Below are 50,004 nucleotides of genomic sequence, written 5' to 3'. Positions count from 1 at the left end.
GGGCATGCCGAGCCTAGGCGAGGCACCGAATGGCGGGGCAAGAGCCCTTGGTTACTTGGGGCTTTTCCAAGTGACTCGCTGTAAAAGCGAAACCGCCAGCAGCCGTGACCGCAGAAACGGATATGCCCCCCCCAACCTTAAGCGAACAGCATCACGCCGCACGTGGTGCTTCGATTAAACCAGATTGATCGTAACGTCGATGTTGCCACGGGTCGCCTTCGAGTACGGGCACCGCTGGTGGGCGCCATCCACCACCGCCCGTGCGACAGCAGGGTCCAGACCCGGAAGGCTGACATTGAGGCGCGCCTGGAGGAAAAAGGCGTCTTCGGTCTTGCCCAGGTCCACTTCGGCATCGACGGCGACGTCGCTCGGCAGGGTCACCTTCAACGCGACAGCCGCCTTGCCCATTGCACCGATGAAACAGGCCGACCAACCTGCCGCCAGCAGCTGTTCGGGATTGGTGCCACTCCCTGACGAACCAGGGGCGGAAAGCTTGACGTCCAAACGTCCATCGTCGCTTCGTGACTCGCCGTTACGGCCTCCGCTCGTGTGGGTCTTGCCGGTGTAAAGCACGGTATCGATTTCATTGATCATGAGGTGGCTCCTGCTGGGGTGTTGGGCTCTTTAGCCTGGGTTCATCGGAGAACGCCAGGTGTTCGACGCCGCCCACTTTTTCACCTTCATGTACTGCGTATGTGTCCTGATTCAGTGGTTGTGTATCGCTGTGTAAGATCGCCAGGGAAAATACAGAGCGTTACAAATCTTCCGACCACCTGTATGTGGTGGCAGGGAAGGGCGGGGCTTTTCCGGCGGAGGAGCTTGGTTATTCGGCGTGAAGCACACGGACTCGGTCTCGCCGACAGCTGTCGGCGGGACCGCTTTAAACCTCACCATCACCCTCGTTTAGGCAGTTTCCAGTTTGGCCGAATGAAATGGCACGTGTAGCCGTTGGGATAGTGTTCGAGGTAGTCCTGATGTTCCGGCTCTGCCTCCCAGAACGGGCCAGCGGGCACGATTTCAGTGACGACCTTGTCGGGCCACAAGCCAGATGCATCAGCGTCGGCCACCGTGTCCTCGGCCACCTGCTTCTGTTCATCGTTGAGATAGAAGAGTGCCGACCGGTAGCTCATACCCACATCGTTGCCCTGACGATTCGTCGTCGTCGGGTCGTGGATCTGAAAGAAAAACTCGAGGATCTGGCGATAGCTGATCTGGTCCGGATCGAACACGATCTCGATCGCTTCCGCATGCGTGCCATGGTTGCGGTAAGTCGCATTGGGTACATCGCCGCCCGAGTATCCCACCCGCGTGGACACTACGCCGGGGTAACGTCTCAGCAAATCCTGCATGCCCCAGAAGCAGCCACCGGCCAGGATCGCAGTTTCAGTTCGCGTCGTCATAGTACGGTCCCTCCCATCAGTGAATTTGGGATCAGGTATCAATGTACCTCATGTGCTTTCACTTTTTGGCCGAAAGCGCTCACTCGGTCCGCGGCCACCGATCCTCGATTGCGTACCACGGCGCTTTCGATGCAACGCACACGTGTTTCTGTTTTTCACTCAGAAACGGTGTATCCAGCGTGCCTATCGCCACTGACACCCAGTCTGAATACTCACCTTTGGAATCAGACCAGAACAGCGAAGAGCCGCAGTCGCCACAGAACTGTCGGGCGACGCCTTCAGACGAGTGAAAGGTTTTGAGCGTCTCGACATCCGCAATGATCGTAATCGCCGACCTGGGCGCACTTGCATACGTTGCGAACGCTGCCCCGTGGCTCTTGCGGCATTGGCTGCAATGGCAATGGGTAACCGCTTTCAGCTCAGCGGCCACTCGATATTTCACTGCGCCGCACAGGCAACTTCCTTGGTGAAGTGCATCCATGTTTATCGTTTCTCAGGTGTCGGTCGCGTCACTGTCGCGGTCTGGTGTGGGGTTTGGCGAATTGGGTGAAACACCCGGCTCGCTGGCCTTTTCTACGAGTGGTCGCAGTTTGAATCGACAGACATTTCCGCCGCGGACCATGCACTCCGTGTGATCGACTTCACCACCGCCTAACGCTCCGATCAAGGCCAGGTCCAATTCGCAGACCACCGGGTGGGCCGCGGCCAGGCGGTGGAAGACGCAGTTGTGCGCGACGATTTCCTTGTCGTCGGACGAGCGAAAAAACACCTCTGCTTCGTATCCCGCCTGGTTCATGTGCTGCACGATCCTGGCTTCGTCAACCACCTGAGGTTCGCGATCCTGGGCCAGTTTGCGGCCCATGCTGCGCATCAGCGAAGCCAGGGCATCGTGGCCGATGATGTCGGCCACTTCCTCGATCAGCACACTGGCCAGCATCTGGTATTGGCGAGGGAACTGCTCCCGCGCATGGTCGGTGAGCCGATACAGCTGCTCCGGACGCCGGCCCGTCGGCCGGGTCTCGCCGCGCAGCACCAAGGCGTCACGCTCCAGCGCCGCCAGATGCTGGCGAACGGCGGTGCGTGTCACCGAAAGATGGTCAGCCAACTCGTCAATGCTCATGCCGCCCGCGTGGTGCAGCAGCGCATTGAGCAGGTCCTGCTGTGTACGGCCCAGTCCTTCCAGCATGGTTTGCCCTCGCGGTATCAGAACTTGTCCGGGAACTGCTTGACCAGTGCGGCCGTCAGCGCGTCAGCCAGCGACACGATGTGGGTGCGCATCATCTGCCAGGTGCGTGCTTCGCCTGCATAGTCGTGCGCGGCGAGTTCATCGACCTGGGCAACGTGGTGGCCGCCGTGAGCTGACAACATGGCAACCAGCGTGTTTTCAGGCAGGTTGGGGTTGGCTTTGGCCAGAAAGGCCGCAATCGCCTTGGCATTGCTGGTCAAATCCGTGACGGCTGCCTGCTTGCCTTTCGTGTCTTTGGCGACCGTGGCGTCGCTGTAGTGTTTCACCGCGCCCCAGTGACCGGCAAGCAGCTTGAGCAGTTGATCGGCAGCGGGCTGGCCGTAGAGCGGAGCGATGCTGTTGGCGATTTTGGTCGCGTTGTCGACGACCTGGTCAGCGGCGACTTTGGCTTGCTGTTTGTCCGCTGCCTGGTTGGCGATCGCGTAATTTCTGATCCAGAAAATATGCTCGACCCACAGGTCGCGCAAGGCCAGGCGCGTGGTCAACGCAGCGCTATCGGCGGAGGCCGGTGCGGCGGGGGGATTTTGACTCCAGGCCGGTTGAGCACAGAACGCCAACAGCATTAAAGCCAGGACTTTGATATTCATGACGGCACCCTCTGGTGATGGGATTGTTCGACAATATCAATTTAAGCATACAAATATGTTTTTATTGGGCCCAAGCCAAACTCGCGGATCAACGGTAGGTAAAAGGGGAGAGTAGGGGACACCGTAGCCTGGCTGACCGGAGTCCCCTTCGTTACGCAAAAATCAGAACTTGAACGCTTGTCGACCTACCAGCAACCATTGGCCTTTCTGTTTTTGCCAAATCTGGAAGTTCTCGATTTCGGTTGGCACCACTTCGGTGCCCTTCAGGGCTTGTGCCGAGAAGTGATGGCGGACCAACGCTACGTCACCCGACACGGTGATGGTCTGGTTCTGCATCTCCAGGGTTTTGAACGCGCTTTTGCCGGTTTCGATATCGTCGATGAATGCTTTCTTGTCCTGGATCTTCCCGCTGGAGTGCCCGTAGGTCAGGTTCTCGGCGGTCAGCGCTTTCAGCTCGGCAATGTTCTTGTGCAACATGGCCTGCGTCAGATGATCGACGGCTTGCGCAACATCCTTGTCCGCGGGAGCAGGGGCGGCGGCTACGTAGCCACTGAAGAGGCACAAGAATCCAATCAGCACTTTCACTTTTTTCATGGGTGTTTCCTTGTTGTTGTGGGTCGTCGGAGCGAGAGTGAAAATATCACTTATCGGTCATCGTACAACCTAGCATGAGACCAAGAAAAAAACGAACGTGCGTTGAGGGTTTGTCTCGAGGTTTAAGGCCGGAACGACGTCCCGAAAAATGAAGGTGAAAACTTTTGGCTGGAAAGCAGGGGTCGTTAACAAAGACTGCAATTGCTGGGTGTAGTCGGCGCGACTCGCCATTACAATGCAAAACGTTGTAACTCATCATTTATAGGGATATTGGCTAGTGGATGACAACAGAAGGCCCATCAAGACGCGCTCTGCGGGCTGGGCAAGACGCATCACCGACATTCTGGTGAAAAGAGACATTTCCCCCAATCAGATATCCGTCGCCAGCATCGCCTTCGCGTTTGCCGGCGTCGTGGCGCTCAATATCGATAGCGGTGTCATTGGGTCGATCTGCTGCGCGATCGGCATTCAGTTGCGCCTGCTGTGCAACCTCTTCGATGGGATGGTGGCGATAGAGGGCGGCAAGAAGTCCGATATCGGCAGTCTCTACAACGAATTCCCGGACCGGATTGCCGACAGCCTGCTGATCGTCGGGCTGGGGTATGCCATTGGGCAATCCGACCTCGGATGGTTCGCTGCCCTGGCCGCTGCACTGACGGCTTATGTGAGGGTGTTCGGCGGCTCGATCGGCCTCAAGCAGACCTTCATGGGCCCTATGGCCAAGCAGCATCGAATGGCCGTGATGACCGCAGGACTGCTGCTGAATGCCGTCGAAGCCACCGTTTACGGCACTCACTACGTCCTGTTGATTTCACTGGTCGTCATCGCCATTGGCTCAGTCGCCACCTGCGTCACACGAACGCTGGCGATCGCCAAGCAGCTGAAAGGGGCCGACCATGTGGATCAGTAATGCGCTGATTTCTGTTCTTCGACTGTTGATTGGCGTCACGGCCAGGTGGGAGAGCCCGCCGGATCTCACGCGTCAGCGAATCTATTTCGCCAATCACACCAGTCACATGGACACCTTGGCCATCATTGCGGCCCTGCCGCCCGAGGCGAGGTTGAATGTTAAGCCGATCGCCGCTGCCGATTACTGGGGAAAGAACCGGTTTCTGTCGTACATCTCCCAGAAAGGCCTGAATGCCGTGCTGATTGACCGTAAACCGGCGCCCGGTAAAAACGCCCTGGAGCCCATTTTCGATGTGGTGCAGGCGGGGCACTCGATCATCTTCTTTCCGGAAGGCACTCGCTCATCCGAGGCACTGCCCGGGGAATTCAAATCAGGTCTTTTCCGGCTGGCCGAGACCTTCCCCGATGTCGACCTGGTGCCGATCTACCTGGAAAACCTTCATCGCTCCATGCCCAAAGGCAAACACGTCCCTCTGCCGATCATCTGCACGATCCGTATCGGCAATCCGATGGAAAGGATTGCTGGCGAGGATAAACAGGTGTTTCTGGAACGCGCGCGTAACGCCATTGTGGGGTTGTCGAAATGAGTCTTGAAGCAAAGTTTTTGTGGTTCTTTTTTGGATTGGCATGCTTGCTGGCGATTGCTTCGCTGGCCGGTCGATTGCTGGCCCGGCGGGCCAAAACGGAAGGCGCTGTCTCGACCATCGAAAACCTCAATCAGCGCGTGAATGCCTGGTGGGGGATGGTCATCATCTTCTTCGTTTCCTACCTGCTGGGTGGTAATGCAACGGTCGTCCTGTTCGGTTTTATCTCACTGTTCGCGCTCAGGGAGTTCATCACCCTGACACCGACCCGACGAGGTGACCATAACGCCCTGTTTTCGGCATTTTTCATCCTGATCCCGCTGCAATACATTCTGATCGGTACGCATTGGTATTCGATGTTCACGCTGCTGATTCCGGTGTACTCATTCCTGCTGTTGCCGGCGATTGCGGTGCTGAGTCAGGACACTGATGGCTTCCTGGAAAGGACAGCAAAAATCCAGTGGGGCGTGATGATCTGCATTTATTGCATCAGCCATGCGCCCGCGCTGTTGCTCCTGGATCTGGAAGGGTTCACCGGTCAAAACGCGCTGCTGCTGTTCTATCTGGTGTTCGTCGTTCAGTTGAGTGACGTGTTGCAGTACGTGTTCGGCAAGCTCTTCGGCAAGCACAAAGTTGCGCCGCTGGTGAGTCCGTCAAAAACCGTCGAAGGACTGGTCGGTGGCGGCCTGTCTGCAACGCTGATTGGCGGCTGCATGTTCTGGATGACCCCCTTCAGCTTCTGGCAGTCACTGATGATGTCGTTCGTCATCGTGGTGATGGGCTTCCTCGGTGGTCTGGTCATGTCGGCGATCAAACGCAGTCTGAGCGCCAAGGACTGGGGAACCATGATCAAAGGTCACGGCGGCATGCTCGACCGGATGGACTCGATTTGCTTCGCAGCGCCGATCTTCTTTCACCTGACGCGCTACTTCTTCTCCGCTGCCTGATTCGGGCGCCCTCAAAACCGAAAAACATACCGCATGTCGTAAAAGACATGCGCGTATGGACATTCGCTTCATTAACCACTCGTGCCAGTCGATAACCTTTTCAGCAAACCAATCCGCAGTTGGCTTTACGCCACTGACAAACGTGCTGAGAGAGGATCCACAGAGTGTCCATAAAATTACGTTTGATTCTGCTGATTGGCACCGGGCTGATGACCGCGTTGATCATGAGCCTGGTCAGCTATCTGGGAAACACCCAGATGGCGGAGGCGGTGAATGACAACGAGGTCAGTATGGCCGTGCTGCGCAATCACCTCGAAGCCGACATGATGCACGACGCGTTACGCGCCGACGTGCTGTCGGCGATGCTGGTCGGGCTGGGTAAAAGTACCAGCAGCAAAGCCGAGGTGCGGACCTCCATCGAGGAACATGCGGCGCATTTTCGCGAAATGCTCGGTGAAAACCTCAAGCTGCCGGTCAACGACACCATCAAGGGGGCCCTGAACAAGATCAAGCCCAGCCTCGATACCTACATCAGCGCAGCCGAACGCATCGTCGGGCTGGCGCTGGAAAATCCGGAGGCCGCGCAACAACAACTGGGCGGTTTCAGTAGCGTATTTAGCCAGCTGGAAGATCAATTGGCCGCACTCAGCGAACTGATCGAAACCAACACCCAACAGACCAGTGTCGGCACTCAGAAAGTCATCAGTAACGCCAACTTCACCCTCGGCGGCGTCCTCATCGCCAGCCTGTTATTGCTGCTGGCCCTGGGGCGCGGAGTGATGCTGAGCATCATGGGGCCGTTGCAAACCGCCAGCCGCATCGCCAACAGCATCGCCCATGGCAACCTGAGCGAACCGATTGTCGAGCCCACTCACAACGACGAAGCGAGCGCCCTGATTCGCAGCCTCGCGACCATGCAGCGCGATCTGCGCGGCATGATCGAAGTCGTGCGCAGCAACGCCCACGGCGTGAGCGGCATGAGTGAGCAATTGAGCAGTGGCTGCCACGAAGTGGCCGGTAGCAGCCAACAGCAAAGCGTAGCGGCCAGCACCATGGCGGCGGCCGCCAGCGAAATGACCGCGAGCATCGAGGAAATTACCCGGCATGCCGAACGGGCGCTGAACATGGCCAATCAGGCCGAGGCACTGGCCAAGGATGGCGGTCGTGTGATCCATCAGGTGGTCAACGACATGGACGGCATTGCGCGTTCGGCGCAGCAATCGGCCCAGGTGATCCGCACGCTGGACAAGGAGTCCGAAGGGATTTTCAGCATCATCCAGGTGATCAAGGGCATCGCCGACCAAACCAACCTGCTGGCGCTCAACGCCGCGATCGAAGCCGCTCGTGCCGGTGAGCAGGGCCGTGGATTTGCCGTGGTGGCCGACGAAGTGCGCAGCCTGGCGGGACGCACCAGCGCCTCCACCCAGGAAATTGCCACGATGGTCTCACGCATCCAGCAAAGCACCCGCGAGGCGGTGACCAGCATGGAGGCGGGCGTGGCTCAGGTCGACAAAGGCATGGCCGTGACCGCCGACGTCGAGCGCGCCATCCGCGAAATCCTCGACGCCACGTTGAACACCACGCAACTGGTCAACGACATCACCCGCACCATCGGTGAGCAGAGCCTGGCCAGCAACGAAATCGCCCATCAGGTCGAAATGATTGCCGGCATGTCCGAAGGCAACAGCAAAATCATCGGCCGGACTGCCTCGACCACCGATGAGCTGTCCACTTTGGCGGGCAAGCTGTCGCAGTCGGTGGATCGGTTTCGCCTTTGAGGTTTGTGTGCCGAGCCGATGATTTTCGGTGGTTGTAAAGGCCTCTTCGCGAGCAAGCCCGCTCCCACACTTGATCTCTGTCGTACACAAATCTGTACTCACTGGAGATCAAATGTGGGAGCGGGCTTGCTCGCGAAGGCGTCAGTCCTAACAAAGTCGATTACAGGTACTTATCCGTCACCGCGCCTTCCGAGGCGCTGGACACGGTCTTCGCGTACTTGGCCAACACCCCGCGTTTGTACTTGGATTCCGGGCGCACCCAACGGGTCTTGCGCTCGGCCAGTTCGGCGTCGGAGACATCGACCGTGATCTGTCGTGTTTCGGCGTCGATGGTGATCTTGTCGCCGTCTTCAATCAGCGCGATCGGCCCGCCATCAAAGGCTTCGGGCGTGATATGGCCCACCACAAACCCGTGTGAACCGCCGGAGAAGCGGCCGTCGGTGATGAGCGCAACGTCCTTGCCCAGCCCCTTGCCCATGACCGCCGACGTGGGCGAGAGCATTTCGCGCATGCCGGGGCCACCCTTGGGGCCTTCGTAGCGGATCACGATCACGTCGCCGGCTTTGACTTCGCCGTTGAGGATACCGGCCAGCGCACCTTCCTCGCCGTGATACACACGCGCCGTGCCTTCAAAGCGCAAGCCTTCTTTACCGGTGATCTTGGCCACGGCGCCGGTGGGCGAGAGGTTGCCGCGCAGCACCACTAAATGGGAGTCCTTTTTGATCGGTTGGTCGAAGGGCAGGATCACGTCTTGACCCTCGGGGTAGTCGGGCACGTTTTCCAGGTTTTCAGCCAGGGTTTTGCCGGTGACCGTCAGCGCATCGCCGTGCAGCATCCCGGCGGCGAGCATGCGCTTCATCAGCGGCTGAATGCCGCCGATGGCCACCAGTTCGCTCATCATGTATTGACCGCTAGGACGCAGGTCGGCCACCACCGGGGACACCTTGCCCAGCTCGACAAAATCATCCAGCGTCAGCTCGACATCCACGGCATGCGCCATGGCCAGAAGATGCAGCACGGCATTGGTCGAGCCGGCGAGGGCGATCACCACCCGAATCGCATTTTCAAAGGCCTTGCGGGTCATGATGTCGCGCGGTTTGATGTCCAGCTTGAGCAACTCCATGACCTGCTGACCGGCGCGGAAACTGTCCGACGCCTTGTCGCTGCCGACGGCCTCCTGAGAGCTGGAACCGGGCAAGCTCATGCCCAGCGCCTCAATCGCGGAAGCCATGGTGTTGGCCGTGTACATGCCGCCGCAGGAGCCGGGGCCTGGAATCGCCACCTCTTCGATTTGCTTGACCTGAATCTCGCTGATGTCACCCCGTGCGTGCTGACCCACGGCCTCGAACACGGAAATGATATCGGTGTGGCCGGCGCCCGGCCGGATGGTGCCGCCATAGACAAAGATGGACGGGCGATTCAGCCGCGCCATGCCGATCAGGCAGCCCGGCATGTTCTTGTCACAACCGCCCACGGTCACCAGACCGTCGAAGCCTTCGCAGCCGGCCACCACTTCAATGGAATCGGCGATCACTTCCCGCGACACCAGCGAATACTTCATGCCTTCGGTGCCGTTGGCGATGCCGTCGGAAATGGTGATCGTGTTGAAAATGACGCCCTTGGCGCCGGCGGCATTCGCGCCTTTCTCGGCTTCAATCGCCAGCTTGTCGATGTGCATGTTGCAGGGCGTGACCATCGCCCACGTGGAGGCGATGCCGATCTGCGGCTTTTTGAAGTCCTCGTCCGTGAAACCCACGGCTCGCAACATGGCGCGGCCGGGCGTGCGTTCCACGCCGTCGACCACTTGGGAGGAATATTTGCGCAGATCAACTTTGTCGCTCATGACATCTCCTCACCGGCTCATCGAGAAAAGCACGATGAGTATAGTGGCCGAGGCGGACTATCAAGTCGGGAACAGACGCGCGGGTTTGCCGTGTCGTGATATTCTTCGCCCTAACTTGCTTTGACCTATTCAGTTTGCGCGTCCTTGAGACGCGCCAACAGAATCACTGTCGCTCAAGTAGCTGAAGCCAATAATGATAAAAAGTCAGTTCAGTAGGGACATATAAACTGAGGTCGATGGAGACACGTCGGCCTTGTGTGCCCACCCTCCAATCCTTATGCGTGCGCAACCCACAGCCTGCTGCCTGCATGCCGTGAACCAGGGGCCTCAAGCGTGGGGATGGAAGGGCGGATGGCGTTTTATCATAGGTGCTACACATGTTTAAAAAAATGAACACGGCCCTGCTGGGGCTGGCTTTGTCGATGGGGATCGCGTCCGCGCAAGCGGAAGAGGCAAAGAAAGTCGATGTGCTGCTGATTGGCGGCGGGATCATGAGCGCGACCCTCGGTGTTTGGCTCAATGAGCTGGAACCGGGTATGTCGATGGAAATGGTCGAGCGCCTCGACGGCGTCGCCCTGGAAAGCTCCAACGGCTGGAACAACGCCGGTACCGGTCACTCCGCCCTGGCCGAGTTGAACTACACCCCGGAAGACGATAAAGGCAACGTTCAGATCACGAAAGCCGTTGAAATCAACGAAGCCTTCCAGATCTCCCGTCAGTTCTGGGCCTGGCAGGTTCAGCAAGGCGTGCTGAAGAACCCGCGTTCGTTCATCAACTCCACGCCACACATGAGCTTTGTGTGGGGCGATGACAACATCAAGTTCCTGAAAAAGCGCTACGAAGCCCTGCAAGCGAGCCCGCTGTTCGCCGGCATGCAGTACTCCGAAGACCCGGCTGTGATCAAGAAGTGGGTTCCGCTGATGATGGAAGGGCGTGACCCGAACCAAAAAGTCGCGGCCACCTGGAGCCCGATCGGTACCGACATGAACTTTGGCGAGATCACCCGCCAGTTCGTTGCGCACCTGCAAACCACGCCAAAGTTCGACTTGAAACTGTCTAGCGAAGTGCAAGACATCACCAAGAACGAAGACGGCAGCTGGCGCGTCAGCTACAAAAACCTGAAAGACGGCACCAAAACCGAAACCGACGCCAAGTTCGTCTTCATCGGCGCGGGCGGCGGTGCACTGCACCTGCTGCAGAAGTCCGGCATTCCTGAAGCCAAGGAATACGCAGGCTTCCCGGTAGGCGGCTCGTTCCTCGTCACCGAAAACCCGACCATCGCCGAACAACACCTGGCCAAGGCCTACGGCAAAGCCTCCGTTGGCGCACCGCCAATGTCGGTTCCGCACCTGGACACCCGTGTCCTGGACGGCAAGCGCGTCATCCTGTTTGGCCCATTCGCGACCTTCAGCACCAAGTTCCTGAAAGAAGGCTCGTACCTGGACCTGCTGACCACCACCACCACGCACAACGTGTGGCCAATGACCAAAGTCGGCATCAAGGAATACCCGCTGGTCGAGTACCTTGCAGGCCAACTGATGCTGTCTGACGAAGACCGCCTCAACGCCCTGAAAGAATACTTCCCGAACGCCAAAGCCGAAGACTGGCGCCTGTGGCAAGCCGGCCAACGCGTGCAAATCATCAAGCGTGATGAAGCCGCTGGTGGCGTGCTGAAGTTGGGTACCGAGATTGTTGCTTCGCAAGACGGCAGCATCGCTGGTCTGCTGGGCGCATCGCCGGGTGCATCGACTGCTGCACCGATCATGCTGACCGTGCTGCAGAAAGTGTTCAAGGACAAGGTTGCTTCGCCAGCCTGGCAGGAGAAGCTGCACCAGATCGTGCCTAGCTACGGCACTCAGTTGAATGGCAGTCCTGAGAAGGTTGCTGAGGAGTGGGCTTACACCGCCAAGGTGTTGCAACTGACTCCGCCGCCGGCGATTGGTCAGATGGTAGCTCCGGCTGCTGCTCCGGCTGCTCCTGCCAAGGCGCCGAAGGCTAATGCTGCGACTGATATGGCTCTGTAACTAGAGGCCAAATCAAAAGCCCACTGAACCGGTGACGGTCAGTGGGCTTTTTTGTGGGCGCAATTCAGTTCTTGCAGGTTACGCAACACTCAGACCGAAGCGGGCTGACCGCTAACTCACTCCTGCGTTGGTTTTTTCTCAACGTCCTTCGAGCCACTAGAGGTGGCCGCATCTTTGTCCATCGCTTCCGAGTCGGCACCGGAGTTTGAACCCGCCGCTTCCTCACCTTTTTTGTCGGCCTTTTCCTCCTTGGATTCAGAGCCCTGAGCCTGGTTGATGCTGGGAAGCGCGGCAGGCGGCACAGCAGATTCTCCAGTCGCCTTTTCGGCAGCCAGTGCGAAAAGCGAGCAGGCGAACAGGCCCGCGATCGTGAGAGCAGCAATTGTCCTGTTCATCATTTAGGCCTGCCATGTGAGGGGTGTATAGCGTTGGAAAAACGGGGAAGGGGAAGGTGCTGAGGAGCTGACAAGCGGTGGTGGCTCCGGCTGAGAAGGCTAGTGTGGCTAATGAAAGTCAATTTATTGTAAGTGCTTAAGTGTAAATAAGTTTAAGGCTGCAATGGCTTCAGTTATTTTTATACACATTACTAGGTATTCTTTGTATGTCATGCTGATGGGGGTGCCATTATTTTGATTAAAGCTAATTTTTGCTTTTTTTGGATTGTATTTCATATGACTATGGAATGAGGCATTTCTTAAGTGGTTGTCATAGCAGGAGGAGATTTTATTTAAGTTGATGTTGTCCTTTACGCAGCGGAGTTTATCTCCATTTCCAATGCTAGTGAACTTTGCTAGTGAGTCTATTTTTTCAAAACTATGCGGATTCCCTCTTTCAATAGAATTGTTTAGCCCAGCAGGAATGTATAGCATCTTGGCTAGTTTTTCATAGGCAGAGCTATAGTATTTTTTTGTTCTATTGAAGTCGGTTGAAGTTGGCTTTATATTGTCTGATATTTCAATTCCTTTATTCAAGTAGGTAAAGATTTGAGAGAATTCACTGAATAATCCTATGAACTCTTCAATGGATTCAAGGTTGTTGATGTTTTGAGTGTTATTAAATTCGATGAGGGCGGTTATATCTCCAGTTTTACTTTTTTCTTCGATGAGCGCATCTAGTAGTTCGAGTCCGTACGAGCCTACTATATGATTTAGTAGCTTTTCTAGGTAATAGGAGTAGTTTTCTCCTTTTTTTTCATCGAAGATTATTTTATTTTTTTCAATGTAACTGTTTGCAAGGTCGTTCTTGTCTTTACTCAGCAATGAGCAGATTTTTAAGTAGAATCGCATCGCTTCGCTATTGTAGTTTTCGTAATTGGTTCTATGCTCAATAATTCCCTCGTTTTGTTCTTTGCTGAGTAGCTCGCTCATTCTCTGCATTTCGAGGCAATTTGATAGGATAGCCGTAAACATATCTCCTGCCTCAACAATTTTGTGGCTGGTGCCGAAGTCTGGATTTAGGTGAACTTGAATAGCCTCGGAATAGTTAAAGTTGTCTTCTCTGCAGTTGCGAATATATCTATATTGGCCGCGGGAGAATAGATTTTCCAATCCGAATTCAATTTCTTCTTCGCACTCAGTGCAAGGAAATATGTGGTTTTGTTTGTCCTCTCTCCCTACGGTTACTTTCAAAAGGTGCTTAGTGTCACAAGTGTTGCAAGCTATTTTTGGTGTGATTACCATGTAATTCATCCGCGATGGAAGGGTAGATTGTTTATAGGGTTTTAAGTGATACGAAAGACAATGAGATTTCTACACTTGTAACTCTCCAGCATGCGGTGAGCGGGGAGGGCGAGGTTTGTGTCGAGCCTTTTGTTAAGTCCTATGAGATGAGAAGCTTTCTGTTGGAGGCGATATCAATGTTTATTGAAGTCTAATATTTAGAGCGTAGGAGTCGAAGTTTAATTTTTATATCTATTTTAGTCGGATTTCTTCTAGGCGCAGTTAAATAAAATAAGCCAGTGTGGTTTTTTTGTGCAATTTTTAGGAGTGTCGAGCCCGCTCGGCGGGCCCGATTTTACTATGTTCTATATTATGTTCTTTGGAATAAACCATTAATGGAGAGAAGTTTTTTCCCCTCGGCTAAAATAGTTGAGGAATTTTCTCTGGTAAAAGCATTATCACCGACAAAGGAAATGGATTTTTGGCGTGGTATACGCACTCTTAATACAGAGAGCCCCTTGTACTCAACAAAGTCTATTTGAGATAGAATTTGGGACTTCAAAGGTTCCGATAATTCAGATTTTCGGATGTAGCCTAAGAATTTTTCTAAGTATTGCTCCGCGCTGTAACTCATTATTTCCATTTCGCGCTCCAAGCCCACGACATAACGAGCACCTACCACTACCGCCTTAACATCGTCGAGTAGGAAAATTTTATCGGAGTCGGCTTTTTTGTCAGCAACACCGATGAAAATATAACCATCTGCATCAGGGCCTACGTTAGCGATACCGCAGATAGTTTCAATTATTTTTGGTGGTAATTTTTCATCAAAATATCTTTTAGGTGAAAGATTTATCAGCCCTTGCTTGCACTCATATCTTGATGTTTCAATTCTAGATCTTCTTAAAGAGTTTTCCATGTCAAGCGCTAGGCCTGCACCATGCCTGAACATCGGTGGGTCTTTTTTTACAAAAAACCGTTGAATAAGTCCGATGGTCTTATCAACATTTGTCACTCGATCCGCAGTGGTAGAGTAATTAGCACTCTGGATCATAGCCCTTTGCAGGCCTCTTAAGGCAAGCATTATTTTTGAGTAGTCATCGGCTGTCATTTCTTTAATTATGACTAGCTGGTGAAAAGCCATAAATATTGAGAAGAAAGAACCTTTGATCGGGTTGCTGGATGACGGATTAACTATCCGATCGCAAAGCGTATTGATTCGTGCTATATCCGTCTATCACCTCAGTAAGGACGGACATTGTTATTTTTACTTCTTCTTTTAGGCGTTCTCCTCCATAGCTATTAAATTCCCTACGAACCTTCGAGTACTCAGACTCTGATTCATCATATATTTTGTCAAATAGTTCTTTGCTTCTTGCGATCGGCTCTCCTCTTATTATAGAAACGCATATATCAGTGATCATCTCTTCGTCTTCGCTATCGCGAAGTTGTTGGGATTTTAGTATCCCTTGTCGGCACCAGAAAATCTCTTCAGCTTTTAAAGCATATCCCATACCTGATCTGTAGGAATCAATGCTGATTTCTGGCATTCCGGAGAGTGGGAGTTTTTCTCTGGATGAATCACCTCTGATTTCAGATGCAAGTTCTCTGACTAAAAGTGAGAACTCATCAACTCGGCCTGCTTGGCGTTTCTCCTGCGCGCTTAATTGGCGTCCGCCAGAGTTTATTCTGCCAAATACATCGGTGATTTGTTCTTCGCTTTCAATTGGGAAGATAGTTACCGCTAGCTGATAGTCTAATATATTTGCGCAAGTGTTGGACGGGAGAAAGTTCGTCCCTTCTCTGGGGGCAGGTATAAATGCGCCAGCGTCTGCAGCTAATTTGGCGCGTGAGAATTCTTTTATGTCAAAAAACTCATCGTTAACAGCGTAGCAATTTTCAATGAATGCGAAGATTGCATTAAGTCGCTGCATTCCGTCCATTATTTCATAAAATATCCCATCGCCGTCGGACGCATCTGCGAGCATGATTAATGGGATTGGATAGTCTGAAATCAGACTATCTATCAATTTTTGTTTTTCCGCCAATGTCCAAACGAGTTTTCGTTGATATTTGCGGTTAACAATCAATCGGTCTTCCCGATAAAGGCGATACGCTTCTTGGACGCTCATGCCCCGTGGAGTAATGCTCATCTATTATCTTCCCTTAAATAATCGTCTGGCCCTGCTTTCTACGATCAAATACCCATGATTGTGGCGCTGGTGACATCCTAAAAGCTGACAAGCTAGTGCCATAATGCCAGCACCGGCTATCGAACGGAAGAAGCCTAATAATCACTCGTTCTCTCTCTTGATCGCATTTGCTATTCCTTTGGCTCCAGCGGCACTGAATGCAGAGCTAGACGGCGTGAATCAGCTGCCCGAAACCGATCCCGCATTCCCATCCCGCAAACCAACCATGGCTAAACGCCGTCCCAATTCCTGTGAAACCTTTGCCTTAGCCAGTGTGATGGCCTCTGAGCTGGCATTCATCCTCGAAGGTCCTAAATGCAATTTTGCATTGGCATTAGAGCAGATGATTTCGTTGTCGGATTTGTCGGTGAATCGGGTGTTGGATCAGGTAGATCCGCAGGAGTAGGTGAGGGAAGCCCCGTTCCATTTAGGTGGGGCGAGGCTTTTGTGTTTTTAAGATCGGAAGATCGTCCGAACGCGGCCTGAGCTTTCGGAGCTCCTACGCGTTCGCGGATCTGATCCGTATTTTCCATCGCTATCTGCATCTGTAATGCACACAGCCTCCGGCTCACAATAACGGCACGCTCCGCAGTCGCGGCAACCGCTGCACCGCAAACTCATAATGTAGGAGGCCCAATGGGCAAGATGGCGATTTTCCTGGGTGGATTTCTGGTGTTGACCATTTTGATTGGGGCCCTCGCCACGATCTCTCCCACTTAGTCCTTCCAGCGATCAAACATCTTCCCGCCAGCGCCGCGCCTGAACGACCAACGCCGGCGCAAAATGCAGAACGACCATTCGCACCAGGTGATGGGTCAGGATGAACACCACGTTCAGCCCGCCACTGAAGGCGACGAGGGCGATGGTTTCGATGGCGCCAGGCATGTACGCCAGCCACAACGACAAGGGATCGCTGCCCAGAACCCGCGCGGCCACTGCGGCAAACGCTGCTGCGATCAGCAGCATCAGGCCGACGGCCATCAGCCCGGCCCGTCCGTGGCGGACGAGTTCTGCGAGGCTGATGTCTTTGAATTTCGAGCCAATCAGCACGCCGAGGAGGACCACGGCGGTGTCAACACTCCATGACGGCAGGTGGAAGGCCTGGAGATAGCCCAGCTTGAGGTAGACGCCGGTGACGACGATCGCGGTGAGCATGAACGGCGCCGGAACGCCGACGCGCAACAGCAAGCGGCCGAGCAACAGGCACAAGGCGATCAGCGACAGCAGGGTCAGCGCGGTACTCATGAGCAGTGGGCTGCTCTGGGTAAGTGCCACGTTGGTCTGTCCGGGAATGCAAAAACTGACCAGCACGGTGATCGACAACAGTCGGACCAGATGCACGACTATCACCTTGCTGGACGCGCGCTCGGACTCGAGCAAATCGAACACGGCGGCGAGTGCGCCCGGATACACGGCTAACAGGGAGTCCTTCGGGTTCCATCCCGAGACCTTGAGCAGCCACACACCGGCCACGGCGCTCTGGACCGTCAGGCCCAGCAGCATGAAGCCCAGGCTGGGCAACATGGCGGCCGCCGTTTGGCTGTTCCACGAGGTGAACATCAGGCCGGTCGCGATCCCCAACACGATTTGCACGTAGCCAAGGCTGAAGGGCAGCGCGGGGGAAAAACGCAAGTTGCTGGCGATCAATGCAGTGGCGAGTATCGAGCCGAGCAACAGGCCATGAGGGAGACCGGCATATTGCAGCGCGGTGCCGACGCCGGTGGCGATCAGCAAACACAGGAGGGTTTTCATGGTGTTGATGAGTCTTCCTTGATTCTTGTAGAACCCAACGCTTGCATCCGGGCCACGCACGTTTTCCCATCTAACGGCCTGAAGCGTCAAGTGACAAAAAGCACAACGCCTCCACAGTGGGAGGCGTTGCAGTTTCAGCGATAACGCTCGTGTTACTTAACGTCGAAACGATCCAGGTCCATTACTTTGGCCCAGGCGGCTACGAAGTCTTTGACGAACTTCTCCTGCGCATCAGCGGTTGCATAGACTTCCGCCAACGCTCGCAGTTGCGCATTCGAACCGAAGACCAGATCGACACGGGTGCCGGTCCACTTCACCTCGCCGGTTTTGCGATCGCGCCCTTCAAACTCCTCATTCGCCTCCGACAGCGGTTTCCATTCCACGCCCATATCCAGCAGGTTTTTGAAGAAGTCGTTGGTCAACGCTTCCGACTGCTTGGTGAACACACCGTGTCTGGTTTGCCCGACGTTGGTGTTCAGCACGCGCATGCCGCCAATGAGCGCGGTCATTTCCGGCGCGGTGAGTGTCAGCAGTTGCGCCTTGTCGATCAACAGCTGCTCGGCCGCTACGCGGTACCTGCCTTTGAGGTAGTTGCGGAAGCCATCGGCGATGGGTTCGAGGAAGCCGAAAGACTCCACGTCCGTTTGCTCTTGGGAGGCGTCCATCCGTCCAGGTGTGAAAGGCACCGTCACGGTTTGACCGGCATTTTTCGCCGCCTGTTCGACGCCAGCGTTACCGGCCAGCACGATCAGGTCTGCCAACGAGATCTTCTTGCCGCTGTTGTTGAACTCGCTTTGGATACCCTCGAGTTTCGCCAGCACGTTCGCCAGTTGCTCAGGCTGGTTGGCCTGCCAGAACTTCTGCGGGGCCAGACGCAAACGCCCACCGTTGGCGCCGCCGCGTTTGTCGGAGCCACGGAAGGTCGAAGCCGCCGCCCAAGCCGTAGATACAAGCTGCGAGACGGTCAGGCCCGAGGCCAGGAGTTTGCTCTTGAGTGCGGCGACGTCACTGTCGTTGACCAGGGCATGGTCAACCGCAGGAATCGGGTCTTGCCACAGCAACACTTCGCTCGGCATTTCCGGGCCGAGGTAGCGGGAGAGGGGACCCATGTCGCGGTGGATCAGCTTGAACCAGGCGCGGGCGAACGCGTCGGCCAACTGGTCTGGATTGGCCAGGAAGCGCCGCGAAATCGGTTCATAGATCGGGTCGAATCGCAGCGACAGGTCGGTGGTCAGCATGGTCGGATTACGACGTTTGGACGGGTCGTGAGCATCCGGAATGATGCCGGCGCCGGCGTTGTTTTTCGGTATCCACTGGTTCGCACCGGCCGGGCTTTTGCTCAGTTCCCACTCGAAGCCGAACAGGTTCTCCAGGTAGTTGTTGCTCCATTTCGTGGGTGTTGTGGTCCAGGTCACTTCCAGGCCGCTGGTGATGGTGTCCGCGCCCTTGCCGGTGCCGAAGCTGTTCTTCCAGCCAAAGCCCTGTGCTTCGAGGCCAGCGGCTTCGGGTTCGGCGCCGACATTGTCGGCAGGTCCGGCGCCGTGGGTCTTGCCGAAGGCGTGGCCGCCGGCGATCAGTGCCACGGTTTCTTCGTCATTCATCGCCATGCGCGCGAAGGTTTCGCGGATGTCTATCCCGGCCGCGACCGGGTCGGGGTTGCCTTCCGGGCCTTCCGGGTTCACGTAGATCAGGCCCATTTGCACGGCGGCCAGCGGGTTCTCCAGGAACCGCCCCTGGTCGGTGCGGCTCTCCTCATTTTCCCCCGGCTCAGCAACGAGTGGGCCTTCGCCAGGCTCTTGCATGGGCTCGTTTTTTTTGCCGTAGCGGGTGTCGCCGCCCAGCCACTTGTTTTCCGAGCCCCAGTAGACGTCCTCATCCGGTTCCCAGACGTCCGGGCGACCGCCGGAAAAGCCGAAGGTCTTGAAGCCCATGGACTCCAGCGCGACGTTGCCGGTGAGGACGATCAGATCGGCCCAGGAAATGTTACGACCGTACTTTTGCTTGATCGGCCAGAGCAGCCGGCGTGCCTTGTCGAGGCTGACGTTGTCCGGCCAACTGTTGAGCGGCGCGAAGCGTTGCTGACCGGAACCGGCGCCACCACGACCGTCACCGGTGCGGTACGTACCGGCGGCGTGCCAGGCCATGCGAATGAAGAGTGGCCCGTAGTGACCGAAGTCCGCCGGCCACCAGTCCTGGGAATCGGTCATCAACGCAGTCAGGTCTCTTTTGACCGCTTCAAAGTCCAGGCTTTTGAAGGCTTCGGCGTAGTTGAAGTCCTCGTCCATGGGGTCGGACAGGGACGAGTGCTGATGGAGGATCTTCAGATTCAGTTGGTTCGGCCACCAGTCGCGGTTTGTCGTGCCACCGCCAGCGGCGCTAATGAACGGGCATTTCGATTCGTTTGCCATGTGTGAGCTACCTTTGGTCGTATTCATCCGGCTATCCGGCCCAACGCGGGCGTTAAACAGCAACGGGCGAAACCAATGACACAGGCTGCAGGGCCAGCAGTTTGATCAACTGATTGTTTTGATCACAGGGGAATTCTGAACAGCGGCAATCGAGTTGCCTGCACGGTGGCCCACGGCAGGTTTAGTCAGGCTTCTGACCCATTCCTATCTCCTTATCAGCTCTTGACCGGCCGGCTTAGGGTGCCGGCGCTCGAGTAAGGTTAGACCCCAGTTGGGAAGTCAGCTAATAGGGGGAGTATTGGGTCGTGATAGGCAGAGTCTTTTACTGGCATCAGCGGCTATGTCGAGCCCGCAGAGCCGACTGACGCGGCGGCTTTTCGAGCGTTGTTCGAAGAGACGGGCGTCAGGGGCGAGGCGATAACGGGATCAGAAGTAGTACCCGATATTGACGTTGGTCCGGTAATACCACTGATTGCTGCCAACCGAATGGGTATTGGTAAAGCCCGTACCGTTCTCCGCACCGCCATAGGGGTTGGCGTTTTTTGCCCAGGTCAGGTCGACCCACGCCATGATCGGCATGGCCAGGAACTGCGCGCCGACGGTGTACATCTGCGAGTCGTCCCACCCGCTCTTGTCTTTCATCATGCGACTGTAGTCGTTGTACAGTTTGATCTTCTTCAACTGACCCAGTTTCGGCGTCGGGATGTCATAGCCGACGTTCAGCGAAGCGATGGTGGCCTTGGAGGCGATCAGGTACGCGGGCGTCAGGCCGTTGCCGCCCATCAGCACCGAGTCGTTGCTGACACCGGCAGGGTTTTTGGGGTCGTACTCGTAGCGAATGCCTTGGGTGGAAACGGTCCACGCGCCGGCGTTGATGATGGCGTGGATACCGCCGGCCCAGTAATCGCCGTCGTCTTTGGTGGTGGCGTTGTACAACTGGGCGGCGGCCACCGACGCACCGATCTCGGTTTTCCAGCCGTCATTGATAAAGGTCCGCGCGACCCGGGCGTTGATCTGGTTGTGTTTCTCATTGTCCTGGCGCGACTGAGTGAAGGGGATGGCATTGTCCTTGAGGTCGGCAAAACGCCCGACTTCCGGCGAGTAGCGAATGTCGGAAGGCAACATGCGCGGGAAGTACCCCAGTTGCAGATCCCAGTCCTGATCCTTATAGCTGTACTTCAAGCCCGTGCCGGCGCTGACGCCATAGCCCATGAAGAAGGGCAGGTGATAGCTCCAGCCAAATTGCGGATAGGGTTCCAGGCCAAACGGTTTGAGCGGCGCGCCCAGTTGCAGGTTTGAGTTGCTGTTCAGGCGGTAGCCGACGAAGCCGCGATCGATGGAGTGCTTGCCGTCATCCTGAAACCAGTAGCCGACATCGCTATAGAGATTTTTGTAAGTCGCCTGTACGTCGATGCGGAAGGTGTCGAAGAGAAAGCGCCCGTTGTTTTCGGTGGTGTCCCAATGCTCGTCGCGGTAGTTGGTTCGCAGGGCACCACCGATGTCCAGGCTGCTTTCGCCATCGTCGCTGCGCCAGGCGATATGCGGAAACGGCTTTTTACCGGTAGTCGATGTCACGGGCGCAGCGGGACCGGGTTCACCGGCGAAGCTCACGCAACTGCTCATCATCAGTCCCATACATATAACGTAATGCTTCATGTTGACTCCGCTGCTCAATTGAACGCTACAAAGTGACCGGCAACACTGTTCCGTTCGCCTTGAAAGTGGCGATGGGCGGAAAACGTCGGGTGTTGCTTTGATTAGGTGCGTTTCTGTTTTTATTGTTTCATGGGTAATACGGCGTATGGCCTATGAACTCAGGGTTACCTGAGCAGAAACTATGCCAACTTCCGAAAGCTGTCCAGGTGCTTAAAAATTCAATAAAAACAATTGTTTATATGGGAAACATATTTGTTTGTATTGCCCATGAAACGGGCGCGTCGAGGGGTAACGAAACTGCACGTTCACTGTGCGTTTTTTATGTCGCGCGCATAAAAAAGGCCGACATACCTGTCGGCCTGTTTAACCCTGGAAACTTGATACTCGCGTTATAGATCCAGTACCAAGTGCCGACTCTTGCAACCTGACACACATACCATCATGGATTTGTTGGCCGCACGTTCGGCTTTGGTCAGCACGCCGTCCCGGTGGTCGACATCACCTTCCAGCACGCGTGTTTCGCACGAACCGCACACCCCTTCGCGACAGCTGTACTCGATGTCGCAACCCGCCTCGAGCAGCACATCGAGCAAACTCAAGCCGGGCTCGATCGACAGCGTCTTGCCGGTTTTTTTCAGCTCGACGCTGTAGCTGCTCTGCGCGTCTTCAGACGGCGGCAGTTCGGCCGCCGCGAAACGCTCGATATGCGCATGAGGGTAACCGAGGCCTTCGCAGGTGCTTTCGAAAGCATCGAGCATCGGCGTCGGACCACAGCAATAGAAGTGCGTATCGCTGGGCTGATCGGCCAGGTAGGCGCTCAGGTCTGGCGGCATGCCCTTTTCATCGTTGAAGTGATAGACGACTTTGGCGCTCAAGCCGCTGAGTTCCTCAACCAGCGCGGCTTCCTGTCGCGAGCGGGCGCAGTAGATCAGCTCGGCGGATTTTCCCAGTGCCAGCAGTTGGCGGAACATGCAGTAAATCGGTGTGATACCGATACCGCCGGCCACCAGTACGCTGTGTTTGGCACTCAGGTCTAGCTGGAAATTATTGCGCGGCGACGAGATCGGCAGTTGCATGCCGACCCGCAGTTGCGCGTGCACAAATTCCGAGCCGCCACGGCTGTTGCGATCACGCAGGATGCCGATCACATAACGGCCTCGATCGCTCGGCGAGTTGAGCAATGAATAGCTGCGCACCAGTCCGTTGGGTAAATGCAGATCGATGTGCGAGCCGGCTTCAAACGGGGCGAACACCGTGTCGCCAAACGGCCGCAACTCGACGCTGATGATGCCTTCGGCTTCATAGCGCAGCGTGTGCACGCGAGCGGTGAGGGGGGAGGAATGGGACATCGGTCACCTCTTTTCGACAGTACGCAAATCGAGATCGAGACGCGCGCCGGCCTCGATCTCCACCCGCAGTTCGGGAAACACCAGCGCGCTCACTTCAACCAGCGTGGAGGTAGGAAAAACCGCCTGACCTTTGAAGAAGTCACGCCGTGCGCGACCCACTTCATCCTTGTCGGCGATGGCCGTGACATACACCGTCAAACGGTAAATGTTGCCGACATGCCCACCCGCCGCCTCGACCAGCGCCCGGACTTTGTTCAACACGACAAGTGTCTGGGCGTAGGCATCGAGCGGCGCGTCAGCCACAACGGCCAGGCGTGTAGCGGGATGGCCGGTCATGCCGGACATCACCACTTCATTGCCGATCAGCAAGGCATTCGACCAGGTGGCGCTGGCCGGCTCGATCAACGAGCCGGCCTGAACACGATGCACGGCTGCGTTCATGGCAACTGCTTCGCGTCGATCAGCTCCAGTTGGGCCTTGGCCGCGTTTTTCAGGTAGCGACGCAGACGCACCACACCGAGGTCATGCTGGTAGAGGTTTTCCCGCTGGTTGGCGTCCGGTTCCATGAATTCGAGCAGCACCCGGTCCTGTTCCAGCACCGCCCAGTGGCGTGCTTCCAGACGATTTTTGTAGAGGAAACGCCAGGTGTCACGCTGCCAACCGGTCAGTGGACGGCAGCGCCAGTGGAACACCGCCGACAAGGAACGGCTGCTCGGTGTGTAGCTGCCGATGATGGTGAAGTTGCCGCCCGGGCCGCCGGTTTTCGGATAGGGAATTTCCAGGCGCAGCCAGTGGCAGCCGTTGTCCATGAACTCGGTCCAGTCGAAATTCACCCCGCGCTGGCCTTCTTTCTCGAAGAAGAAACCGTTGTCGGTGTCGCGGGTGACGAACTTGGCGGTGGCTTCGCCTTCGCTCATGGAGTGCGACATCTTGTGCAGGTAGGTGCCGTGCATCGGGTCCATGACGTTGTCGATGACGTAGCGATAATCGCCTTTCCACTCGGTGTAGCAGAGGAAGCTGCTCCATTCGGGGGAGGTCAGTTGCTCTGGCAGGACCAGCTCCGGCGGGGTGTCCACGTGCGGATCTGCAGCGTTGTACAGAAAAATTGCGCCAGCGGCTTCACGGGTGTGGAACATGCGTGTCGGGCGGCTGCCTTCAAGCTTGCAACCGGGGCTGCCGGGGACTTTGGTGACCGTGCCGTCACAGCGCACTTCGACGCCGTGATAAGGGCATTGCAGACGGTCACCCAGCACCGGCCCCTGGGACAGCGGCGCGCCGCGATGAGGGCAGTGATCTTCCAGGGCGTGGACGCTGCCGTCATTGTCGCGCCACAGGGCGATCTTGTAGCCCAGGCGGCGAATCGATACCGGTTTTTCGCCCAATTGATCGGAGGGCAGGACCGGGAACCAAAGGTTTTTCAACCCGTTGGCCAAGAGGTTTTCAGCGGGATCGACGGTTGTATTCATGTTCATTTCTTATTGTCCTCCGGCGGGTCATTCGCCCAGCCGAGCCATCAGGGTTTTATAGGCGTCTGCTGTCCACTCTCCGGTGGTCAGCGGGCAGGGCGGCCCGGCCAGATTCAGGTGCGCGAGCAGGTCGGGCAACTCGGTCACCCCGTTGCCAAAAGCGCGCTCGATAGAGTCGCCGAGCAACTCTTCGAATTGAGTGTTGGGACGTTTGCGGGCCTGATGGGGCTCCAGGTAGGGTTCGGTATTGCTCATCTCATTGACCTCCGTTACGTACCCGTTCGCGGATCATTTCGCGCACGGGAATAAAGTCATACGTCGGGAAAACTTCGGTGCTGAACACGCCCCAGGCCGAGCGTTCGAGCTCGACGTTGAGGGCCGGCAGCAGGCTCGGCGGCAACCGCAGGGTGACGATCTGGCCAAGGCCCATGGCCACGGTCCAGGACACCACCTCGACGCCTTGCGGGGGAAACCGTTCCCACCAGTCCTGCTGCTTCATGTGCCGCTGAATGTCTTCCAGGTTCTTTGATTGGTCGTGCTTGAGCAGCACGGTCACCAGCAAGGTTTCGCTCATGGCTACGATCCTGCTCACGCCACGTTCGGCATCGGCACGGTCCAGGCGTCATAGCCATAAACCCAGTCGGCGTTGCCGCCGTCCTTGAGCCATTGGTTGCCGCGCGAGCCGATCTGGATCTGACTGGTGCGTTGCAACCGCGCCTGCTGATAAGCCTGCAGGGCATCGGCGATCTGCGCGGTGCTGGTCAGGTCTTGCAAATGGCGAGCGAGCACCACCGCGTCTTCGATCGCCTGGCCGGCGCCTTGCGCCATGAACGGCATCATCGGATGGCAGGCATCGCCCAGCAGGGTCATCGCACCTTTGGACCAGAACGGCAGCGGATCGCGTTCGTACAGCGCGGTCTTGAGCACCTCGTTGCACGCATCCAGCAGGGCGCGAGCATCCGGGTGGAAGTCCTGATAATGACTGCGCAACTCATCGGCATTGCCGGCGCTGGTCCAGGACTCTTCATGCCAGCTGTCTTGAGCGGTGGTGGCGAAGATGAAAATGTCCCGGCCCTGGTTCAGCGGAAACGTCACGATCTGGCTTTGTGGAGTAGGGCCCCACCATTTAGTGAACGCCTGAATGTTCGGCAGATGGGCCACGCTTTCGGCAGGTACGACGGCGCGGTAAGCGACCACTCCGGTAAAGCGCGGCTGCTCATCACCGAACAGCGCATTACGCACCACCGAATGGATGCCATCGGCGCCGATCAACAGATCGGTGACGTGGCGGCTGCCATCCTTGAAGCGCAACTCGATACCGTCGGCGGTTTGCACGACGTGCTCGGCGCGTTTGCCAAACTGCACCTGTTCTTGCGGAAAGACGTCCGCCAGCGCGGCCAGCAGATCGGCGCGGTGAATGGTCAGTTGCGGTGCACCGTATTTCTGTTCGGCGGCATCGGACATTTCCAGGCGCGAGGTTTCCTCGCCGCTGTCCCACAGACGGCTGATCCGGTGCGTTGGACGAGCGGCCGGAATGCGCACGGCAGCGCCCACCCCAAGACCATCCAGAGCACGTACGGCATTAGGGGTCAGGTTGATGTCGGCGCCGACCCGCAAAAAGGCTTTCGACTGTTCGAATACGGTGACGTTATGGCCTGCGCGAAGCAGCGCAATGGCGGCGGTCAAGCCACCGATACCGGCCCCGGCGATAGCAATATTCAGCGAAGACATGGACGACTCCTGCTCAGGGTTTCGGTTTGTCGGTGAGGAACTTGCCTTGCGGCGCTTCGACATGTTGCTGGCGTCGGGTATTGCCATCGATGCCGCCGGCAATCGCCCATTCAGCGAACATCGTCGGGCCCGGCTCGAAGTCCCGCGGCTGCCATTCGCCGGTCAGTTGGTCTTCGTCGGCGTAGTACTCGACCAGCGCGCCGGCCGGGTTTTTGAAGTACCAGAAGAACGCCGAAGACACCGGGTGCCGACCCGGACCGATTTCCGTTGCCCAGCCGCGGCGGGAAATGTGCATGCCGCCACCGAACACTTCGTGCACATCGCGCACGGTGAAGGCGACGTGGTTCAGGCCGGCGCGAGGGGCGGGCAGTTGCAGCATGAACAGGTCATGGTGGCCGCCTTCTTCGGCGGTGCGCAGGAACGCCCCGCGATCCGGATAGCGGTCGGAGGCCTGGAAGCCGAAACGCTCGTGGTAGAAGGCTTCGCAGGCGTTGACGTCCTTGACGAAAAACACCACATGGCCGACTTCGATCGGCGTGGCGCGGTCGTAGATCGGCGCAGCCTTGTTGATCCGGCCTTTGGTCTGCCAGGTGTTATGGCCGCTGCACTCGATTTCCAGTTCACGCTTGCGGGTCACTTGCAGGCGGATCGCCAGGCCATTGGGGTCGGTGCAACCGATGCGCCCATCCGCTTCGATGAAGCCCGGATCGTTGGCGATTCGTTCGCTATAAAGCTTCAAGTCAGCGTCGCTTTCGACGCCCCAGACTACTTCGCGCACGGTCGAACCGGCTTCGATGGCGGGTGGCAAACCGGCCTTGTTGATGTCGGCGAGCACCACGCGGCAACCGTTGAGGGTTTCGAAGATCACTTCGTCAGGCTGCTCGCTGACTTTCGTCAGGCCCCAGTCGCTGAAAAAACGCACGCTGGTGTCGAGGTCCTCGACGCCGTAGGTGACTTCATCAATGCCTAAAACGCTCATAACCCAACCTCTCGTTGCACACCGGCCCAGGCCAGTGGCTGTTCATTCATGCCCCAATAAAGGCTTTTCTGTTCCATGTACTGCAGGATGCCGAGGCGACCTTTTTCACGGCCCAGACCGCTGTCGCGCCAGCCGCCGAACGGTGTGGAAATCGAGAACTGTTTGTAGGTGTTGATCCACACCGTACCGGCCTGAATTTTTCGGCCCAGCGCCCAGGCGCGTTTGTAGTCGCGCGTCCAGATGCCAGCGGCGAGCGCGTACAGGCTGTCGTTGGCCTGCTCGAGCAATTGCGCTTCGTCATCGAAGGGCATCGCCACCAAAACGGGGCCGAAGATCTCTTCCTGACAGACCTGTTGGCTGTTGTTCAGGCCTTCGAGGATGGTCGGCGGGTAGTAATAACCCTGGTCGTACACACCGCCGCTCGGACGCTTGCCACCGAGCAGCAGGCGTCCACCTTCGGCCAGCCCTAGAGCAACATAACGCTCCACCGACTCGCGGTGGCCGGCGCTGATCAACGGGCCCATTTGCGTGCGTTCATCGGCCGGATCACCGACGCGCAGTTCGGCCGCAGCGGCCACCAGGCGCGCCATGAACGGCTCATACAACGCGCGGGCGACGAACAGCCGCGAACCGGCAATGCAGGCTTCGCCCGAAGAGCTGAAGATGCCGTACAGCACACCCGCCACCGCGTGGTCGAGGTCGGCATCGTCGAGGACGATGGTCGGCGATTTGCCGCCCAGTTCCAGCGACACCGGCATCATTTTGTCAGCGGCGATGTGGGCAATGTGCTTGCCGGTTTTGGTGCCGCCGGTGAACGACACGCGCTTGACCAGCGGGTGACGCGTCAACGCATCACCGAGCAGCGAGCCCTTGCCCGGCAGCACACTGAGCAGGCCTTTAGGCAACCCGGCGTCTTCGCAGATGCGCGCCAGTTGCAGGGCCATCAACGGGGTGATTTCCGCCGGTTTGATCACCACCGCGTTGCCCGCCGCCAGCGCCGGAGCGACCTTCTGCGCTTCGCTGGCAATCGGCGAGTTCCACGGGGTGATCGCAGCAATCACGCCCATCGGTTCGTAAACGCTCATGCTGACGAAATCACCACGGGATGGCGTGATGGTTTCTTCGAGGGTTTCGCAGGCCGAGGCGAAAAACTGGAACGTGCCGGCGGCGCTGGCCACCAGGGCGCGGGTTTCGTTGATCGGTTTGCCATTGTCCTGGCGCTGTAATTGCGCCAGTTCTTCGCTGCGCTCACGGATCAGCTCGGCGATGCGGTACAGCACGCTGGCCCGCTCGTGAGGTTTGCGCTGCGCCCAGCCACTGTGCAAAAACGCCTGATGGGCGCCTTGCACGGCGTCTTCAACGTCGTCGACACTGGCGGCATTCAGCCAGGCAACGGCTTCGCCCGTGGCGGGGTAGCACGTGGCATAACGCTCGCCGCGACCGAGGCGCCAGTCGCCGGCAATGCAGATCGGTAAAGTCTGTTCGAGAGTCATCGACGGTTCCCTAAATCGAAATCGCATGGGCGTGGTTGCCCAAGGCGCGGACAACGCTGTAAACGGTCAGCGCCGAGGTCTTCGGGTTGGCCAGCAGCGGTTTGCCACGCAAGCTCAGTTCGAAACCGCCAAAAGCGCCGCGGGCTTCGAAGTGATGGACGTTCTCCTCGCTCAGCGGATCGGCGATCAGTGTCACGTGGGTGCGGTCCAGGCCGAGCCCGGCCAGCGACAAGGTCGCTGCGACGTTGGCGTTTTTTGGATAGAGCCGTGCCGCTTCCCGGGCGCTGCCTTCAAAAATCACCGTGGCTTCGGTAATGCTGTCCAAATCACAAGCCTGTTCCGCCGGGGTGTTTTTCCAGGCACGCGCCGGTTTGCGGCCGGTGTAATTGACCGAATCCAGCCCACCAACTTTGGCCGCCGACAAGGCGTCGATGCCGCCGATGGCGCCTGGCAGCAATTCGATGCGGGTCTGGCCGCGTTCGGCTGCCGCTTCCAGGCGTTCAACCAGGCCGACTTCGGACAGCGCGCCGACCGAGACGATCAGGCAGGCGATGCCACGTTCCAGCGCGGGCAACACATGTTCTTCGATGGCGCGGTGGCCGGCGCACTCGACCAACAGGTCCGGGCGGGCGTCGGCCGGTAAGGCGGTCAGCACCTGCGGTGGTTGCTTGAAACTGGCCAGCCGCTGGCGGACCAGTTCTTCAGACCCGGCCGAAGCGATGACGTAATCAACGCACAGCTGCGGGTCCTTCTCCAACAGTTCGAGCACGCCGACGCCAATGGCGCCGCAGCCGATCATGGTGATATGCAACATGACGAAGTCCTCAGGCCGTGGCTTTTTGCGCTTTGGTTTCGCTGTTGGGCGGACCGGCGAACTGGGTGGCGAAGCTGCCGACGGCGAGCATGTCGACTTCCAGCAGGAACGGGCCGGGTTGAGCCAGTGCGCCGTCGACCACGCGGCCGAAATCCTTCAGGTCGGTGACCAGGCCGTGGCGCAGGTTCAGGGATTCCGCCAGCTTGGAATAGTCCGGCGTGTGCAGGTCGACGTAGCAGTGACGGCTGCCGTAGACCGCGTCCTGAATGTTGCGGATCACGCCGTAGCGCTGGTCGTTCATCAGCAGAATCACCACGTTGGCCTTCTCTTGCACCAGCGTCGCCAGTTCGCCGAGGTTGAGGATGAAACCGCCGTCACCTGCCAAGGCGAAGACCTTGCGCTCAGGCGCCGTTTCAGCGGCGGCCACGGCAGCGCCTATGCCCATCGACAGTCCCTGGCCAATGCCGCCGCCGAGGGCATGCACGCCGGCGCGCGGGTGGAACAGGGTCAGCAGGCGGTTGCCCCAGATGCTGTTGGACAGCGTGACGTCGCGCACCCAGGAGAAATTGCGCCCGGTGATGGCTTGCAGCTGTTCGACCATGGCCGAGTACGGGCCGAGGTCGGCGATCAGTTGGGTGCGGGATTTTTCGCGGACGTCCTTGAGTTCGGCGAGGAATGTCGGGTCGATCTGCAGGCGACCTTCGAGACGATCCGCCAGGCCTTCAAGGGCCAGCGCCGAGTCGCCACAGATGAACAGTTCGCTGTTATAGCTGCGACCTTCGATGGCCGGGTTGGCGTCGATGCGCAAAGTGTTGCGTGGCAATTTCAACGCGTACTTGAAGGTTTCGTTGCTGCGCAGACGGGAGCCGGCGATCAGCAAGGCATCGCAGCTTTGCAGGAACTGCTCGACCCGTTTGTTTTGCGAGAACGCGCCGAGGCAGCGTTCGTCATCTTCGTTGACCACACCGCGACCCTGGGTCGAGGTGATCACGCCGACGCCCATGTCCAGCAGACGTTTGACTTGCGGCCCGGCATGCCGCGCACCGCCGCCGAGCCACAACAGGGGACGGGTGGCCGTGGCCAGACGCTCGGCCACCAGGTCCAGCGCTTCGGGCGCGGGGACGGCCACTGGGATTGGCAGCGGCGAGAGGTCGGTCGGCATCGTGATAAAGGTCGACTGGATGTCGATCGGGATTTCCACGCTGACCGGTCCGGTGGGAGCGGTCAGGGCGGTTTGCACGGCCAGTTTCATCGTACTGATGGCGGTTTCGACGCTGCGCACACGGAACGCGGCCTTCGACACCGCCTTGAGCATGGTCAGTTGGTCACGGGCTTCGTGGATGTAAGCGAATTCCTGGTCCAGGTACGGTGTCTCGATCTGCCCGGTGATGTGCAGCAGCGGTGTGCCGGCGGTCAACGCTTCGACCATGGCGCCTGCGGCGTTGCCGGCTGCGGTGCCGGTGGACGTCAGGCAGACACCGAGGCCGCCGGTGGTGCGGGCATAAGCGTCGGCCATGTTGGTGGCGCCGGCTTCACCGCGAGCCATGACGAAGCGGATGTTTCCGCGAACGGCGAAGGCATCGAGGATCGGCATGTTGTGGATCGAGATCACGCCGAACGCGGCCTTGACGTCGCATTGCTCGAGAAACGCGGTGATGGCAGCGCCAACGGTGACAGTATTTTCATTACGCATGGCGGGACAGGCCTCCAGAAACATCGATATGGCTGCCTGTGGTGTAAGCCGACAGAGGCGAGGCCAGAAACAGGATCGCGCGGGCCGCTTCAATCGGCAGGCCCAGGCGCCCTAAGGGAATGTGTTTTTGTTGCGCGAGCCGGGCGGTCCATTGGGTCCAGTCCAGATCCCGCTCTTCGCGGGCCTCGAAACGTCGGCGCCATTGCCCGGACTCAACCAGGCCAATGAGGATGCCGTTGACCCGAATGCCCTGACCGGCAAATTCGGTGGCCATCGAACGCACCAGGTTCATGACCCCGGCGCGAGCGGCCGAGGTGGCGACCATGTGCGGTTCCGGCTGGCTGGCCAGCAGCGAATTGACGCAGACGATGGCCGCGTTCGGCTGGCGTTTCAGCTGTGTCATGAAGGCGTGGACCGGGTTGATCACCGAGAAGAATTTCAGGTTCAACTCTTCGGTCCAGGCGCTGTCGGTGGTGTCGGCGAAGGTCGACACCCGACCTTGACCGGCGTTGTTGATCAGCACGCTGGCCGGGCCCAATGCGGCCAGACTAGCCGCGGCAAACGCCTTGACCGAGTCCGCATCGAGCACGTTGCAAACATGGGCGAGCAGCCGTGATTCGGGGAAGCGTTGACGCAACTCGGCTTCGGCGCTGCGCAGCCGGTTTTCGTCCCGGCCGCAAAAGGCCACGGCCGCGCCGGCTTCGAGCAACAGCTCGACGCAGGCCAGGCCAATGCCCGAAGAGCCTCCGGTGACAATCGCGGTGCTGTCTTGCAGTTGATAAAGGCTCATTTCAATCCCTCATCAATGCAGTGACGCGGTGCTGACCGTCATGGGCAGCAGCGCTGTTGTAGTTGAGCAGCCGCGACAGTTCGTCGGCGCTTCGGCGCACTTGCAGCAGCAACTCGTTGAAGTTGACGTGAGCGATCTGTGCGGTCGGGATCGTGACGCCCAGCGCCGCGACGATCCTGCTCGTCTCATCGCGCACCGGGGCGGCGACGGTCGAGATCGTTGACTCGAAGAAGCCTTCGCTGCTGACGAAACCGCGCTGGCGGTCGGCCTGAACCAGGTCGAACAGTTCCATCACGGTTTTCGGCGTGCACGGCGAGAACTGCTCCAGGTGTTCTTCCGGGTACAGCTCACGCAACTCGGCCAGCGACAGGTCTTCGAGCAGAATTCGCCCAAGGACAGTGGCATGGGCGGGCAGGCGAGTGCCGACGTTGACCGCGCTGGAGAACACAGACGGCGGCGAGACCTTGGCCACGTAAACGATCGAACGACCATCGCGCACCACCAGGTTGCTCGGGTAGTTGAGGCGGTCGCACAAACGGGCCAGCAGCGGCTGGCCCAGTTCGGTCAGCTCCAGTGAAGCCAGGTATTCAAAGCCCAGGCGCAGCACCGACATGCCCAGGCGGTATTCATTGCCGCTGCGGGTGACGAAGCCCATGGTTTCCAGGGTCGTCAGCAGACGGAATATGGTCGAGCGCGGCAGCGCCAGACGCCGGGCCAGTTCCGGCGCGGTCAGCGTGCGATTGCGCCGGCTGAATTCGCAGAGCAGCAGCAGGCCGCGCTCCAGGCCCGGCACGATGTATTTGTCCTGAGCGTCCTTCAGCAGATCTGAATCGTTCATAGAGATGCACCTGTCAGGGATTCTTTAATGGCAAAGGCCAGACGGCCCGCCACGACATAAGGTTGTTCGATAGGGCTGGCATGCCCGGCATCGGCAATCAGGTTGAACGTGGCGCCCAACGCCTTGGCCAGGGTCAGGCAGCTTTCGGGAGCTGTGATGCCGTCGGCTTCGCCGCAATGCACTTCGCAAGGCATCGACAGCGGTGGGTGCCGCAGCAGGTCATCGCTGCACAGCAGTTCAATGGCCTGGCGATAGCCGTCGGGATTGAGCCGCGCCATGTTCCACTGCACCCAGGCCAGTGCTTTCGGGCTGGCGGCGGGTGACAGCATGTAGGCACTGCGTTGCTCGGCCATCTGCTGAATGCTCAGTTGTTCGAGGGCACGCAGGCGTTTGCTGCGCACTTCCTGACGCAGCAACGCGCGTGATGGATGGCCATAGCCTTGGGCAGGACTGATCAAGACCAGCCGGCTGATCCGTTGCTGCTGCACGCCGCTGGCGAACGCCGTGGCGGTAATCGCGCCCAGGGAATGACCCACCAGCACACAGCGCTGGATGCCCAGTGCGTCGAGCAGTTGCAGCAGTCGTTCGGCGTAGTCCGAAGCGTCGGGGGCCAGCGATCTCAGCGGCGTGGAATCACCGTAGCCGGGCGCGTCCCAGGCAATCACCCGGGCGCTCTGGCCAAGCTCCTGCGCCACCTCTAACCACGACGCCGAGCCCGAGCCGATCCCGTGCAACAACACAATGGCCGGCCCGGCCCCGCATTCGCGAAAGGCCTGGCGACCGCCGGCGATCTCCAGCGTGCGCACCGCAAAGTTCAGGGCCAGTTGTGCCTGGAGGTCAGCCGTGAGCGGCGGGACGAGATTATCGATGGCGTACGACATGGGTTTATCCGCGCTTGATCGAGGCCAGAGGGTGTTCTGGCGGGTAGGTCGGGGTCAGCGGTTTTTTCGCGCCGAGCATCACGCACATCAGCGCGTCTTCATCGCCGATGTTGATCTCTTCGCGGTACACGCCGGGCGGCACGGAAATCACGTCGCGGTCGGTGAGGATGGTTTCGAAACGCTCACCGTCCTTCTCGATCACCACTTTGAGTTTGCCGCGCAGCACAAAGAACACTTCTTCAACGTCGGTGTGCAGGTGCGGCGGGCCTTCGTGACCGGCCGGAATCACCATGGTGGAGAACGTGAAGTTCTCCGACGGGATGGTGTTCATGTCGGTGCTCACGCCGGTGCCGCCGGTGCCGATGTAGCGCATTTGCGCACGACGGAATTTCGGGTCGTAGTCGGCCTGGAACTTCAGCGCGTTCCAGTCGTACTTGCGCGTGTCGTAGCGGGCGATGCGGGTTTTCATCCAGCTTTCGAGATCGCTGCCGGCCGGCTGTTCCCAGCTTTTCGGGGTTGCTTGTTGTGCTGACGAGTGTGCGGATAGATCGGTCATGGCTGTCTCCTGATCAAGGCATGACGAACCCGCCGTTGACCGGCAAGGTTTGTCCAGTGATGAAGCGGGCGAGGTCGGACAGCGCGAACAGCACGGCGCCGCTGACGTCTTCGGGAAGTTGCGGGCGTTGAATGGCCCGGTGGTCGTTGTACAAACGGTGACGTGCTTCGGGCACGTAGGCGGTGGCTTCGACCAGCACCAGCCCCGGTGCGATGGCGTTGACCGTGATGTTGTCGGTGCCCAGTTCGCGGGCCAGGCTGCGGGTCATCGCGATGATTGCGCCCTTGCTGGCGACATAGGCCAGCAGGTTGGGCGCACCCCACAGCGGCGTGTCCGACGCCAGGTTGACGATGGCGCCATGACCACTGGCACGCAGGGCCGGCAGGCACGCTTTGGTCATCAGCCAGGTGCCGCGCACGTTGACTTGCATGACCTGATCCCAGGTCTCGAGGCTCAGCTCTTCGCAGGTCTTGCCGCCGGAATTGGTGATTGAAGCGTTGTTCACCAGACCGTCGAGACCGCCGAGCAAGCGGGTGGCTTCAGCCACGCAGGCATCGATCGAATCGGGTTGCGCCAGATCAACCGACACGCCATGCACGGTCAGGCCTTCGGCGACGAGTTCAGTGGCCGATTGCTGGACGCGGTCGGCAAGAATGTCAGCGATCACCACGTGGGCACCGGCGCGGCCGATGGCCTGGGCAAAGGCATAACCCAATCCGCGGGCGCCTCCGGTGACCAGGATCCGGCGGCCTTCGAGCAAACGATTGAGGGCCGTCATCATTGCGTACTCAGCATGGCTTTGGGCATGTAATGCAGAACGCGTTTCTCGGCCCAGACCACCGCGCCGTAAGAGAGCACACCGATCAGCGTGAGCATCACAATGGCGACGAATACGCCCGCGGTGTTGCCCTGACCTTCGGCATCGACCAGCAGGAAGCCGAGGCCCTGATTGCCGCCGACCAGCTCACCGACGGTGACGCCGATCACAGCCAGGGTCGAGGCAATGCGCAATCCCGAGAACAGCGCAGCCATGGCCGAAGGGAACTCCACCAGGCGGAAAATCTGCCAGCGGCTGGCGTTCATGGTCCGGACGAGGTTGATCATGTCCGGGTCAACGGTGCGGATGGCCGACAGCACGTTGATCATCACCGGGAAGAACACAATCAGGATGGCGATCAGGATCTTCGGGTAGATCGTGTAGCCCAGCCACATCACGAACAACGGGGCGAAGGCGACTTTGGGGGCGATTTGCAGGGCCAGAATGTAAGGCGACAGCATGGCTTCGGCAGCGGGCGAGAGCCCGAGCGAAACACCGATTGCCACGCCGAGCAGAGCGCCCAGACCGAAGCCGACGATGATCTCGAATGCGGTGATCAAGGTATGTTGCAGCAGGCCGCCGGTTTGCCACATCACCACACTTTCCTGGGCCACGCGGCTCAGGTGCGGCATGACGAATTCAGGCATGCCGAGCATTCCCGGGCCCCATTGCCAGAGCACCAGGAACAGGATCAGCAGGGCAACGCTGCCGAGCATGGAGTTATTGAGGTTTTTCATCGTGTCGTTACCTTGTTGTCACTCGCCGTTATTGCGCAGCTGTTTGGGTGTCGATGAACTGGTTGGTGTACAGGTCGTCGAGCTTCGGTTCCTGGGTGACGATGCCTTCGCTGACATAGAACGTGCGGACCGCTTCCAGTCGCGCCGGATCGATGCGACCCAGTACGGCTTGGTTGGCATAGACGTGTTCGACGTAAAGCTTGAAGACCTTCTCCAGCGAATCTTCTTTGCCGGCGTAGGCGGGAACGGCTTTGGCGAAGGTGACCGCAGCGGCGCGCGGGTCCTGGATGATGTCGCGCATGCCTTGCAGGGTGGCCTGGACCACGCCGCGAACAATCTCCGGGTGCGTCTTGATGGCGTCGTCCGACGCGAGGATCGCCTGGGCCATGCTTTCGAAAATTTGCGATTGCGGGATCAGTTTGATCTTCACACCGGCTTCTTCAGCGTTGACCACCCAGTCCGGTACGCCCGCCATCGCCTGGGCTTTGTCAGCCGAGAACAACTGCCAGACGCCCGACGGGCCGGCAGCCTGGATATTCACGTCGGTTTTGCTCAGGCCTGCTTTGCGAAGGGAGGCGAGCAAGGCGTAGTAGGTGGTGTCCGAGTAGGACATCACCGTCATGGTCTTGCCCTTGAGGTCAGTGATCGAATTGATATTTTCGGCAGCATTGGTGGCAATCATGGTCACACCGCCGGCGCCCAGCACGGCGACGGCGCGCACCGGAATACCGTTGGCCCGCACCACAATCGGGGTATCACCCAGGGCACCGCCAAGCATGGCGTTACCGGCACCGATCTGCTTCGCTACGTCCACACCGCCCTTGGCCGCGATGAAGGTCATGTTCAGGTTCTGGGCGGCGTAGTAACCCTTTTGCTGGGCGATGATCCACGGGGCGAACGCTGGCGAATTCGGCGGCGCCGGCAACAAGTAGGTCACGTCGGTGGGCTGCGCCTGCGCGGCGAAAGCCATGCCCAGGCCGAGCGCAATGCCGCTGGCCTGGCTGAAGCGTTGAAACAGAGACTTGAACATGCGTACTCCTGAATCGGTTGATGGCCGCAAGGGCGTTGATCAATGCAGTTCGGTGTCTTCGCCGACTTTCAGTAATTCCATCAGGCGACCGGCCAGCGGGCCGATCTCCGGCAGCTTGCGGCGCTCCAGCGGGTTGTCGCGAAACGGTAGGTCGACGTTGATTTCTTCGATGATGGTGCCCGGGCGGGCACTCATGACCAGCAACCGGTCGGACATGGCGATGGCTTCGATCAGGTCATGGGTAATGAACAGGGCGGTTTTCTTTTCATCGAACAGCATCCGCGCCATGTCCTGCTGCAGGATCATCTTGGTCTGCGCATCCAGGGCCGAGAACGGCTCGTCGAGGAACAGCACCTGCGGGTCGATGGCCAGGGTACGAGCCAGGGCTGCACGCTGCCGCATGCCGCCCGACAGCTGGAACGGGTAGTGGTCGGCAAAGCCTTGCAGGTGGCAGCGATCGAGCAGATCTTTGGCCACGGCCTGACGCTTGGCGGCCGGTACACCTTGAATTTCCAGGCCCAGTTCGACGTTGCGACGAATGCTGCGCCATGGCATCAGCAGGTCTTTTTGCAACATGAAAGCGACTTGGCGAACCGGACCTGTCACCGCTTCACCGCCGACAAACACTTCGCCTTCAGAAGGTCGATAGAGGCCGGAGCCCATGTTGAGGATGGTGCTTTTGCCGCAACCGGAAGGGCCGATGATCGACACCACTTCACCGCGGCGAATCTTGAAATTGACTTCGCGAATGGCAAACGGCGCTTCGGATTTTCCTTTGGCCGGGAAACATTTGCCGACATTGCGAAATTCAATTTCGATGGGCTCCAGGTCTTCCTTGGGAGCGGGTTTATTCCATTGAGGGGCGATGGCGTACATCTCGTTCACAGCCATTGGGAAGGGTCTCTGGTCTGTTTTATAGGTGATACGGTGTCTAGTGCATGAACAATGCCATCCGAATGCCAGGTTGAGTTTTTGTTAAAAAAACGTTGTTTATTAATAAGTTGCGAAATTGTTGAGGTTTTTGGCGTGTTTCATATACGAAACGTGGTTTCCTGTATGGCACGAAATTTCACATTGAATGTGCACGCCATGGGAAACGGCGAGAGAGAAGGGGTTGTCGAGGTAACGCGAAGCGGGGCAAAAGCAGGGCTTTTGTTTTACATATGAAACGAGAGGAGGCGTGGATCAAGAGCAAAAGCGAAGCGGCCGACCTGTCCTTTGTTGATCGTGTGCATATCCGTTTCTGCGGTCACGGCGGCTTAGGGTTCCGCCCTTACGGCGGGTCACTTTGGAAAAGAACCCCAAAGTAACCAAAGGGTTCTTGCCCCTTTCGTTCGGTGCCTCGCCCCGCCGCCATCGGCCATCCATGGCCGGGGGCGGCTAACCCGGCATCCATGCCGGGTTGCCCACTGCGCAGAACCTCCACTCGGCCTCTCGAGGGGGCATGCACCGCAAAAGCCATAGCGAGGCGGCCTACCGGCCGGCCTGGCTTCAAGTGAACGCATTTCCCTGTAGGAGCTGTCGAGCGAAGCGAGGCTGCGATCTTTTGATCTTGCCGTTGCCGTTGCTTTGGCTTCAAGTCCAACCTTAAGTGAACAGCATTACCTATAAAGAGCCTTACTTATTCGGTAAATCAAACGTTCCTTGGAAGTCCTATTTACCGCTAAACACCGCCGGCCTGCGCTCGGTGAAGGCCGCCAGCCCTTCAGTGAAATCGGCGCTTTCGCAGGCCTGTCGCCGCAGTTCGGCAATCTGCTCCATCGCCTGCACGGGCATCGGTTGCAGGTCTTCCAGAATCCGCAATTGCTCCTTCACCGCCGCAATGGCCAGCGGCGCTTTGCCGGCGATGCCTTGAGCCATGTCGAGCGCAGTTGCTTCCAGCACGTCGCTGTCGACCCGTCTATTGATCACGCCGAACCGTTCCGCCCGTTCGGCATCCAGTTTCTGCGCGGTGAAGAACATTTCCTTCAACACATGAATCGGCAAGTTGTTGAAGAACCGCAACAACCCGCTGGTGGTGTAGGGCAAGCCGATGTTGGCCGGGGTCATCGCGAAGCTGGCGCTGTGATCGGCGACGACCAGGTCGCAGCTCATGGCCAGGTCGACCGCGCCGCCCCATACCGAGCCGGAAATCAGGGCGATCACCACGCCGGGGTAGGCGCGGATGCGGCGCAATACTTGTTCGAGGGGTTTGCCGTAGGCAATCGGGTCGCGGTCGTGTTGCAGTTCGCGTATGTCATGGCCGGCGCTCCACACCGGTTGACCCACTTCGCTGCCGAGTATCACCACCGGGATGCGTTGTGAGGCGAGGGCGGCGAGGCTTTCGTCGAGGGATGCCAGCAACTGCGCGCTGAGGGCGTTGCGGTGGGTGGGGTTGCTGAACACCACCCGCGCGATGCGTTCATCGACGATGTTGACGGTCACGGTGGCAGAGAAGGTTGGGTTCATTGGGCGGTTCCTGTTGATTGTGCGGGCGAATCGTCGGTGTCCTGGAATACGACCTTGGCGGCGAGCAGTGCGTTGATCGATGCGGTGTCGAAACCGGCTTCGCGCAGGACTTCGATGGTGTGTTCGCCCAGGAGCGGCGGCGGGCGGCTGGCGGCGCCGTCGGTGGCGCTGAACACTGGTGTCACCACCTGACGCAATGCGCCCAGTGTCGGGTGCGTGAGTGTCTCGGTCAGTCGGCTATGCAGCACTTGCGGGTCGTCGAACACTTCGTCGAGCGTGTTGATCGGACCGGCGGGTAATCCTGCCTCGACGAACAGCGTGGTCCATTCGAGTTTGCTGCGGGTTTTCAAGCGGCTTTCCAGAATCTCCCGCAACTCGTCACGCCGGTCGACTCGTGCTTCATTGGTGGCAAAGCGCGGGTCATCCGGCAGCTCTGGTAAATCGAGCAGCACGCACAAACGCCCCCACATGGCCGAGGTGATCGGCGCCAGATTCAGCGGGCCGTCCAGCGTCTGGAACACGCCATAAGGCGCAATCACCGAATGCGCATTGCCGGTACGACGCGGCACATCACCCAGGCTGAGATAACGTTGACCGTGCACACTCAACAGCCCGACCAAACTGGCCAGCAACGACGTGCTGACGTGTTGGCCGTGCCCGGTTGTCGAGCGCTCCAGCAGGGCCGCCAGCACCGCCGTCACCAGCCACATGCCCGAGGTCAAATCGCCGATGGCGGTGCCGGTGCGCGTCGGGTCGCCATCGACGAAACCGGTCAGGCTCATCAACCCCGAATAACCCTGGGCAATCTGGTCGAAACCCGGCCAACTGCTCATCGGCCCGTCCGCGCCAAAGGCGTTGATGCTGCCCATGATCAGTCGCGGATTGCGGGCGCTGAGCACGTCATAACCGAGCCCCATACTCTCCAGCGTGCCGGGTTTGAAGTTCTCGATGACGATGTCGGCATCATCGATCAGCCGCTGGATCGTGGCCAATCCCTGGGGATTGCGGAAGTCGATGCACAGGCCGCGCTTGTTGCGGTTGCACGACAGGTAGTAAGTGCTCACGCCCCGGTCGAACGGGCCCCAGGTGCGGCTCATATCGCCGGTCGGGCCAGGCTCGACCTTGATCACGTCGGCCCCGAGGTCTGCCAGCACCATGGTGCAGAACGGCCCCGACAGTGCGCGACTCAGATCGACAATCTTCACGCCTTGCAAAGCTTGCATAGGGTTCTCCAATGAATGGTCAGGTGCGCGTTATTGCGGCAAGGTCTGATCACGGGTTTCGACGGCAAACGGCAGGATCAGAATGCCGACCACAAAGGCCGCGGCCGTCCAGGCGATGGGCGCGCCCAGCGAGCCGTACCAGTGAATCGCAGCGGCCAGCAGGAAATTGACGCCGGCGCCGATGAAGCGGCCGACCGAGGCATTGAAGGCGAAGGCCGTGGCGCGGATGCGGGTCGGATACTGCTCGGGCAGCCAGAGGGAGAAAATCGCGAAGTTGCCGCCGAAGAAGCCGAGGAACACCAGCGACACCATGAACAGATGAAGGCCATCGTCCATGTAGAACACCCAGCCGAACGCGACGATGATCGATGCCGCCATGCCGGCGAAATAGATGCCCAGCGCTACCCGTCGGCCCAGTCGTTCGGCCAGCCAGGGCGCCACGAGGCAACCGAGAATCGTGCTGAGCGACAGCACCGCCGCACCGATGGAGGCGAGGTGCACCGCGCCGACGTGATCGATACCCGCTTGGGTGGCCAGCGTGACGACGGCCGTCGCTTCATACACCGAACCGGCCCACAAGCCGACGATGGCGACCCCGACCAATAAAGAGCTGGTCAGCGTGCGGCGCCGAAAGGCCGGGGCAAAGATTTCCCACCACGACGCGCGGGTTGCAGGCTTCAACGCGGGTGTTTTGAGGTTGAGCGCAGCGTTGCGCACCTGGCCCGGCTCTTTCACTTTCAGCGCGGTATAGATCGCAATGAACGCCGGGAACAGGCCGCAGAGAAACATCACGCGCCAGCCGTAAGTGGCGCCAACGGTGTAGTTCAGCAACGCGGCAATGAAGAAACCAAAGTAATAGCCGGTTTGCAGATAACCCGCGCCCATCTTGCGCCGGTCTTCCGGCCAGCTCTCGGCCACGTAGGTGCCGGCGAGAGCCCACTCGCCGCCAACGCCGATCCCGGCGATCAGCCGGAATGCCGCCAACTGCCAGATGTTCTCCGAGAACGCCGCCGCGCCGGTAAACAGCGAGTAGACCAGGATGCTGGCGGCGAGCATCTTTACCCGGCCGAAGCGGTCGGCGAGCGGCCCCCAGATGAACGACATCCCCCAGCCGATCAGAAACAACCCGAACGTGATCGACCCGTACATGGCGATGTTGGTGGCGGTGGGCTCAATGCCCGAGGCGGGCAGCAGCTCGGTCAGGGCGGGAATCAGAACCAGTGCGAAGATCACCGAATCCACGCCATCCAGAACCCATCCCACATAGACCGTCCAGAAGCCGCGAATCTGCTCGCGGGTCAGGGGCGTCTTGATGGGCTTCACGCTCGTTGCTGATGCTGTTAACACTCTAGACATTGAGATCTCCCATTGACCTTGGTCAGGCCTATAGAAGCGCTGCTGGCCGGTGGCGGCCGTTAGCGCTTCGTTTGTTGTGAAACGAGTCTAGGCGTCGTATCTCATAAGCTTCAAATATGATATTCCTCTGCTTCCATCGGAAAGTTATATGGCTTTGGAGGGATGCATGGACCTACGCCAGTTGCGGTATTTCATCAAAGTGGTCGAGTGCGGCAACATCACTCGGGCCAGCGAAGCGCTGCACATCGCGCAGCCCGCGATCAGCCAGCAGATGCGCAATCTGGAACTGGACATGGACATGCAACTGCTCGAGCGCAGCGTGCATGGCGTGGTGCCTACGGCGGCCGGGCAAACGCTGTATCGGCATGCCATCGAGCTACTGCGCCAGGCTGACGGCACCCAGGAACTGCTGCGTCAGGACGCCGAATTCCCGCAAGGCAAAGTGTCGGTCGGCATGCCGTCGAGTACCGCACGCATGTTGGCGATTCCGCTTGCACGCACGATTCGCAGTCGCTATCCGGGCATCAAGCTGGAGTTGATCGATGCCCCGAGCGCCGACCTTGGACGCCTGATCACGGTGGGGCGGGTGGCGCTGGCGGTGAATGTCGATGCGGTCGAAACCCGTGGCATGGCCATGCAGCGGCTGTTCACCGAAACGCTGTACCTGGTGGCGTGGCCCGAGTTTTCGTTACCGGATGGACCCGTGTCGATCGAGGCGTTGGCGAAGATGCCGCTGGTGCTGCCCTGTGCGCCGAACACGATTCGCAGCCGGGTCGAGTCGGCCTTCCAGGAGGCGGGTCTGCACTGCGAGGTTGAGTTCGAGGCCAACTCCACGGACCTGTTGTTCTCGGCGGTCCTGGCCAAACTGGGCGTGACGATCCTGCCGTGGGCGGCCGCCCATGTTGAACTGGAGCAACACAGGCTCAAGCTGGCCAGGATCGACCATCGACTGTTTACCCGCGATCTTTCGCTGTGCTGGCATGACACGGTCGTCGAGAGTAACGCGGTGCAAAAGGTCAAAGAGACCACTTTTGAACTGTTCAAAGACTTCGGGCAGCAGCCGGGGTGGGCGGCTGGGCAGTAACGTTGTGAGGGCCGCCTTTTGTCGGTGTGCCTGAACCTGACTCGCAATCGGTTGATCCATTGAGAAGGACTCAGGAGCTGTCTTCATTCGCCGATTGAGGAACTCAAACCATGCAGGCCAAGGCACACCTGCGATACGACCTGACGCTGCTGATGCTGTTTGTGTTGATCGTCGTGGTGTCGGGTTATTCACCCCGCAGCCGAGTGGATTGGGCACTGGAAAATCTGCTGGTGTTGTTACTGGTGGGCGCGCTGGTGGCTGTCTCCGGCCGGTTTCGCCTGTCGGCTGTTTCCATCAGCCTGGTATTCGTTTTCCTGTGCATTCACGAACTGGGTTCTCACTACACCTATGCCAAGGTGCCGTATGACCAATGGTGTTCGGCCTTGACCGGGGTCAGTTTCGATAAAGCGCTGGGGTTGCATCGCAATCATTTTGATCGGCTGGTCCATCTGAGTTACGGGCTGTTGATGGTTTATCCCATTCGAGAAGTGCTGGTGCGGCTGACGCCATTGCGCGGTTTCTGGCTGGTGTTTATGGCGTTGAATATCATTCTGTCGACGTCGGCCATTTACGAGCTGGTGGAATGGATTGGTGGCGCCTACCTGGGCGACGACACCTCGCGTGCCTTCGTCGGCGCGCAGAACGATCCCTGGGATTCACAGAAAGACATGGCGTTGGCGGTGGCCGGCGCCTTCGTCAGCGAGTGTGTGGCTTTGCTGTGCAAGCAAAAGCGCGCCGTTCCTCAAGCCCAACATTCGAATGTCGGGCGGCCTCCTTCGTGATGGGTCGTCGTGAGATAGACTCAACTGCGAACATCCAACGGTGGGAGTGACAACGGTGGCGGGATTGCGATGGACTCGCTGATCACGGCCGCAGCGCAGGCGCTGGCGGCGGGTGATCCGCTCGGCGCGCTGAATCGGGTCGCGTTGCGCGACGATGCGCCGGCACTGGCGTTGCGCGGGATTGCGATGGCGCAACTCGGTGATCTGGTGCGAGCCAAGGCGCTGGTGCAGAAGGCGGCGCGGGCCTTCGGGCCAAAGGAGGCCTTGGCTCGGGCGCGGTGTGTGGTCGCCGAGGCCGAGATCGCGCTGGCCTCCCGAGAGTTGGGCTGGCCGGTGAAGGCACTCGAGTCGGCGCGGGTGACGCTTGAGGCACACGGCGATCGAGTGAACGCTGCTCATGCGCGGTATCTGCAGATCCGGCGTTTGCTGCTGATCGGGCATCTCGAAGAGGCCGACGTGCTGCTCGCCGAGCTTGACCCCGCGCCCTTGCCGCCGGCATTGCGCGCCGCCCACGAACTGGTCGTGGCGGGAATCGCGATGCGACGACTCGAGACGAACAAGGCGCGGTCTGCACTCACAAGAGCCGAGCACGCCGCGCACGACGCCGATATTCCTGCGCTGACGGCCGAGGTGGAAAACGCTGCCCTTGTCCTGGACACGCCCGTCGCGCGTTTGATTGCCTATGGCGAAGAACGGCCTCTGTTGCTGGATGAGGTTGAAGCGTTGCTCGCGTCCACGTCGCTGGTCGTGGACGCCTGTCGCTACGTGGTGCGTGGCGCCGGCATGTCGGTTCCCCTCGCGACACGCCCGGTCTTGTTCGCCCTCGCACGGGCGCTGGCCGAAGCGTGGCCGGCCGACGTGTCGAGGGAAACGCTGATTGCCCGGGCCTTTCGTTTGAAGCACGCCGATGAGTCACTTCGCGCGCGGTTGCGAGTCGAAATCGGGCGACTGCGCACGGCGCTTAAACCCTTGGCCGGCGTCACTGCGACCCCACGTGGTTTTGCGCTGGTGGCGCTGGTTGCCTCTGACGTTGTGGTGCTGGCGCAACACGTCGAAGAGAAGCACGGGTCGGTGTTCGCTTTCCTCGTCGACGGTGAGTCGTGGTCGAGCTCGGCCCTGGCACTGGCCCTCGGTGCCAGCCAACGCACGGTGCAACGGGCACTCGATGAACTGGCCCGCGCGGGCAAGGTGCAGTCGTTCGGTCGCGGCCGGGCACGTCGCTGGATGACCCCGCCGGTGCCGGGTTTCGCGACGACCTTGTTACTCCCGGTGCCACTGCCGGGTGACTAGGATGAACGTCACCCACCCGTAACGAGGAATGCCAACATGAAACAGTCAGCAGCTAAAATCCTTCGTGAATATGGACCCTTTACCGGTGTCGACAAAGTGCATGGCGTCACTTGGGACGGTCAGCACGTGTGGTTTGCCACCGGCGACAAACTCAACGCCCTGGACCCTGAAAGTGGCAAGACACTGCGTTCAATCGATGTCGCCGCCCATGCCGGCACCGCCTTCGACGGCCAGCACCTGTTCCAGATCGCCGAGGATCGCATCCAGAAAATTGACCCGCAGACCGGCCGTGTACTCGCGACTATTCCGGCGCCTGGCGGCAGTGATTCAGGGCTGACGTGGGCAGAAGGCACGCTGTGGGTCGGCGAGTATCGGGATCGCAAGATCCATCAGATCGATCCCGAGACCGGCGCGATTCTGCGCACCCTTGAATCCAACCGCTTTGTCACCGGGGTGACTTGGGTCGAGGGACAGCTGTGGCATGGCACCTGGGAAGAAGACGAGAGTGAGTTACGCCATATCGATTCGACCACCGGCGAGGTGCTGGAGAGCGTGAAGCTGCCGGCCGGCGTCGGGGTGTCGGGGCTTGAATCGGACGGCGGCGAGCAGTTTTTCTGCGGCGGCGGTGGCAGTGGAAAGGTGAGGGCGGTGCGGCGCCCCAAATAAGGCGTCGCTCAATCACTCACGGCGCGCCAAACAACATCGTCCAATAAACGCCTTCATCACTACGTGCGTCCGCCGCATAGGCCGCACCCACCTGAGTAAACATCGGGTTCATCAGATTGGCGCAATGCCCCGGGCTGGCCAGCCAGCCCGACATTGCCTTGCTCGGTGAGCCCTGGCCGGCAGCGATGTTCTCGCCGATCTGTCGGCCACGGAAACCAGCGGCTCTGGCCCGGTCCGCGGGCATGTCACCGTCGGGGTCCTGGTGTGCGAAGTAGTTGCCGTAGGCCATTGCCTTGCTATGCCCTTGCGCCGCAGCGCCCAGGGCTGCGTTCCAGGCCAATGGCCGTGCGGCGGCGAAGCGCTGACGACCGCAGAGGCGCGGCTTCGAGCGTGCCACATTGACCTGTGCCAGCAATGCTTTGCTGACGGTTCGCGAATCACCCACACGACTGTCCAGCACGGGCTGCGCCAGCACCACCTGCCACTCACTCCGGGCGCGGCTGACGCCAATGTCGGCATATTGGGTATCAAGCAACGCCCCGCAGTAATCGTTCTGGAGCATGTCGAAGGCCTCATCGGCATCCTGCGCACCGACCACGCGAATCGTGCGCACGCTCACCGCCTGATAGCCAGACGCTTTCAATTGATCGCGCAAACCGCCGCCATAGCCGATCGGCAAGGCCAGATTCGACTTCAACGCCAGCGGCGATAACGCTCGACCCGCGCGCCCCGAGCAGCGATTGGGGTGAGCGCGGTAGTCGTTGATGGCTTCCACCAACTGCCTTTCGGCACCGGCGTGGGCGGGGTTGGCGAACAGGGAAAACAGAGGAATGAAACAGAGCGAGGCTACGCGAACGGACAGGAGGGTTTGGCGCATGGATGAATAGCTCTGAGCGGGCAAGTGGAATTCACGGCTCGGCTATGACTGGCGCTTCAACACAAGGTTCACGGGCGCAAGAGACATATTTGCGCTGGGTGCAGTGCGTCCGCCAAAGAGGATAGGGAGGTGTCGTATGATGGCTTTTTTTTACCCGTCACAAGGACCCACTCATGCCGTTAAGCAAACGCGATCAGGCGCACATCGAGCGTCGCCTGGTGGCCACCCTGACTGAAGCGTGTGAAACGGCCAAAGCGGAAGTCGTCGGGTTCTGCTGGCTGACCCACGAGGTCGATTACGACCTGTTTCCCTCCAGTCTGCGGGTCATCTGGGTCTTCGACACGCAGGCCAACAAGGATCAGGCGCTGGCCAGTGGGCAGGGCGAGCGCATGCTTGAGTTGACCGCCATTGCGTTAAGCGAAGCGGACGTTCTCGTCAGCCCCGTATCGGCCCATGTGCAGTTCGATTCTGAAGAAGAATGCCAGCGCGCCAATGCCGGTAACTGGCAGCAACGCTTGTCGCGTCCGCTCACTTCGAAAACTTTCGCGCCCCGACCACGCAGAGGATCACCGCGACGGTAACCCCCAACATGCCGATGCTGACGTGCTCGTGAAGCAGCGTGGCCGCCAGCGCCAAGCCAAAAAAAGGCTGCAGCAATTGCAGCTGGCCGACGGCGGCAATCCCCCCTTGGGCCAGCCCGCGGTACCAGAATACGAAACCGATCAGCATGCTGAAGATCGATACGTAAGCCAGGCTCAACCACGCGGACGAGGTGATTCCCGAGAACGAAGCCGGGGCCATGAGCCAGGTCAGCGGGACCATGACGGGCAGCGACAGCAGCAACGCCCAAGAGATCACCTGCCAGCCTCCCAGAGTTCTTGAAAGCTTCGCACCTTCCGCATAACCCAGCCCGCAGGCGAGGATGGCCAGCAGCATGAGGATGTCACCGGTCGGCGAAGCGGTCAGGCCTTGCGAGACGGCAAACCCCACGACCAACGCGCTGCCCAGCACCGAGAAGAACCAGAACACCGGCCGGGGCCGTTCCCCTCCACGCAACACGCCGAACACCGCAGTGGCGAGTGGCAACAGGCCAACGAAGACGATGGAATGCGCCGACGTCACGTACTGAAGCGCCAGCGCCGTCAGCAGCGGAAACCCTACTACAACGCCCATTGCCACAATCGCCAAAGGCAGAAGCTGATGCTTGGCGGGACGTTTTTCTTTAAACAGCACCAGCATGCACAGCGCCAGGAGCCCGGCAATCGCCGCTCGGGCAACGGTCAGGAACACCGGGTCGAATTCCAGCACGGCCAACCGTGTGGCCGGCAGCGAGCCGCTGAAAATCAGCACGCCGATAAACCCGTTGAGCCAGCCGCTCGCGGTCTTTTCCGTCGTTGGGTTTTGCAGGGTCCGTTCCATCTGAGGGCACTCTCAATTTGCAGAGTTCCATCGTATGATCGACGATCACTACAATCAAAAAATTGTCATGGATACATCTCGACATGCCTCGCTCACGGTACAAGTCATTAGTGGATGCTTTTGCGGCTGACATCCGATCAGGCCGCTTGTTGCCGGGCACGCGATTGCCGACGCATCGTCAACTGGCGGCGACAGAAGGGCTGGCGCTGGTCACCGCCAGTCGGGTCTATGCAGAGCTCGAAGCCATGGGCCTGGTCAGCGGCGAGACGGGGCGAGGCACGTTCGTGCGGGAGACGTCGCTGCCGCCGGGCTTGGGCATCGACCAGAAAAACGTTGCCGTCGGAATGACCGACCTCAACTTCAACTATCCCTCGCTGCCAGGGCAGGCAGAACTGTTGCGAAATGCGCTACGCCAACTGGCCTCGGGCGGTGATCTGGAATCCCTGTTGCGCTACCAGCCACACGCCGGGCGCCTGCATGAGCGCGCCTCGGTGGCGCGCCATTTGCTCGCCCGAGGGCTGACGGTGGATGCCGAGCAAGTGCTGATGGTCAGCGGTGCTCAGCATGGGCTGGCCGTGACGATGATGGCGCTGCTGCAACCCGGCGATGTGATTGCAGCGGATGCGCTGACCTATTCAGGATTCATCGTGCTGGCCGAAGCCTTGCACCTTGAAATCGTGCCCATCCCCGTGACCGAACAGGGGCCTGATCTGGAGGCGCTGGACAGCCTGTGCCGGAGCCGCCGCGTGCGGGCGGTGTACTCGATGCCGACGCTGCACAATCCGCTGGGATGGGTCATGAGTGCCAATCAGCGCGAGTCGTTGGTGACAATTGCGCGCAGGCATGACTTGCTCATCATCGAGGACGCGGCGTATGCCTTCCTTGCCGAGGACCCGCCGGCACCGTTAGCGCAGCTCGCACCCGAGCGGACCGTTTACGTTTCAGGGCTCTCCAAGAGTGTGGCCACCGGATTGCGCGTAGGTTTCGTCGCTGCCCCGGCCGAAAAAGTGCCTGCGCTGGAGCGAACGATCAGGGCGACCACCTGGAATACCCCGGGCGTGCTGACGGCAATCGCGAGCACGTGGCTCGACGATGGCACCGTCATGCAACTGGAAACTGAAAAACGTCAGGATGCGCAGGCCAGGCAAACCATGGCCGCAGAAGTGCTGGCAGGACTTCCGTGCATTCGTCATCCGTCGTCCTATTTTCTTTGGCTGCCTCTGTCTGAAGATGCGAGGGCAGACCAGATCGCCGCGGCGCTGCTGCGTGAAAAAGTGGCGGTTTCAACCGCTGAGCCTTTTGCGACTTCTGCTCATGTGCCGCATGCGATTCGCTTGGCGCTGGGGTCCGCAGAGATGGGCGCACTGCGTGAGGCGCTGGAAAAAGTTAAGTGGGTGATTGGTGCTTATTCATAGCTTGAAGTCGCCCACCGCCATCTATATTGAAAGGTCCAGTCCGCTACAGTTGATGCAAGCGCCCTGACGAGTGGCGAATCCATCAGGCAAGAAGGACTGGTCCACAGAGGGCAATCTTTTTTCATCCGGCATTTTCAATCAGGAGATCATCATGACCCAGATCGAAAAAGTACTGTACACCGCCAAAGTCCACACCACGGGTGGGCGGGACGGCGCATCACGCAGTGATGATGGACGACTCGAAGTCAAGCTTTCGTCCCCTGGCACCAAGGGTGAAGGCACCAATCCGGAGCAGTTGTTCGCCACCGGTTGGTCAGCCTGTTTCATCGGTGCGATGCAGGTCGCTGCCGGCAAAATGAAGATCACGCTCCCGCCTGACCTGGCCATTGACGCCGAAGTTGATTTGGGCACCAACGCAGGTGGTTATCTCCTGCAGGCTCGCCTCAACATCAGCCTGCCGGGAATGGACCGCGAAACCGCCCGGGGGCTGGTGGATGAAGGGCACAAACTGTGTCCGTACTCCAAAGCCACGCGGGGCAACATCAACGTCGAAATCAATCTGGTCTGAGCCGTAATGCTGTTCACTTTGGGGTGGGGTACATATCCGTTTCTGCGGTGATGGCTGATTACGGTTTCGCTTTTACAGCGAGTCACTTGGAAAAGCCCCAAGTAACCAAGGGCTCTTGCCCCGC

Annotated in this window: 50 protein-coding genes and 1 pseudogene; 14 read left to right on the top strand and 37 right to left on the bottom strand. The window is 59.1% G+C overall.

Annotated elements, in window-relative coordinates; genetic code table 11:
• Nucleotides 1-174 precede the first annotated feature (174 nt).
• The 6 genes from ASC74_RS26480 to ASC74_RS26460 form a co-directional block, all read right to left on the bottom strand.
• Entirely contained in the window at nucleotides 175-594 is a 420-nt protein-coding gene (locus ASC74_RS26480) for an organic hydroperoxide resistance protein (RefSeq protein WP_056745399.1), read from the bottom strand.
• Nucleotides 595-893: 299 nt separating this feature from the next.
• On the bottom strand, nucleotides 894-1,400 hold the full coding sequence (gene msrA, locus ASC74_RS26475) for a peptide-methionine (S)-S-oxide reductase MsrA (protein WP_056745397.1): 507 nt from the start codon (nucleotides 1,398-1,400) through the stop codon (nucleotides 894-896).
• Nucleotides 1,401-1,479: 79 nt separating this feature from the next.
• Nucleotides 1,480-1,881 carry a GFA family protein gene (locus ASC74_RS31450; protein WP_082555899.1) on the bottom strand — a complete coding sequence of 134 codons (402 nt, stop codon included), beginning with the start codon at nucleotides 1,879-1,881 and terminating at the stop codon, nucleotides 1,480-1,482.
• Between the two features lie 12 nt (nucleotides 1,882-1,893).
• On the bottom strand, nucleotides 1,894-2,586 hold the full coding sequence (locus tag ASC74_RS26470; RefSeq protein ID WP_056745395.1) for a helix-turn-helix transcriptional regulator: 693 nt from the start codon (nucleotides 2,584-2,586) through the stop codon (nucleotides 1,894-1,896).
• 17 nt (nucleotides 2,587-2,603) lie between these two features.
• Nucleotides 2,604-3,233, bottom strand: a complete 630-nt coding sequence (locus ASC74_RS26465) for a hypothetical protein (protein ID WP_033056644.1) — start codon at nucleotides 3,231-3,233, stop codon at nucleotides 2,604-2,606.
• A 162-nt stretch (nucleotides 3,234-3,395) separates the two neighbouring features.
• Nucleotides 3,396-3,827, bottom strand: a complete 432-nt coding sequence (locus tag ASC74_RS26460; RefSeq protein ID WP_056745393.1) for a nuclear transport factor 2 family protein — start codon at nucleotides 3,825-3,827, stop codon at nucleotides 3,396-3,398.
• A 277-nt stretch (nucleotides 3,828-4,104) separates the two neighbouring features.
• Here ASC74_RS26460 and ASC74_RS26455 point away from each other — a divergent pair, with 277 nt between their 5' ends.
• The 5 genes and pseudogenes from ASC74_RS26455 (at nucleotide 4,105) to ASC74_RS32775 (ending at nucleotide 8,045) form a co-directional block, all read left to right on the top strand.
• Entirely contained in the window at nucleotides 4,105-4,737 is a 633-nt protein-coding gene (locus ASC74_RS26455; RefSeq protein ID WP_056745392.1) for a CDP-alcohol phosphatidyltransferase family protein, read from the top strand.
• A complete protein-coding gene (locus ASC74_RS26450; RefSeq protein ID WP_046049021.1) occupies nucleotides 4,724-5,323 on the top strand; it encodes a lysophospholipid acyltransferase family protein in 600 nt (199 codons plus the stop codon). Before ASC74_RS26455 ends, ASC74_RS26450 begins: the two co-directional genes overlap by 14 nt.
• On the top strand, nucleotides 5,320-6,267 hold the full coding sequence (locus tag ASC74_RS26445; protein WP_056745391.1) for a phosphatidate cytidylyltransferase: 948 nt from the start codon (nucleotides 5,320-5,322) through the stop codon (nucleotides 6,265-6,267). Before ASC74_RS26450 ends, ASC74_RS26445 begins: the two co-directional genes overlap by 4 nt.
• A gap of 164 nt (nucleotides 6,268-6,431) precedes the next feature.
• A pseudogene (locus ASC74_RS32780) lies at nucleotides 6,432-7,187 on the top strand (MCP four helix bundle domain-containing protein); the annotation flags it as partial.
• Nucleotides 7,182-8,045 (top strand): methyl-accepting chemotaxis protein, encoded by an 864-nt coding sequence (locus tag ASC74_RS32775; RefSeq protein WP_442965804.1) that lies wholly within the window; start codon nucleotides 7,182-7,184, stop codon nucleotides 8,043-8,045. The pseudogene ASC74_RS32780 and the gene ASC74_RS32775, both read left to right, overlap by 6 nt.
• 160 nt (nucleotides 8,046-8,205) lie before the next feature.
• On the opposite strand, the gene ilvD is transcribed toward ASC74_RS32775, so the two are convergent.
• Nucleotides 8,206-9,888 carry a dihydroxy-acid dehydratase gene (gene ilvD, locus ASC74_RS26435; RefSeq protein ID WP_056745389.1) on the bottom strand — a complete coding sequence of 561 codons (1,683 nt, stop codon included), beginning with the start codon at nucleotides 9,886-9,888 and terminating at the stop codon, nucleotides 8,206-8,208.
• Nucleotides 9,889-10,265: 377 nt separating this feature from the next.
• On the opposite strand from ilvD, the gene mqo reads away from it, so the two are divergent.
• Nucleotides 10,266-11,912 (top strand): malate dehydrogenase (quinone), encoded by a 1,647-nt coding sequence (gene mqo / locus ASC74_RS26430; RefSeq protein ID WP_056745388.1) that lies wholly within the window; start codon nucleotides 10,266-10,268, stop codon nucleotides 11,910-11,912.
• Between the two features lie 116 nt (nucleotides 11,913-12,028).
• Here the strand turns inward: mqo and ASC74_RS26425 are convergent, their stop codons facing one another.
• From ASC74_RS26425 to ASC74_RS31945, 4 genes are all read right to left on the bottom strand, one after another.
• Nucleotides 12,029-12,307: a hypothetical protein gene (locus ASC74_RS26425; protein WP_056745457.1), complete on the bottom strand. Its 279-nt coding sequence runs from the start codon at nucleotides 12,305-12,307 to the stop codon at nucleotides 12,029-12,031.
• Nucleotides 12,308-12,430: 123 nt separating this feature from the next.
• Nucleotides 12,431-13,591, bottom strand: coding sequence for a hypothetical protein (locus ASC74_RS26420; protein WP_056745386.1), 1,161 nt, complete (start codon nucleotides 13,589-13,591; stop codon nucleotides 12,431-12,433).
• A 349-nt stretch (nucleotides 13,592-13,940) separates the two neighbouring features.
• Entirely contained in the window at nucleotides 13,941-14,681 is a 741-nt protein-coding gene (locus ASC74_RS31950) for an AlbA family DNA-binding domain-containing protein (protein WP_201784102.1), read from the bottom strand.
• Between the two features lie 79 nt (nucleotides 14,682-14,760).
• A complete protein-coding gene (locus ASC74_RS31945) occupies nucleotides 14,761-15,723 on the bottom strand; it encodes a DUF262 domain-containing protein (protein ID WP_201784101.1) in 963 nt (320 codons plus the stop codon).
• A 103-nt stretch (nucleotides 15,724-15,826) separates the two neighbouring features.
• Between ASC74_RS31945 and ASC74_RS26410 the strand changes: the two genes are divergently transcribed.
• Nucleotides 15,827-16,168: a DUF6124 family protein gene (locus ASC74_RS26410; RefSeq protein WP_056745384.1), complete on the top strand. Its 342-nt coding sequence runs from the start codon at nucleotides 15,827-15,829 to the stop codon at nucleotides 16,166-16,168.
• A gap of 326 nt (nucleotides 16,169-16,494) precedes the next feature.
• On the opposite strand, the gene ASC74_RS26405 is transcribed toward ASC74_RS26410, so the two are convergent.
• From ASC74_RS26405 to ASC74_RS26290, 24 genes are all read right to left on the bottom strand, one after another.
• On the bottom strand, nucleotides 16,495-17,514 hold the full coding sequence (locus tag ASC74_RS26405; RefSeq protein WP_056745382.1) for an AbrB family transcriptional regulator: 1,020 nt from the start codon (nucleotides 17,512-17,514) through the stop codon (nucleotides 16,495-16,497).
• A 152-nt stretch (nucleotides 17,515-17,666) separates the two neighbouring features.
• Complete coding sequence (gene katG / locus ASC74_RS26400; protein ID WP_056745380.1) at nucleotides 17,667-19,922, bottom strand: catalase/peroxidase HPI; 2,256 nt, start codon at nucleotides 19,920-19,922, stop codon at nucleotides 17,667-17,669.
• 426 nt (nucleotides 19,923-20,348) lie between these two features.
• Nucleotides 20,349-21,578 carry a hypothetical protein gene (locus ASC74_RS26395; protein ID WP_056745378.1) on the bottom strand — a complete coding sequence of 410 codons (1,230 nt, stop codon included), beginning with the start codon at nucleotides 21,576-21,578 and terminating at the stop codon, nucleotides 20,349-20,351.
• A gap of 389 nt (nucleotides 21,579-21,967) precedes the next feature.
• Nucleotides 21,968-22,927 (bottom strand): PDR/VanB family oxidoreductase, encoded by a 960-nt coding sequence (locus tag ASC74_RS26390; RefSeq protein ID WP_056745376.1) that lies wholly within the window; start codon nucleotides 22,925-22,927, stop codon nucleotides 21,968-21,970.
• A 3-nt stretch (nucleotides 22,928-22,930) separates the two neighbouring features.
• Nucleotides 22,931-23,368, bottom strand: a complete 438-nt coding sequence (locus ASC74_RS26385; protein WP_056745374.1) for a Rid family hydrolase — start codon at nucleotides 23,366-23,368, stop codon at nucleotides 22,931-22,933.
• Nucleotides 23,365-24,399: an aromatic ring-hydroxylating oxygenase subunit alpha gene (locus ASC74_RS26380; RefSeq protein WP_056745372.1), complete on the bottom strand. Its 1,035-nt coding sequence runs from the start codon at nucleotides 24,397-24,399 to the stop codon at nucleotides 23,365-23,367. The genes ASC74_RS26385 and ASC74_RS26380 overlap by 4 nt, the downstream gene beginning before the upstream one ends.
• Before the next feature lie 21 nt (nucleotides 24,400-24,420).
• A complete protein-coding gene (locus ASC74_RS26375) occupies nucleotides 24,421-24,648 on the bottom strand; it encodes a recombinase-like helix-turn-helix domain-containing protein (RefSeq protein WP_027923567.1) in 228 nt (75 codons plus the stop codon).
• Between the two features lies 1 nt (nucleotide 24,649).
• Nucleotides 24,650-24,967: a hypothetical protein gene (locus ASC74_RS26370; protein ID WP_056745369.1), complete on the bottom strand. Its 318-nt coding sequence runs from the start codon at nucleotides 24,965-24,967 to the stop codon at nucleotides 24,650-24,652.
• Between the two features lie 14 nt (nucleotides 24,968-24,981).
• Entirely contained in the window at nucleotides 24,982-26,124 is a 1,143-nt protein-coding gene (locus ASC74_RS26365; protein WP_056745367.1) for an FAD-dependent monooxygenase, read from the bottom strand.
• 13 nt (nucleotides 26,125-26,137) lie between these two features.
• Complete coding sequence (locus ASC74_RS26360) at nucleotides 26,138-27,103, bottom strand: VOC family protein (protein WP_046049004.1); 966 nt, start codon at nucleotides 27,101-27,103, stop codon at nucleotides 26,138-26,140.
• The gene (locus ASC74_RS26355) at nucleotides 27,100-28,596 is read right to left on the bottom strand and encodes an aldehyde dehydrogenase (protein ID WP_056745365.1); all 1,497 of its coding nucleotides are present in this window, start codon (nucleotides 28,594-28,596) and stop codon (nucleotides 27,100-27,102) included. Before ASC74_RS26355 ends, ASC74_RS26360 begins: the two co-directional genes overlap by 4 nt.
• A gap of 10 nt (nucleotides 28,597-28,606) precedes the next feature.
• Nucleotides 28,607-29,410, bottom strand: a complete 804-nt coding sequence (locus ASC74_RS26350) for an aspartate dehydrogenase (RefSeq protein ID WP_046049002.1) — start codon at nucleotides 29,408-29,410, stop codon at nucleotides 28,607-28,609.
• 10 nt (nucleotides 29,411-29,420) lie between these two features.
• Nucleotides 29,421-31,103 (bottom strand): thiamine pyrophosphate-binding protein, encoded by a 1,683-nt coding sequence (locus tag ASC74_RS26345; protein ID WP_056745363.1) that lies wholly within the window; start codon nucleotides 31,101-31,103, stop codon nucleotides 29,421-29,423.
• Nucleotides 31,096-31,893, bottom strand: coding sequence for an SDR family oxidoreductase (locus tag ASC74_RS26340; RefSeq protein WP_056745361.1), 798 nt, complete (start codon nucleotides 31,891-31,893; stop codon nucleotides 31,096-31,098). Before ASC74_RS26340 ends, ASC74_RS26345 begins: the two co-directional genes overlap by 8 nt.
• A 1-nt stretch (nucleotide 31,894) precedes the next feature.
• Nucleotides 31,895-32,731 (bottom strand): IclR family transcriptional regulator, encoded by an 837-nt coding sequence (locus ASC74_RS26335; RefSeq protein WP_082555898.1) that lies wholly within the window; start codon nucleotides 32,729-32,731, stop codon nucleotides 31,895-31,897.
• Complete coding sequence (locus tag ASC74_RS26330; RefSeq protein ID WP_056745357.1) at nucleotides 32,728-33,612, bottom strand: alpha/beta fold hydrolase; 885 nt, start codon at nucleotides 33,610-33,612, stop codon at nucleotides 32,728-32,730. Before ASC74_RS26330 ends, ASC74_RS26335 begins: the two co-directional genes overlap by 4 nt.
• Nucleotides 33,613-33,616: 4 nt before the next feature.
• Entirely contained in the window at nucleotides 33,617-34,168 is a 552-nt protein-coding gene (locus ASC74_RS26325; RefSeq protein WP_056745355.1) for a cupin domain-containing protein, read from the bottom strand.
• A 13-nt stretch (nucleotides 34,169-34,181) separates the two neighbouring features.
• Nucleotides 34,182-34,949, bottom strand: coding sequence for an SDR family oxidoreductase (locus ASC74_RS26320; RefSeq protein ID WP_177338884.1), 768 nt, complete (start codon nucleotides 34,947-34,949; stop codon nucleotides 34,182-34,184).
• Entirely contained in the window at nucleotides 34,946-35,722 is a 777-nt protein-coding gene (locus ASC74_RS26315) for an ABC transporter permease (protein WP_056745353.1), read from the bottom strand. Before ASC74_RS26315 ends, ASC74_RS26320 begins: the two co-directional genes overlap by 4 nt.
• A gap of 28 nt (nucleotides 35,723-35,750) precedes the next feature.
• Nucleotides 35,751-36,752: an ABC transporter substrate-binding protein gene (locus tag ASC74_RS26310; protein WP_056745352.1), complete on the bottom strand. Its 1,002-nt coding sequence runs from the start codon at nucleotides 36,750-36,752 to the stop codon at nucleotides 35,751-35,753.
• Between the two features lie 39 nt (nucleotides 36,753-36,791).
• Nucleotides 36,792-37,628 carry an ABC transporter ATP-binding protein gene (locus ASC74_RS26305; RefSeq protein ID WP_056745453.1) on the bottom strand — a complete coding sequence of 279 codons (837 nt, stop codon included), beginning with the start codon at nucleotides 37,626-37,628 and terminating at the stop codon, nucleotides 36,792-36,794.
• Between the two features lie 777 nt (nucleotides 37,629-38,405).
• Nucleotides 38,406-39,200, bottom strand: a complete 795-nt coding sequence (scpB, locus tag ASC74_RS26300) for a methylmalonyl-CoA decarboxylase (protein WP_056745351.1) — start codon at nucleotides 39,198-39,200, stop codon at nucleotides 38,406-38,408.
• A complete protein-coding gene (locus ASC74_RS26295) occupies nucleotides 39,197-40,423 on the bottom strand; it encodes a CaiB/BaiF CoA transferase family protein (RefSeq protein WP_056745350.1) in 1,227 nt (408 codons plus the stop codon). Before ASC74_RS26295 ends, scpB begins: the two co-directional genes overlap by 4 nt.
• A gap of 30 nt (nucleotides 40,424-40,453) precedes the next feature.
• Complete coding sequence (locus ASC74_RS26290) at nucleotides 40,454-41,746, bottom strand: MFS transporter (protein WP_236713347.1); 1,293 nt, start codon at nucleotides 41,744-41,746, stop codon at nucleotides 40,454-40,456.
• 199 nt (nucleotides 41,747-41,945) lie between these two features.
• Between ASC74_RS26290 and ASC74_RS26285 the strand changes: the two genes are divergently transcribed.
• From ASC74_RS26285 to ASC74_RS26270, 4 genes are all read left to right on the top strand, one after another.
• Nucleotides 41,946-42,863 (top strand): LysR substrate-binding domain-containing protein, encoded by a 918-nt coding sequence (locus ASC74_RS26285; RefSeq protein ID WP_056745348.1) that lies wholly within the window; start codon nucleotides 41,946-41,948, stop codon nucleotides 42,861-42,863.
• A gap of 110 nt (nucleotides 42,864-42,973) precedes the next feature.
• Nucleotides 42,974-43,645, top strand: coding sequence for a DUF2238 domain-containing protein (locus ASC74_RS26280; RefSeq protein WP_056745347.1), 672 nt, complete (start codon nucleotides 42,974-42,976; stop codon nucleotides 43,643-43,645).
• Between the two features lie 69 nt (nucleotides 43,646-43,714).
• Nucleotides 43,715-44,935, top strand: a complete 1,221-nt coding sequence (locus ASC74_RS26275; RefSeq protein WP_056745346.1) for a hypothetical protein — start codon at nucleotides 43,715-43,717, stop codon at nucleotides 44,933-44,935.
• Nucleotides 44,936-44,971: 36 nt separating this feature from the next.
• Nucleotides 44,972-45,601, top strand: a complete 630-nt coding sequence (locus tag ASC74_RS26270) for a Vgb family protein (protein ID WP_056745344.1) — start codon at nucleotides 44,972-44,974, stop codon at nucleotides 45,599-45,601.
• A gap of 16 nt (nucleotides 45,602-45,617) precedes the next feature.
• Here the strand turns inward: ASC74_RS26270 and ASC74_RS26265 are convergent, their stop codons facing one another.
• On the bottom strand, nucleotides 45,618-46,478 hold the full coding sequence (locus ASC74_RS26265) for a CAP domain-containing protein (protein ID WP_056745342.1): 861 nt from the start codon (nucleotides 46,476-46,478) through the stop codon (nucleotides 45,618-45,620).
• Nucleotides 46,479-46,651: 173 nt separating this feature from the next.
• Between ASC74_RS26265 and ASC74_RS26260 the strand changes: the two genes are divergently transcribed.
• Entirely contained in the window at nucleotides 46,652-47,059 is a 408-nt protein-coding gene (locus ASC74_RS26260) for a hypothetical protein (RefSeq protein WP_056745341.1), read from the top strand.
• On the opposite strand, the gene ASC74_RS26255 is transcribed toward ASC74_RS26260, so the two are convergent.
• Complete coding sequence (locus ASC74_RS26255) at nucleotides 47,007-47,897, bottom strand: DMT family transporter (RefSeq protein ID WP_056745339.1); 891 nt, start codon at nucleotides 47,895-47,897, stop codon at nucleotides 47,007-47,009. The genes ASC74_RS26260 and ASC74_RS26255 overlap by 53 nt on opposite strands.
• An 83-nt stretch (nucleotides 47,898-47,980) precedes the next feature.
• On the opposite strand from ASC74_RS26255, the gene ASC74_RS26250 reads away from it, so the two are divergent.
• Both ASC74_RS26250 and ASC74_RS26245 read left to right on the top strand, forming a co-directional pair.
• Complete coding sequence (locus tag ASC74_RS26250; RefSeq protein WP_056745336.1) at nucleotides 47,981-49,312, top strand: aminotransferase-like domain-containing protein; 1,332 nt, start codon at nucleotides 47,981-47,983, stop codon at nucleotides 49,310-49,312.
• A gap of 151 nt (nucleotides 49,313-49,463) precedes the next feature.
• Nucleotides 49,464-49,880 carry an organic hydroperoxide resistance protein gene (locus tag ASC74_RS26245; protein WP_056745334.1) on the top strand — a complete coding sequence of 139 codons (417 nt, stop codon included), beginning with the start codon at nucleotides 49,464-49,466 and terminating at the stop codon, nucleotides 49,878-49,880.
• Nucleotides 49,881-50,004: the final 124 nt, after the last annotated feature.

The organism is Pseudomonas sp. Root329 (assembly GCF_001424925.1).
GTDB classification, from domain to species: Bacteria; Pseudomonadota; Gammaproteobacteria; order Pseudomonadales; family Pseudomonadaceae; genus Aquipseudomonas; species Aquipseudomonas arabinosi.
The sequence above is the reverse complement of the archived record's forward strand: the minus strand, read 5'-3'. Positions and strand labels throughout refer to the sequence as shown.

What these genes read in the sequence shown, in the direction of transcription:
- ASC74_RS26480 (WP_056745399.1), bottom strand. Translation starts at nt 594, where the DNA reads ATGATCAATGAAATCGATACCGTGCTTTACACCGGCAAGACCCACACG.
- msrA (WP_056745397.1), bottom strand. Translation starts at nt 1,400, where the DNA reads ATGACGACGCGAACTGAAACTGCGATCCTGGCCGGTGGCTGCTTCTGG.
- ASC74_RS31450 (WP_082555899.1), bottom strand. Translation starts at nt 1,881, where the DNA reads ATGGATGCACTTCACCAAGGAAGTTGCCTGTGCGGCGCAGTGAAATAT.
- ASC74_RS26470 (WP_056745395.1), bottom strand. Translation starts at nt 2,586, where the DNA reads ATGCTGGAAGGACTGGGCCGTACACAGCAGGACCTGCTCAATGCGCTG.
- ASC74_RS26465 (WP_033056644.1), bottom strand. Translation starts at nt 3,233, where the DNA reads ATGAATATCAAAGTCCTGGCTTTAATGCTGTTGGCGTTCTGTGCTCAA.
- ASC74_RS26460 (WP_056745393.1), bottom strand. Translation starts at nt 3,827, where the DNA reads ATGAAAAAAGTGAAAGTGCTGATTGGATTCTTGTGCCTCTTCAGTGGC.
- ASC74_RS26450 (WP_046049021.1), top strand. Translation starts at nt 4,724, where the DNA reads ATGTGGATCAGTAATGCGCTGATTTCTGTTCTTCGACTGTTGATTGGC.
- ASC74_RS26445 (WP_056745391.1), top strand. Translation starts at nt 5,320, where the DNA reads ATGAGTCTTGAAGCAAAGTTTTTGTGGTTCTTTTTTGGATTGGCATGC.
- ASC74_RS32775 (WP_442965804.1), top strand. Translation starts at nt 7,182, where the DNA reads ATGCAGCGCGATCTGCGCGGCATGATCGAAGTCGTGCGCAGCAACGCC.
- ilvD (WP_056745389.1), bottom strand. Translation starts at nt 9,888, where the DNA reads ATGAGCGACAAAGTTGATCTGCGCAAATATTCCTCCCAAGTGGTCGAC.
- mqo (WP_056745388.1), top strand. Translation starts at nt 10,266, where the DNA reads ATGTTTAAAAAAATGAACACGGCCCTGCTGGGGCTGGCTTTGTCGATG.
- ASC74_RS26425 (WP_056745457.1), bottom strand. Translation starts at nt 12,307, where the DNA reads ATGAACAGGACAATTGCTGCTCTCACGATCGCGGGCCTGTTCGCCTGC.
- ASC74_RS26420 (WP_056745386.1), bottom strand. Translation starts at nt 13,591, where the DNA reads ATGGTAATCACACCAAAAATAGCTTGCAACACTTGTGACACTAAGCAC.
- ASC74_RS31950 (WP_201784102.1), bottom strand. Translation starts at nt 14,681, where the DNA reads ATGACAGCCGATGACTACTCAAAAATAATGCTTGCCTTAAGAGGCCTG.
- ASC74_RS31945 (WP_201784101.1), bottom strand. Translation starts at nt 15,723, where the DNA reads ATGAGCATTACTCCACGGGGCATGAGCGTCCAAGAAGCGTATCGCCTT.
- ASC74_RS26410 (WP_056745384.1), top strand. Translation starts at nt 15,827, where the DNA reads ATGCCAGCACCGGCTATCGAACGGAAGAAGCCTAATAATCACTCGTTC.
- ASC74_RS26405 (WP_056745382.1), bottom strand. Translation starts at nt 17,514, where the DNA reads ATGAAAACCCTCCTGTGTTTGCTGATCGCCACCGGCGTCGGCACCGCG.
- katG (WP_056745380.1), bottom strand. Translation starts at nt 19,922, where the DNA reads ATGGCAAACGAATCGAAATGCCCGTTCATTAGCGCCGCTGGCGGTGGC.
- ASC74_RS26395 (WP_056745378.1), bottom strand. Translation starts at nt 21,578, where the DNA reads ATGAAGCATTACGTTATATGTATGGGACTGATGATGAGCAGTTGCGTG.
- ASC74_RS26390 (WP_056745376.1), bottom strand. Translation starts at nt 22,927, where the DNA reads ATGTCCCATTCCTCCCCCCTCACCGCTCGCGTGCACACGCTGCGCTAT.
- ASC74_RS26385 (WP_056745374.1), bottom strand. Translation starts at nt 23,368, where the DNA reads ATGAACGCAGCCGTGCATCGTGTTCAGGCCGGCTCGTTGATCGAGCCG.
- ASC74_RS26380 (WP_056745372.1), bottom strand. Translation starts at nt 24,399, where the DNA reads ATGAACATGAATACAACCGTCGATCCCGCTGAAAACCTCTTGGCCAAC.
- ASC74_RS26375 (WP_027923567.1), bottom strand. Translation starts at nt 24,648, where the DNA reads ATGAGCAATACCGAACCCTACCTGGAGCCCCATCAGGCCCGCAAACGT.
- ASC74_RS26370 (WP_056745369.1), bottom strand. Translation starts at nt 24,967, where the DNA reads ATGAGCGAAACCTTGCTGGTGACCGTGCTGCTCAAGCACGACCAATCA.
- ASC74_RS26365 (WP_056745367.1), bottom strand. Translation starts at nt 26,124, where the DNA reads ATGTCTTCGCTGAATATTGCTATCGCCGGGGCCGGTATCGGTGGCTTG.
- ASC74_RS26360 (WP_046049004.1), bottom strand. Translation starts at nt 27,103, where the DNA reads ATGAGCGTTTTAGGCATTGATGAAGTCACCTACGGCGTCGAGGACCTC.
- ASC74_RS26355 (WP_056745365.1), bottom strand. Translation starts at nt 28,596, where the DNA reads ATGACTCTCGAACAGACTTTACCGATCTGCATTGCCGGCGACTGGCGC.
- ASC74_RS26350 (WP_046049002.1), bottom strand. Translation starts at nt 29,410, where the DNA reads ATGTTGCATATCACCATGATCGGCTGCGGCGCCATTGGCGTCGGCGTG.
- ASC74_RS26345 (WP_056745363.1), bottom strand. Translation starts at nt 31,103, where the DNA reads ATGCGTAATGAAAATACTGTCACCGTTGGCGCTGCCATCACCGCGTTT.
- ASC74_RS26340 (WP_056745361.1), bottom strand. Translation starts at nt 31,893, where the DNA reads ATGAGCCTTTATCAACTGCAAGACAGCACCGCGATTGTCACCGGAGGC.
- ASC74_RS26335 (WP_082555898.1), bottom strand. Translation starts at nt 32,731, where the DNA reads ATGAACGATTCAGATCTGCTGAAGGACGCTCAGGACAAATACATCGTG.
- ASC74_RS26330 (WP_056745357.1), bottom strand. Translation starts at nt 33,612, where the DNA reads ATGTCGTACGCCATCGATAATCTCGTCCCGCCGCTCACGGCTGACCTC.
- ASC74_RS26325 (WP_056745355.1), bottom strand. Translation starts at nt 34,168, where the DNA reads ATGACCGATCTATCCGCACACTCGTCAGCACAACAAGCAACCCCGAAA.
- ASC74_RS26320 (WP_177338884.1), bottom strand. Translation starts at nt 34,949, where the DNA reads ATGATGACGGCCCTCAATCGTTTGCTCGAAGGCCGCCGGATCCTGGTC.
- ASC74_RS26315 (WP_056745353.1), bottom strand. Translation starts at nt 35,722, where the DNA reads ATGAAAAACCTCAATAACTCCATGCTCGGCAGCGTTGCCCTGCTGATC.
- ASC74_RS26310 (WP_056745352.1), bottom strand. Translation starts at nt 36,752, where the DNA reads ATGTTCAAGTCTCTGTTTCAACGCTTCAGCCAGGCCAGCGGCATTGCG.
- ASC74_RS26305 (WP_056745453.1), bottom strand. Translation starts at nt 37,628, where the DNA reads ATGTACGCCATCGCCCCTCAATGGAATAAACCCGCTCCCAAGGAAGAC.
- scpB (WP_056745351.1), bottom strand. Translation starts at nt 39,200, where the DNA reads ATGAACCCAACCTTCTCTGCCACCGTGACCGTCAACATCGTCGATGAA.
- ASC74_RS26295 (WP_056745350.1), bottom strand. Translation starts at nt 40,423, where the DNA reads ATGCAAGCTTTGCAAGGCGTGAAGATTGTCGATCTGAGTCGCGCACTG.
- ASC74_RS26285 (WP_056745348.1), top strand. Translation starts at nt 41,946, where the DNA reads ATGGACCTACGCCAGTTGCGGTATTTCATCAAAGTGGTCGAGTGCGGC.
- ASC74_RS26280 (WP_056745347.1), top strand. Translation starts at nt 42,974, where the DNA reads ATGCAGGCCAAGGCACACCTGCGATACGACCTGACGCTGCTGATGCTG.
- ASC74_RS26275 (WP_056745346.1), top strand. Translation starts at nt 43,715, where the DNA reads ATGGACTCGCTGATCACGGCCGCAGCGCAGGCGCTGGCGGCGGGTGAT.
- ASC74_RS26270 (WP_056745344.1), top strand. Translation starts at nt 44,972, where the DNA reads ATGAAACAGTCAGCAGCTAAAATCCTTCGTGAATATGGACCCTTTACC.
- ASC74_RS26265 (WP_056745342.1), bottom strand. Translation starts at nt 46,478, where the DNA reads ATGCGCCAAACCCTCCTGTCCGTTCGCGTAGCCTCGCTCTGTTTCATT.
- ASC74_RS26260 (WP_056745341.1), top strand. Translation starts at nt 46,652, where the DNA reads ATGCCGTTAAGCAAACGCGATCAGGCGCACATCGAGCGTCGCCTGGTG.
- ASC74_RS26255 (WP_056745339.1), bottom strand. Translation starts at nt 47,897, where the DNA reads ATGGAACGGACCCTGCAAAACCCAACGACGGAAAAGACCGCGAGCGGC.
- ASC74_RS26250 (WP_056745336.1), top strand. Translation starts at nt 47,981, where the DNA reads ATGCCTCGCTCACGGTACAAGTCATTAGTGGATGCTTTTGCGGCTGAC.
- ASC74_RS26245 (WP_056745334.1), top strand. Translation starts at nt 49,464, where the DNA reads ATGACCCAGATCGAAAAAGTACTGTACACCGCCAAAGTCCACACCACG.